At 42.0% G+C, this 57,671-nt stretch carries 42 protein-coding genes (2 of these 42 running past the window's edge); 6 read left to right on the top strand and 36 right to left on the bottom strand.

Annotation, left to right across the window (positions count from 1 at the left end; genetic code table 11):
• From AC1D69_RS08260 to AC1D69_RS08240, 5 genes are all read right to left on the bottom strand, one after another.
• Positions 1 to 778 carry the 5' end (the start) of a response regulator transcription factor gene (locus AC1D69_RS08260; RefSeq protein ID WP_495455646.1) on the bottom strand. 830 nt of this gene lie to the left of the window's left edge, so 778 of the gene's 1,608 nt are visible here — the first part of the coding sequence; its start codon is at positions 776 to 778; the stop codon falls past the left edge of the window.
• Positions 766 to 2,580, bottom strand: a complete 1,815-nt coding sequence (locus AC1D69_RS08255) for a sensor histidine kinase (protein ID WP_495455645.1) — start codon at positions 2,578 to 2,580, stop codon at positions 766 to 768. The genes AC1D69_RS08260 and AC1D69_RS08255 overlap by 13 nt, the downstream gene beginning before the upstream one ends.
• Positions 2,581 to 2,661: 81 nt before the next feature.
• Entirely contained in the window at positions 2,662 to 4,038 is a 1,377-nt protein-coding gene (locus AC1D69_RS08250; RefSeq protein WP_495455644.1) for an ABC transporter substrate-binding protein, read from the bottom strand.
• A 128-nt stretch (positions 4,039 to 4,166) separates the two neighbouring features.
• A complete protein-coding gene (locus AC1D69_RS08245) occupies positions 4,167 to 5,006 on the bottom strand; it encodes a carbohydrate ABC transporter permease (RefSeq protein ID WP_495455643.1) in 840 nt (279 codons plus the stop codon).
• Positions 5,007 to 5,023: 17 nt separating this feature from the next.
• A complete protein-coding gene (locus AC1D69_RS08240) occupies positions 5,024 to 5,965 on the bottom strand; it encodes a carbohydrate ABC transporter permease (protein ID WP_495455642.1) in 942 nt (313 codons plus the stop codon).
• Positions 5,966 to 6,174: 209 nt separating this feature from the next.
• Between AC1D69_RS08240 and AC1D69_RS08235 the strand changes: the two genes are divergently transcribed.
• Entirely contained in the window at positions 6,175 to 8,070 is a 1,896-nt protein-coding gene (locus tag AC1D69_RS08235) for a hypothetical protein (RefSeq protein WP_495455641.1), read from the top strand.
• Positions 8,071 to 8,114: 44 nt separating this feature from the next.
• Here the strand turns inward: AC1D69_RS08235 and AC1D69_RS08230 are convergent, their stop codons facing one another.
• From AC1D69_RS08230 to yicI, 7 genes are all read right to left on the bottom strand, one after another.
• Positions 8,115 to 8,513, bottom strand: coding sequence for a ribosomal maturation YjgA family protein (locus AC1D69_RS08230; RefSeq protein ID WP_495455640.1), 399 nt, complete (start codon positions 8,511 to 8,513; stop codon positions 8,115 to 8,117).
• A 27-nt stretch (positions 8,514 to 8,540) separates the two neighbouring features.
• A complete protein-coding gene (locus AC1D69_RS08225) occupies positions 8,541 to 9,332 on the bottom strand; it encodes an AAC(3) family N-acetyltransferase (protein ID WP_495455639.1) in 792 nt (263 codons plus the stop codon).
• 233 nt (positions 9,333 to 9,565) lie between these two features.
• Positions 9,566 to 9,967 carry a nitrous oxide-stimulated promoter family protein gene (locus tag AC1D69_RS08220; RefSeq protein ID WP_495455638.1) on the bottom strand — a complete coding sequence of 134 codons (402 nt, stop codon included), beginning with the start codon at positions 9,965 to 9,967 and terminating at the stop codon, positions 9,566 to 9,568.
• A 67-nt stretch (positions 9,968 to 10,034) separates the two neighbouring features.
• Entirely contained in the window at positions 10,035 to 11,258 is a 1,224-nt protein-coding gene (gene bcbE / locus AC1D69_RS08215; RefSeq protein WP_495455637.1) for a bacillibactin exporter BcbE, read from the bottom strand.
• Positions 11,259 to 11,349: 91 nt separating this feature from the next.
• Positions 11,350 to 14,214, bottom strand: coding sequence for a glycoside hydrolase family 3 C-terminal domain-containing protein (locus AC1D69_RS08210; protein ID WP_495455636.1), 2,865 nt, complete (start codon positions 14,212 to 14,214; stop codon positions 11,350 to 11,352).
• 12 nt (positions 14,215 to 14,226) lie between these two features.
• The gene (locus tag AC1D69_RS08205) at positions 14,227 to 15,207 is read right to left on the bottom strand and encodes a phosphotransferase family protein (protein ID WP_495455635.1); all 981 of its coding nucleotides are present in this window, start codon (positions 15,205 to 15,207) and stop codon (positions 14,227 to 14,229) included.
• Between the two features lie 422 nt (positions 15,208 to 15,629).
• Positions 15,630 to 17,951: an alpha-xylosidase gene (gene yicI, locus AC1D69_RS08200; protein WP_495455634.1), complete on the bottom strand. Its 2,322-nt coding sequence runs from the start codon at positions 17,949 to 17,951 to the stop codon at positions 15,630 to 15,632.
• 142 nt (positions 17,952 to 18,093) lie between these two features.
• Between yicI and AC1D69_RS08195 the strand changes: the two genes are divergently transcribed.
• Positions 18,094 to 19,044, top strand: a complete 951-nt coding sequence (locus AC1D69_RS08195; protein WP_495455633.1) for an AraC family transcriptional regulator — start codon at positions 18,094 to 18,096, stop codon at positions 19,042 to 19,044.
• On the opposite strand, the gene helD is transcribed toward AC1D69_RS08195, so the two are convergent.
• From helD to AC1D69_RS08180, 3 genes are all read right to left on the bottom strand, one after another.
• Positions 19,041 to 21,392 (bottom strand): RNA polymerase recycling motor HelD, encoded by a 2,352-nt coding sequence (gene helD / locus AC1D69_RS08190; RefSeq protein ID WP_495455632.1) that lies wholly within the window; start codon positions 21,390 to 21,392, stop codon positions 19,041 to 19,043. The two genes, AC1D69_RS08195 and helD, sit on opposite strands and share 4 nt — an antisense overlap.
• Before the next feature lie 265 nt (positions 21,393 to 21,657).
• Entirely contained in the window at positions 21,658 to 23,496 is a 1,839-nt protein-coding gene (locus tag AC1D69_RS08185) for an adenine deaminase (protein WP_495455631.1), read from the bottom strand.
• 278 nt (positions 23,497 to 23,774) lie between these two features.
• Positions 23,775 to 24,863 (bottom strand): FUSC family protein, encoded by a 1,089-nt coding sequence (locus tag AC1D69_RS08180; RefSeq protein ID WP_495455630.1) that lies wholly within the window; start codon positions 24,861 to 24,863, stop codon positions 23,775 to 23,777.
• 139 nt (positions 24,864 to 25,002) lie between these two features.
• On the opposite strand from AC1D69_RS08180, the gene AC1D69_RS08175 reads away from it, so the two are divergent.
• Positions 25,003 to 25,461, top strand: a complete 459-nt coding sequence (locus tag AC1D69_RS08175; RefSeq protein WP_495455629.1) for a hypothetical protein — start codon at positions 25,003 to 25,005, stop codon at positions 25,459 to 25,461.
• A 98-nt stretch (positions 25,462 to 25,559) separates the two neighbouring features.
• On the opposite strand, the gene AC1D69_RS08170 is transcribed toward AC1D69_RS08175, so the two are convergent.
• Positions 25,560 to 26,597 (bottom strand): AI-2E family transporter, encoded by a 1,038-nt coding sequence (locus tag AC1D69_RS08170; protein ID WP_495455698.1) that lies wholly within the window; start codon positions 26,595 to 26,597, stop codon positions 25,560 to 25,562.
• A 311-nt stretch (positions 26,598 to 26,908) separates the two neighbouring features.
• Here AC1D69_RS08170 and AC1D69_RS08165 point away from each other — a divergent pair, with 311 nt between their 5' ends.
• Positions 26,909 to 28,129, top strand: coding sequence for a foldase protein PrsA (locus tag AC1D69_RS08165; protein WP_495455628.1), 1,221 nt, complete (start codon positions 26,909 to 26,911; stop codon positions 28,127 to 28,129).
• Positions 28,130 to 28,210: 81 nt separating this feature from the next.
• On the opposite strand, the gene AC1D69_RS08160 is transcribed toward AC1D69_RS08165, so the two are convergent.
• From AC1D69_RS08160 to AC1D69_RS08135, 6 genes are read right to left on the bottom strand one after another with little or no spacing between them, the layout of a single operon-like run.
• Positions 28,211 to 29,695: a tagaturonate epimerase family protein gene (locus tag AC1D69_RS08160; RefSeq protein ID WP_495455627.1), complete on the bottom strand. Its 1,485-nt coding sequence runs from the start codon at positions 29,693 to 29,695 to the stop codon at positions 28,211 to 28,213.
• Positions 29,696 to 29,723: 28 nt separating this feature from the next.
• Positions 29,724 to 31,031, bottom strand: coding sequence for a nickel pincer cofactor biosynthesis protein LarC (gene larC, locus AC1D69_RS08155; protein ID WP_495455626.1), 1,308 nt, complete (start codon positions 31,029 to 31,031; stop codon positions 29,724 to 29,726).
• Complete coding sequence (larB, locus tag AC1D69_RS08150; RefSeq protein ID WP_495455625.1) at positions 31,028 to 31,708, bottom strand: nickel pincer cofactor biosynthesis protein LarB; 681 nt, start codon at positions 31,706 to 31,708, stop codon at positions 31,028 to 31,030. The genes larC and larB overlap by 4 nt, the downstream gene beginning before the upstream one ends.
• Positions 31,695 to 32,525 (bottom strand): ATP-dependent sacrificial sulfur transferase LarE, encoded by an 831-nt coding sequence (larE, locus tag AC1D69_RS08145; RefSeq protein ID WP_495455624.1) that lies wholly within the window; start codon positions 32,523 to 32,525, stop codon positions 31,695 to 31,697. The genes larB and larE overlap by 14 nt, the downstream gene beginning before the upstream one ends.
• Positions 32,526 to 32,550: 25 nt before the next feature.
• Positions 32,551 to 33,828, bottom strand: coding sequence for a nickel pincer cofactor-dependent isomerase, group 22 (locus AC1D69_RS08140; protein ID WP_495455623.1), 1,278 nt, complete (start codon positions 33,826 to 33,828; stop codon positions 32,551 to 32,553).
• Complete coding sequence (locus AC1D69_RS08135; RefSeq protein WP_495455697.1) at positions 33,825 to 34,592, bottom strand: SDR family oxidoreductase; 768 nt, start codon at positions 34,590 to 34,592, stop codon at positions 33,825 to 33,827. The genes AC1D69_RS08140 and AC1D69_RS08135 overlap by 4 nt, the downstream gene beginning before the upstream one ends.
• A 167-nt stretch (positions 34,593 to 34,759) precedes the next feature.
• On the opposite strand from AC1D69_RS08135, the gene AC1D69_RS08130 reads away from it, so the two are divergent.
• Entirely contained in the window at positions 34,760 to 35,764 is a 1,005-nt protein-coding gene (locus AC1D69_RS08130) for a LacI family DNA-binding transcriptional regulator (protein ID WP_495455622.1), read from the top strand.
• A 220-nt stretch (positions 35,765 to 35,984) separates the two neighbouring features.
• Here the strand turns inward: AC1D69_RS08130 and rhaD are convergent, their stop codons facing one another.
• Complete coding sequence (gene rhaD, locus AC1D69_RS08125) at positions 35,985 to 36,842, bottom strand: rhamnulose-1-phosphate aldolase (protein WP_495455621.1); 858 nt, start codon at positions 36,840 to 36,842, stop codon at positions 35,985 to 35,987.
• A gap of 237 nt (positions 36,843 to 37,079) precedes the next feature.
• Between rhaD and AC1D69_RS08120 the strand changes: the two genes are divergently transcribed.
• Positions 37,080 to 37,835 (top strand): DeoR/GlpR family DNA-binding transcription regulator, encoded by a 756-nt coding sequence (locus tag AC1D69_RS08120; protein ID WP_495455620.1) that lies wholly within the window; start codon positions 37,080 to 37,082, stop codon positions 37,833 to 37,835.
• A 14-nt stretch (positions 37,836 to 37,849) separates the two neighbouring features.
• Here AC1D69_RS08120 and AC1D69_RS08115 read toward each other — a convergent pair whose 3' ends face one another.
• The 13 genes from AC1D69_RS08115 to AC1D69_RS08055 all read right to left on the bottom strand — a co-directional run.
• On the bottom strand, positions 37,850 to 38,605 hold the full coding sequence (locus AC1D69_RS08115; RefSeq protein ID WP_495455619.1) for a class I SAM-dependent methyltransferase: 756 nt from the start codon (positions 38,603 to 38,605) through the stop codon (positions 37,850 to 37,852).
• A gap of 51 nt (positions 38,606 to 38,656) precedes the next feature.
• Complete coding sequence (locus AC1D69_RS08110; RefSeq protein WP_495455618.1) at positions 38,657 to 39,190, bottom strand: GNAT family N-acetyltransferase; 534 nt, start codon at positions 39,188 to 39,190, stop codon at positions 38,657 to 38,659.
• On the bottom strand, positions 39,162 to 39,377 hold the full coding sequence (locus AC1D69_RS08105) for a hypothetical protein (protein WP_495455617.1): 216 nt from the start codon (positions 39,375 to 39,377) through the stop codon (positions 39,162 to 39,164). Before AC1D69_RS08105 ends, AC1D69_RS08110 begins: the two co-directional genes overlap by 29 nt.
• A 23-nt stretch (positions 39,378 to 39,400) precedes the next feature.
• Positions 39,401 to 41,521 (bottom strand): alpha-L-rhamnosidase-related protein, encoded by a 2,121-nt coding sequence (locus AC1D69_RS08100; protein ID WP_495455616.1) that lies wholly within the window; start codon positions 41,519 to 41,521, stop codon positions 39,401 to 39,403.
• A 14-nt stretch (positions 41,522 to 41,535) separates the two neighbouring features.
• Positions 41,536 to 42,426: a carbohydrate ABC transporter permease gene (locus AC1D69_RS08095; protein ID WP_495455615.1), complete on the bottom strand. Its 891-nt coding sequence runs from the start codon at positions 42,424 to 42,426 to the stop codon at positions 41,536 to 41,538.
• Positions 42,427 to 42,440: 14 nt separating this feature from the next.
• On the bottom strand, positions 42,441 to 44,357 hold the full coding sequence (locus AC1D69_RS08090; RefSeq protein ID WP_495455614.1) for an outer membrane protein assembly factor BamB family protein: 1,917 nt from the start codon (positions 44,355 to 44,357) through the stop codon (positions 42,441 to 42,443).
• Positions 44,358 to 44,463: 106 nt separating this feature from the next.
• Positions 44,464 to 46,131, bottom strand: coding sequence for an ABC transporter substrate-binding protein (locus AC1D69_RS08085; protein ID WP_495455613.1), 1,668 nt, complete (start codon positions 46,129 to 46,131; stop codon positions 44,464 to 44,466).
• A 258-nt stretch (positions 46,132 to 46,389) separates the two neighbouring features.
• Positions 46,390 to 47,505: a GntR family transcriptional regulator gene (locus AC1D69_RS08080; RefSeq protein ID WP_495455612.1), complete on the bottom strand. Its 1,116-nt coding sequence runs from the start codon at positions 47,503 to 47,505 to the stop codon at positions 46,390 to 46,392.
• Positions 47,506 to 47,646: 141 nt separating this feature from the next.
• Positions 47,647 to 50,013 carry an alpha-L-rhamnosidase-related protein gene (locus tag AC1D69_RS08075; RefSeq protein WP_495455611.1) on the bottom strand — a complete coding sequence of 789 codons (2,367 nt, stop codon included), beginning with the start codon at positions 50,011 to 50,013 and terminating at the stop codon, positions 47,647 to 47,649.
• A gap of 44 nt (positions 50,014 to 50,057) precedes the next feature.
• The gene (locus tag AC1D69_RS08070) at positions 50,058 to 51,773 is read right to left on the bottom strand and encodes a hypothetical protein (protein ID WP_495455610.1); all 1,716 of its coding nucleotides are present in this window, start codon (positions 51,771 to 51,773) and stop codon (positions 50,058 to 50,060) included.
• A gap of 425 nt (positions 51,774 to 52,198) precedes the next feature.
• The gene (locus AC1D69_RS08065) at positions 52,199 to 56,155 is read right to left on the bottom strand and encodes a DUF5722 domain-containing protein (protein ID WP_495455609.1); all 3,957 of its coding nucleotides are present in this window, start codon (positions 56,153 to 56,155) and stop codon (positions 52,199 to 52,201) included.
• A gap of 217 nt (positions 56,156 to 56,372) precedes the next feature.
• On the bottom strand, positions 56,373 to 57,095 hold the full coding sequence (locus AC1D69_RS08060; RefSeq protein ID WP_495455608.1) for a LutC/YkgG family protein: 723 nt from the start codon (positions 57,093 to 57,095) through the stop codon (positions 56,373 to 56,375).
• Positions 57,088 to 57,671, bottom strand: the final stretch of a protein-coding gene (locus AC1D69_RS08055; protein ID WP_495455607.1) for a LutB/LldF family L-lactate oxidation iron-sulfur protein. Its footprint extends 934 nt past the window's final position; the window shows 584 of its 1,518 coding nt (coding positions 935–1,518); its start codon lies beyond the right edge, outside the window; it ends in the stop codon at positions 57,088 to 57,090. The genes AC1D69_RS08060 and AC1D69_RS08055 overlap by 8 nt, the downstream gene beginning before the upstream one ends.

Raw genomic sequence — 57,671 nt, 5'->3', positions numbered from 1 at the left:
TGAGCTTCAGATGAGAAATCGTTTCATCGTAAATATTCATTTTGAGGCTAGGTCTATAAGAGAAAAGGAGAACCGAAATCCTTACGTTGTATCCGATATGAATCCCCTCTGGCTTTAACCCATTCATCACTTCGTTCATCACATTACTTATCGCAAAATGCAACGTTTGATCAGATGAGAAACGGTACTTGACTAACCGATAATCTTCTAGGTAACCGAAGACTGGCAAGCAATATTCCCCCTCACTAAACAACCCATACTCTATCGCATCCTGCTTCCATTTGTCTGCCGAGATTAGAGGTTGATGGATGAAGTTCTTAATAATTTGTTCTTTGCGCAACTCCTTCGTTTCGCTGAACAGATGTCTCATGTGTAATTGTATCGAGCCCGCATGCGTCTCCACATCCATAGCATCTTTGAAACGACGGAGTAATTGAACTAGATCTGCTGGTACCAACATATCCTTGATAAGGTAATCCTGTACATTCAGACGCATAGCTTGCTGTGCATATTCGAATTCGTTGTGACATGACAAGATCGCAATTCGCACATCTGGCTTCAATTCCCTAATACGTGCGGATAGCTCCAGACCATTCATTCTTGGCATTCCGATATCGGTAATTAGAATGTCAGGAGTCTCCCGCTGAGCATGCTCCCAGGCATTCCAACCATTTTCATGCGTTCCCATTAAGCGAAGCCCAAGTTCTTCCCATTGAATTGTATCAGACAACAGTTCGATGACAGGGTAATCATCATCCACTAACATCACGTTATACATTCCGTATCCCTTCTCTCTAGCGGTATATGCATCTCAATGATTGTTCCTGCTTCTGGTTCGCTGTGTACTTTAATGGTGAACTCCTCTCCGTAAAGTATTCTCATTCGCTCTACCACATTCTGTAGACCTATTCCAGAGAATACTCCCTTACCCTCTTCCTCGACATTCGTGTGAGGCACATGAATCGCTATCTTTCTTAGAATAGTTTCTTTTTGGATTGGTTCCATACCTTTTCCATTGTCTTGCACAGTCAGGACTAGATGCCCTTGCTCCTGATTAACCTTAATACCAATCGTTCCCGATTTCTGAGCGAATCCGTGGATTAGCGCGTTCTCAACGATCGGCTGAAGAAAGAATCTTGGCACCTTAACTAGAAAGGCCTCCGGAACAATATCAAGTTCAAGATTCACCTCTTCCTTTTGCCTTAGATTCATCAAATTCACATAGTGGGATATGAGATCAATTTCTTCATGAAGGAATATTTCATCTTCCTCTCGACTAATAGTCATTCGAAGTAATATGGATAGTGAACCAATCATTCGAGCACTCTCTGAGTCCCCCCGCTTCATGACTTTCATTCGAATAGAGTTAAGTATATTGAACAGAAAATGGGGGTTGATCTGCGCTTGTAGCATCTTCAGCTCTGCCTTTCTTTTGCGTGCTTGGGTATCCGAGACTTCAGCAATCATCTCTGTAACCCGATCCAACATCTGATCGAACAACCAGCCTAGACGACCAATCTCATCATGACCACGCACACCTGAGCGTACTTTCAGATTACCTCTCTGCACCGCAGTTGTGACTTTGCCCAGCCTTACTAGTGGCTTCGTGAATGCTCTAACCAGGGCAATAAGCAGAACGAGAAAAACAAAAAATGAGATCAACTGATAGATAAACACACGACTGAAAATGGAACGGATATTTACGATTGCATCTTCATAAGGTTGCATTAGGACAAGGTGCCAATCAGCAAGTGCTATCCTCTTTTGTGCTATAAGGAATTCTTCACCATGAATGCGGATAATGGAGGAAGTTTTGGAGCTGTCTATATCTAAATATGATATCGTGGTCCCAATGTCATTCTGATCTCGCTTCGATATAACTACTCCTGAATCATTTACTAACATCGCGTCATCCACTGCGGATGGCCTACTTATAATCTCGTTGATCTGATCTTCCATGACTGTCACAACGACGTAACCGTAAATATCTGAATTAGCCAGTCTTAATGTGCGCGCAACCGAGATTTGATAGAGATGATCGAACTTATCATTTTGAAATGCTGTCGGCTCAGCTTCGGTCCAATAGGATTGTAATCCTTTTAATTCTTTTAACTGATCGAACCATGGTTCATTCAGAATTTCCATTGGGTTGAAATCGTTTACAGAATAATTCATAAAATATGATCCATTTGTAAGTAACACGGTTACATAACTTTTGTCTCCAACTACGGTCAAACTGTCTAACTGCTCCAGAACGCGGTTGGCAGCCATGAACTTATGGTATGGATCACTCTCCTCATTACCCGAAGCGACCATCTTGAAGTATGTATTTAACTCCGAGTTCACCTGAACGTAATTCGCAGTTTTTAGCATACCTTTAAGTAGATTTGTCACCGACCCATTTACTAACTCTAGTGAATCTTCTACATTGGATATCGCCTGCCGCTTTACTGCTTCTTCGGTCAAAAAGTTGAACATGAGCAAGGTGAACACCGCAGGAACCAGAATACAAGCGATTGATGCCAAGATAAGCTTGTGACGAATAGAACGTGGTGCCAGGTCCCTAATGCGGTTTATCATGATTTGATTCCACCATCCACTGATCAAATAAGCAAAAGGGAGACGTTAAAGTACGTCCCCGATTCGGATTCATTATATCCATTATTTTTTATTCGAATCAATTATTTTAGTTACTCGTTCCTGAGCATTCTTAATCGTCGTATCTATATTCTGATTGCCAAGAATCAACTTTTCATACTCCTCATTAACAGCTTTGAATACTTCAGCTTGATAGGAAGCCGGGGGAACAATGGATGAGGCTTTGGACAATATAAGTGTATTAACAAGTGATTTCTTATCGACTTTCTCTGGATTCTTAGTACTGCTTAGAATCGTATCAATAATTTCTTCAACCTTTTCACTCTTTACCTGATTCCACGCAGGAATATTCTTACCTTGAATAATCTGTCCTTCTGTTGTGTACCAGCGTACGAATTTATAGGCTTCTTCCTTATGTTTAGAATTTGCGGCTACGGCAACGTAATCTGTAGTCACTGGAGTTAGCCCTGTTGGGTCTTCTTTATTATTCTTAGGAAATGGGGCCACCGCTATGTTAAAGGTTAGAGGTACTTTATCCGTTCCACCGATCTCCGAATTCATCCAACTTCCGATCGTAATCATACTAGCAGATTGATTAAAGAATTGCGTACGATAGTTCAACTTCTGGGAGATCATATCGCTGTAAGGAACGGAGGATTGATCTTCCTTCTCCATTCTCACTCTCAGTTCAAGCGTCTCTTTAAAGTATGGGCTATCTAGATTAGATGAACCGTCTGCCTTAAGAAAGTCTGCATCCTGTGCTTGATTCTCCATCTTTAACTTAATGAATTCCAGCCAGCCACCACCTTGAGGCCCATGAAAATAAGTACCGTAGCGTTTGCTTGCGCCATCACCTTTTGTCAACTTCTTAGCGTAATCTGCATAGTCATCCCATGTCCAATCGATCGGAACTTCGAGATTAGCTTCATCAAGATGATCTTTGTTCAAAAGCACATACCAAGGATTGAACTTTCCTGGAAGCGCATACACCTTTCCGTTTAAATGAGTATCCACTTTATAGTCACTCTCAACGGTATATCCATCTTTGGCGATGTAACTATCTAGTGGTTCAGCCATTCCAAGTGCTACACGCTGAGCGTACCCCGCAGGATCACTGAACATGAGAATATCCATATCTGCTGAAGATGCTGCTTCGAGATCTAGCTTCTTAGAGGCTTCTTGGGTATCCCCTTTCTCACTAAGTTGTACTAGCTCAACGGTCACTCCTGGTGTAGCCTCTTCATAAGCCTTCAGCGTCTTACTCCAGTTATAGGCTGACTCTGTACCATACGTATACAATCGAAGATTGACCGATTTCCCAGAACTACCTTCTGATGCAATCTTACCTTCCTTAGCATTGTTATTATTTCCGCCACATCCCGATAGTAGACTAATCAATACAACCCCGCTGATGGCTACTGACAACACTTTTCGTTTCATACCCTATCCCCCTCCTTGTATATCGTTACGTTGTAACAATTCACATTATATAGAACAGACACGCCCATCTTATCCAACTATATTTACTATATTTGAATTATTTTTACTATTATTGGGAGCTGAGCTTATTATCCTTTTACTCCACCAAGTGCAATGCCTTCGATCACGCTCTTCTGTCCAATGATGAATACGATCAATAGTGGAAGAATCGATGATACCGCAGCTGCCATAATGAGTGAATAATACTCTCCGCTTAGAGATGTGAATTTCTGCATCGCTAATGGGAGTGTGAATAATCGATCGCTTCGTACGAAAATAAGTGGATTCTGATAGTCATTCCATGTCCATATAAATCTCAAGATGGCATACGTTGCAACAGCTGGCTTTACCAGCGGGAGCGCAATCGACCAGAAGATTCGTGGGTGTCCTGCTCCATCGATTTTGGCGGATTCAATAAACTCTTGATGTAATCCCATGAAAAATTGCCTTAACATAAACGTCCCAAGTACACTGAAGCTTCCTAGAATAATCAGACCGATATGACTATCGAACAATCCGATATTTCGATATAGAATGAACTGCGGAATTAGGATCGCCTGACTTGGGATCATGTATGTAATCAGCACGATAATAAATAGTCCATTACTTGCAGCAAATTGTATTTTGGAGAATCCGTACGCTGCCAAAGCGGAGACGATACAGGAGGTCATTGTTGTTAGAACGCTCACTTTAATCGAATTCCAATAATACACATAGAACGGATACTCACCGAACCAGACTTCTTTATAGTTCTCAATCACATTCCATTGCCTCGGAATCCATTGAATAGGATACACGAATACATCCTTTTCTATCTTGAAAGATGTAACTAACATCCATACGAAAGGGAGTAGGAAGATAATGCTCACTGCAAACATGATAATGGTTATAATCATTTTTTGCCAATTGATACCCGTTTGTGTCTGCATGCGTATCTCTCCTTTCATTAATAATTGACCCATTTTTTCTGAGCAGCCCATTGGCCTAAAGTAATCAATAACACGAATCCAAATAAGACGGTTGCAATAGATGAGGCATATCCTACTTTCAAATTAACAAAGGCAGTGTCGTATAAATACCAGACCATCATCGTAGTCGAACCGATGGGTCCACCCTGCGTCATAACAGCAATGATATCAAACACTTTGAAAGTTGAAATAATGCCGGTCACAAGAAGAAAGAAAGACGTGGGTGAGAGCAAGGGAAAGGTTATACGCGTGAATTTACGCCATCCGTTCGCTCCATCTATTTCAGCGGCTTCATATAAATCCTTCGGAATGGATTGTAATCCCGCGATATAGATAATTAAGTTGAAACCAATGGAGACCCATATCGAAATCATCATGATCGAGATTAGTGCAAAGTTCGGATCTGCAATCCATTTAGGAGGATTTGCGATTCCAACCGCTCGCAGCATTTCATTAATCGGACCGTAGGAAGGTTGGAATAATACTTGCCATACTACAGCAACAGCTACAATCATAGAAATGTAGGGCATGAAATAGGCGACCTTGAAATATCCCTTACCGTAAACATGTCGGTCGATTAGTATAGCCAGAATCATGGAAATCAACATATAGATTGGCACGGTAAGTAGAAAGAGAATGTTATTTCGAACAGACTTAATGAACATCTCGTCTTCTAGTAGGTTCACGAAATTCTGAAGCCCAACCCAACGGATTCCATCCAGCCCCTGTACGAAGTTCCAATCGGCAAACCCTAGAACAATGGTGGCGATAATTGGAATCAGTACTAGAATGGACACTCCGATTAACATGGGGCTAACGAATAACAATCCTGAGAGTGTCTCTCCCCAACGAAGGGAATGACTTTTTGGTTTATTCCCTCTAAGGGTTTTCTTAGTTAGCAGTTCAATTTGTTGAGCCATATGATACACCTCCATTATTGTGATGAGGAACGATGAATATATTTTAATTATAAAAACATAACCCTCTTTTCTTTGACGGTATTTTGATCAATAAGAACCTTATTTTTACCTTTATGTTCAGTGGCTGTTCTTTTAAGATCAGGACTTCAAATTCAGTAATAAATGGTTTACAATGGGTTTCATTAATGAGATCGATTGCAATACGATGTATGAAAGGAACTCCATATATGACGAGCGAACCCGGAATCCGGATCAAGTTAACTGAACTGGCTAATGCCATCGTTGCCCACCGTCCTGAATCCTTCAACCCCTGGGGAACGCAGGATTGGCGTACTCACTTGCAATCAACTCGAGGATCTCATATATACCAGAAGTACTGGGCGGATCTTGACTCCTACGCGGCACGAGCAAGGGAATCTCTCCTTCCTGCCCTTACGTTCTCACTCTTCCGACAATTTAACGATTCAGGAGAACGCAAGGCTTATGAGGATGTATATTTTGAACGGCGTGGACGAATTGCTGCGCTCGCCTTAGTTGCAAGTGCAGATCCTTCTCATGAGAACATACAACTCCTAGAGGATTTGTTGTGGGACGTTTGTGATGAGTATACGTGGTGTCTCCCTGCACATTTACCTGCCACAGATGATAGCTTATCTTCAAGACAAAATGTGGATCTATTCGCCGCGGAAACGGCAGGCATGTTGGCTGAAATAATCACCATGTTGGAGGAGGATTTGGATACACGTATTACAGAGAGGGTTCAAAAAGAGATTGATCAGCGGATATTTGAGCCAGTATTCTGGAGACCTGTTGGCTTCCACTGGGAATCAGCAGATCACAACTGGTCTGCGGTCTGTGCAGGAGGCTGTGGCATTGCAGCTCTATTATTAATGAAAGACTATATGCAGCTTACTTCTGCAATGCAAAGGGTCATATCATCTTTGAATGCTTTTCTTTCCGGTTATGGGTTGGACGGAGGTTGTGCTGAAGGCTTAGGATATTGGGTTTATGGCTTCGGGTATTACACCTACTTTGCTGAAATGTTGAAGGAGTATACATCAGGACACATCAATCTTCTGGATTGCCCAAAAGTCGCGGCGATCTCTTCCTTTCCAGAGAATGTTCATCTATCGGATGGCGTATTCGTCAACTATTCGGACTCCAGTGAATCAGAGCTATTACCGCCCGGGCTCCTTACTCGACTTGCAGAACAATCAGATCGACATACATCTCTTCCATTCGTAATGCCTCTAATCTCAGATGATCCATGCCATCGTTGGGCTCATTTATCGCGTAATGTGCTTTGGAGCAACCCACAAGTCTTTGGATCACAACGTCAGAAAGAGAATGTGTACTTATTAGATCTGAATTGGCTCATCCACCGCGGGGAGATCCATAATCAAGATAGTAAGCCTATTGTCGTGAGTTTCTCGACCAAAGGTGGGCATAATGACGAACCACATAATCATAATGATCTAGGTCACTTTCTTCTACATGGTGGTGGTGAGAACCTGCTGTGTGATTTAGGTCCAGGCATATATACGAAATCTTATTTTTCTGTTGGACGAGAGTCGATTATTAATATTTCCTCGGGTGGACATTCACTTCCTGTCATCAATGGAAGCTTACAGCGTTCTGGGAGAAGTGCTGAAGCTATTATACTTGAAGGACATCTCTCCCAAGATATCGCTAAGCAGACGTTAGATCTGACCTCCGCTTATCCTGAGGCAGGGATAGAACAATTTATACGACATTTCAACTGGTCCATTGATCATGACGCGAATACAGCTAATCTAATTCTAGAGGATCATATCGTATGGAATGACTCCCCTGGCAACATGGAGGAGCGACTGATTAGTAAATTCCCACCACATATAGAAGAAGGACGTATCATCTGGCACGGTCGCCATGCGGAGCTAACACTAGATTATAACGAGGACTATATGAAGGCCACCTCCACTGCCATCGCTCATGAAGATCATGATGGAGTACCTTTTACATTTTATCAGACTTCATTAATGATCCATCCCAGTCCCGACACGGAGACCAACCTGACTGTCTGCAGGCTGTCGTTCTTCATTACTTCATATTATATTAATTACTAAGATCTAAAAATAAAGGGCAGTCGAATACTATCCGATCTGCCCATTTATTTCACATTCACACGACTAATCCAATACCTATCCATAACCCAGGAACACACAATCCCTATCCCATATCGAATTAGATCAATGCTCAAGAATCCTTTTCCTAATATAAGTGCTCCCAACAACGTCGATCGTAAGTCATTAATCCAGTCGGCTTGGTATAACTGACTAAATTCAATGGTATAACTGAAGAGTAAACTCAGAACAACAGATACAAACAGTCTTTTATTTCTGAACAATATCCTACAACCGAAATATACCATACTTGCCCACAGTGCATCTCCGAAATGACTTGATATGAACAAGGGTAGATGGTCTGAGAACACCCTCGAACTGAGCCCTAAGATGATAACCACAACAAATATAACGATATAAATGATTCTGTTCTTCAAATTAATCATTCGCATACCACCCTTTCAAAGATGACATCATCGTTTGTTTGCGAATAACTGCTGCATCTGTTCAGACAAGGGTTCATTATCTGAGAAGAGATCCGGAAATACCCGTAGCATTTCTGTAAGTACTTCGGTTAATTTCACAGTGTCACATACACGAACAACAGCATCTCCGAATTCACCAAAATATAAGGCACCCTTAGCTATCATCACTTCTTCAACCTTCCAGAAGTACTCTGACCAAGACTCTCCACAATGTCTACGCGATGGCACTTCCATAACCGTACCGTCGGCTAGAACGGTTTGTAATTTCTCATGATCATCAGTCATCCTACCCGGAATATTAAGCCATTCCTCTACCCCATGTATAAAGGTATTCCTACGAAAGTCCACTCCAATAAGTAGAATAGTTGCTTGTTCATCCAACAACTTACCCCAAGCTGAACCTCTCGCACATGGTGTATCAAATCGTTCATCACCAGTTGTAAATTCCCTAGCATTGCTACCCATTGCCGCTACGGAATGCGTGGGATGCCATGATCGTACGACTCCTGGTCTCTTACGAAACATTTCAGGTAGAATACCAATACACGATGGTGACTCTTCCACATAAAATGTTGGATTGCTAGCATTTATATTAGCCCATGTATGTGTGGGGAGAACAAGCAATCCATCTTTCATGTAATCTCCCATAACGTTAAGGACCGTGTCCGCTCCTCCTTCTACCTCTCCTATACTTTTCATAGATGAATGAACGAGTAAGACACCCTGTTCGTTAATGCCCATGTGATGCAGTTGCTCCAATAGAGTATCATGTGTGTGCATAAATCAATAATCTCCTTTAAGTTACTTCATGATTGAATGATCGTACAGTAAGTCCCCCTAAAACTATTCAACATGTTCAATACAATACCTTCTGGAGAAGTCTTCTATCATGCCCTATGTCGATTACAACTCCAAATATGCAAAAAAAGTCATGGGGTAGGAATAATCCATACCCATGACTCTTAGATTAACAATTTGTCCACGAAAGCCAAGACAACGTTTGTCCATATTGTTTATCCGCGTTTCCGTTTAGAACCAGAACCATCTATCATATGTCTAATCACTATTAACGGGTGGCTCCATAACATGCGTGGCCCAGCATACTTCATAACTGTCTTAATCTGAGCCCGCCGATCCGGTTTATAACAATGAACTGAGCAATGCTCACAAGTTGTTTTCTCCTCACCGAAGCGACAGCGTTCCAGGCGAAGATGCGCATATTGAAGAATATTCAAGCATTCCGTACATAGTTCTACTGTGCCACTTGATGCACTTTTGTTTCGATCATGTCCTTGTCCCATACAATAATTATGGATCATGATTGAAACTACATTCTTCTCTCTAAGGATCCGTGGACCTTTGTTTTCTTTGGTTTGGGTTGGCGTCCGTTGCTGATTACTTGAAGCATCCGGCATAGTTACGCACCTCACTTTTTATGTAACTATGCTAATTATACTTCTAAATTCAGCGTTCAAATATTAACTAAGTCTCACTCTTGTTATCCACTGCTGTGTCTTCCGATGGCTTAACCGCAAATAGTGTTAGTAGTCCACCAACCGCAGCAACAGCTGCCATGATGCCAAACAGAATCCAGTGATTCGCATTCTCTAATAAGGAAACGACTGGAGGCCCTAGAGATACCCCAATAAATCTCATACTACTATATAACGATGTAATCGTTCCTCGTTGTTCTTTATCAATACCTTCTGTAATCAACGCATCCATACAAGGAAGTGCGATTCCAATGCCTGCACCGCAAAGTGAGAACAAACTAGTCACAAAAACAATCTGACTACTAAACCCAATAATGATAAGGCATACAGTTATAAGGGCCATGCCAGCAAACCCTAACCATTTCATCCGTTTCTTATTCTGCCCAATCACTTTCCCACCGATGTAGGAACTCAAGCAAAGTACCGCAAGTGGAATGGCTAACACCAATCCCTTAAGAATACCATCCAGTTTATATTTCACTTCTAAGGTTTCCGATAAATAGAAGAGAACCCCAAATAATATGAACATGCATATGCAACCTACCGCAAAGATCGCATATAACCAACGCCCCTTTTCCTTCAAAATTTCTTTCGTCCCCGCTAGAAACTTCTTCAGCGAGATGTCAGCCTTATCCTTTTTCGGGGTTTTGACAAGAAATATAACGAGCACTAAAGAGATGATACAAAGGATGGGGATACTAATAAAAGGTAGATACCATAACACTATTCCAAGTGCTGCACCCAGTATCGGACTAATGACTTTTCCGAAAGTATTAGAGGTTTCTATGATGCCCAACCCTTTACTAACCTCTTCCTCTTTGTCAAACATATCTCCTACTAATGGAATAACAATTGGAAATGCGCCTGCAGCACCGATTCCTTGCAAAAGTCTTCCGCCTAGGATGATCCAGTAAGCTACCATACCCTCCGTTAACCAAGCTGCACCCGCAGCGACCGCGCCACCTGCAGCGGCAATGATAAGACTAGGGATGATAATTTTCTTCCTACCGAATCGATCTGACAGATAACCTGCGATAGGAATTAGTAATATAGCCACAATCGCATACACTGTAATTAACATACTTACTTTAAAAGAACTAATATGAAGTTCCCTCGAAATCAAAGGTAAAATGGGTATCAGCATGGAATTTCCAAGTGTCATGATGAGCGGAATGGAAGAAAGTGCTACCAAGTCCCACTTCATATTCTTCATTATTAAACCACCTTTAGGTTTCTTCAATCATACCTATTGTGGTTTAATTGTCCCCAACATATTCATGTTTTCGTTAATACATTTTATACTATTAATCATGTGCGTCAATAAAGGTAAAGTGACTCACACTAACCGTCCCCTGTAACATCAGAAATATAGTGTGAATCCCTGCAACATGATCTAAATGACATGTAACCGTAGACCATACTCCGTGATCTGATGGTAGGACCGAGCACTGGCCTATGCCTATTCCCTCAGGACTATCCAGACGAACCTCAATATATCCACCTTCAATCCCACCCGAGACCCGTAATTCTAAAGAATGAACAATCTCCTTAAACTCGACATCTTGAAAGGAAATCCATCCTTGTTCATTCACTGCCCTCACCCCAGTGCGTCCTTCAAGACACTCATCAAGAAGCACATGGTAATAATCATTGTAATTTTCCGCATAGGTGAGCTTTGTGAGATCACGATGAGGGATGATCTCACCTTGGACTTGAACAGTCCTCTCCAAGCGAATATCTTCTGAAGTACTCCCGATCAACAATTTATATGCACCTGATTCCACACAGAAGCGGTCTCTACTTACATCCCAAATGGCAAGCTCAGATACAGGAACTTGAAAGCTAACCTTCCGTCTTTGTCCCGGTTGAAGGTTAATCCGTCTAAAGCCCTTTAACCGTTTGTTCGGCGTCATCACACGCGATACGTGACCACTTACATACAATTGCACCACTTCATCACATAACCTATCGCCTGTATTCTCAATTTCAACCACGATAGTTATCGTGTCATGAAGCTGATAAGTGTGTTGATCAACGATCATATTTTCATATGAAAATTCACTATAGGTTAATCCATGACCAAACGGATATAATGGTTTTCCATCAAAATACATATACGTCAACTTATTTTTGATAATATCGTAATCTAAGAAATCAGCCAGTTGCTCTTCACCTTGGTACCAGGTCATATTCAAGCGTCCTGCTGGACTATAATCTCCGAATAGAACATCCGCGATCGCATTCCCTAGTTCTTGCCCTCCATGAGAGGAATATAGAATGGCCGGTGCTATTTCTGCTAACTCTCCCAAGGCATAAGGATAACTTCCTATAATTACGACAACCGTGCGTGGATTAGCTTTACACACTTCTTTGACCAACTCCACCTGAGCAGGTGGTAGTTCAATCCCAGGACGATCTACTTCCTCTTTTCCATTAATGAACGGGTTATTCCCAACAAATACAATAGCAACATCATGGTCACGAGCTGCATCGACAGCTTCCTTAAGCCCATCCGATACCACCTCTTTCGTAAAGCCTGTGGTAGCACGCTGGTCTAACCAATCCTTACTTCCACGTAAAATAGTCGAACCATACTCATCTACTGAAAGTTTAATAGGATGTCCATTCCACGTTTTTATGGTCACGAGATCATCCTCCTGTGAGGAAATGTCTAGCACTTCTTTCACGAACCAACCCCATACTCTCTCCGCAGAAGCATGAAGTGTCAATTCATCATTTGCCGTCACATATAGACCATTCGCCTTGGATTGTAATGTATGACTACCATAACCCCAGTTCGTATGTGTAAATAGCGCTCGATCATCGTTCGCACCATCCGGTTGTGGCATAAGAGGGGTTGTGTTATCCTTCCCTGCAACTACGTACCAACCGCTTCCTACCGTTCTCAGCGTGATCACATCATCCCCACTATGGAAGCTAACATGTTGGTCCAATCCTGCTAATTTCTTTGATATCCCCTCGAATGGGGTAACTGCGTAAGGAAGTGTGCCACTGTACCAATCTGTATATACGATATTACCAAGAGGTCCAATAACCGCGACGCTCTCCGTCTTCTCTTTAGATAGGGGTAATAACCTACCTTCATTCTTCAAAAGGACAATAGACTCTTGCGCTGCTTGATGGGACAACTTACTATGCTCTGAACACATCAGTACAGAATCAGGAATTGCTGCGTAAGGGTTATTCTCTGTTGGATCAAATTGCCCAAGCTTAAAGCGCACATGAAAAATATTACGAATGGCTCGATCTAAATCACCTTCATTTATTAAACCACTAGCGAATGCAACCTTCGTCGCATCGACGACCAACTCTTGTTCATCTGTCAGGCAATCCACACCTGCTTTAAGAGCTCCTGCTACTGATTCCGCATGTGTCGCATGGTACTTGTGATACTCTACCGTCTGTGACAAATCACCACCATCACAGACGATAAATCCGGGCATTTGCCATTCACCCTTCACGAACTGATTCACATAAGGACTCTCAATCGCAGGCGTTCCATTAATTGAGTTATAGGCAGTCATCATAGAATAAGCTCCGCCTTCAACAAATGGCATTTCAAACGCTTTCAAATAATACTCATGCATATTCCGCGGATCAATACTCGAAGAGAAAGTGAGACGATCCACTTCATTATTATTGGCAAAAAAATGCTTCAACGTGGCGACCATCTTGAGGTAGAATGGATGATCGCCCTGCATACCTTTTATTAGAGAGGAGGTTAACATTCCAGTCAAATAAGGGTCTTCTCCATATGCTTCTTCCGTCCGCCCCCAACGTGGGTCTCGCTCCATGTCGACCGTAGGCGCCCATAAAGTTAGGCCGTGATGCGTAGGATCTTTATGATGGAACACTCTTGCCTCATCCCCTACTGCAGAACCAATCGACTTCATCAACTCTGGGTTCCAAGTACAAGCCAGTCCGATCGGCTGAGGGAATACCGTTGCCTCCCCAATCCAAGCAATGCCATGGGCGGCTTCACCGCCCACACAGTAGGCAGGGATACCTAGACGATCAACCGCAGCTTGGCGAGTTGGAATCAGCCCTATTTTCTCATCTAATGTGAGGTGTGAAATAAGGTCCTCAATACGTTCTTTCAAAGGCAAAGTATGATTCCAAAAAGAATACCCTTTAAACGTCTGTTCCATTATGAACATCTCCTATAACGATAATTGGGTCAATGCTTGGAACGATTCTAATGCAGCAACTTTCAGTTTATCTGCTTCTTCATGCAGTTCAATTTGCACCTCATGGATATAGAGATTCGTAAAAGTCCACAACATGTCATAGGCTTTTCTCCGAATCATCGCCTGTTTACTTAAATCAAGTTCGATTCCATATCCTTTTATAAACCTAGGGTCATTCTTATATAATACGAAATCAAACTCACGATCCGCGAACATCGCTCGATCCGCATCAATGATTGCTGCAATATGTAGCGTACCCTCTTCGTCTCTTTGGGCAAGTACATTAGGATCCCACAAATCATTATGCACAAGCGAAGGTATCGTCACTTCATCAAATAACACACGATGTGTTAGGAAAAAATTCTGAAATCCATCGATTACCGTTGGTTCAACTAACTCATACTTTCGACAGAGATCTGCCACTTCCGTTGCGAATTGGATCAATACTTCACTCCAAGAGTCCGATCCTACCACCGTTCCATCAGGCTGGGGAAAACCGAATTTGTCTGCTGAGATGTCATGCATCTGGCGTGTACATTGGCCTAGTTCTTCTTGTAAACGATGATACTCTTCCCTTGTGATCGAAGGGTCATTTAATTGAATACTATCTATGAATGTAATTAACATATACGGCCGGTCAATAATAGCGCACGAACCGTCGTAACGCACTACATGTGTACATGGAATACCCTTCTTTGCCATACGCCCATAAGTGACCGGTTCAACAGCCATCATATTCTTCTCAAAAGACAGCAGATGTTCCTTATTTCCGGGGGCAACACGTAGAATAAGCTTCTGCTCGGGAAGAAAACCTTCTACGTAATACGTTGTGTTAAATTGACCCCCTTTCATCATCTTAATCCGCTTCACTTCCGTATTGGGCCCAAATGTATTCACCATAACTTCTCGAATTTGTTCATCTGTCACACTCTGATAGAGCTTAGATACTGCCATGACGTTCACCCAACTCCTTATTCTATGTATTAGAGGTTGTTCAAAAAGCCATCTTTTGATCACGAAGTATGCCAAGAAGCTTATTCGACATCGAATATTGAATTCAGCCGGTCCTTCCGGTGCTCACGTAGGTACTGCCTACGTTCCGCTCCTCACTCCCTTGCTTCATCCAATCTTCTGAAGCGTTTTGAAAAAACGCAGCATCGTAAGCATACTCTTGGTGCTGAAAATTCGACTTTTTGAACACGCACTATTAAAAAAACCGAGTCCACCCGACGCATATAAGTGAAGAGAACTTTGCTGAATAAAAGTCTCATCTCTATATATACATCATCGTGACTCGGTTTTCTATATTGTCAAACACCCAAATTCATGGTTCACATCTCATCTCATACATGAATCAGGCCTTTTCTTTACTTTTATTATACCAAGTTAATCTTCACAGAAGTTGCACCCGCTGCTGGTGTAATTACGACACCATCAACACCGGATTCCGACTTGCCGCCATCTACGGAAGCCACTTCGTTAATACCTCTAAGTACTACGGACCAAGCTTTACCTACGCCATCCGTTGTTACTTCGATAATAGAACCAGAACGTGTTGCTGTAACAGCAAGTTCTTTCTCTGCTTGCAAGTTAACAACTTCAGCTTGTGCTGTTGCACCCTCAGCCAATTGGAACAGGTGAAGGCTAACGCCATCAGCAAAGTCGTAATCTGTCTTGTTATCTTGTTGACCTACAGCAAGGATCGTGTTGGATTTAACCATCATTGGTAATGTCATGAAATCATGGTTCTCACTATACCAACGGCTACCTTCAAGAACTTCACCTGTTAAGTAGTTCGTCCAAGTACCTTCAGGAAGGTAATAGGTTACATCGCCTTCTTTATTGAAGATTGGAGCAACCAAGATGGAATCCCCGAACATATATTGTGTATCCAATGGAGCACAAGTTGGATCTTCAGGATATTCAAGAACCATAGCTCTCATCATTGGTAGACCCTTCACAGTAGATTCTACTGCGGAGTTGAATAGGTACGGCATAAGTCTGCATTTCAGCTTAGTGAACTCGCGAACAACATCCACCGCTTCTTCTCCGAACAACCAAGGCACCCGGTACGAAGTACTTCCGTGTAGACGACTGTGTGAAGATAACAGACCGAATTGTACCCAACGTTTGTATACGTCTGGTGCAGCTGTCATTTCGAAACCACTGATATCATGACTCCAGAAACCAAATCCTGAAAGACCTAGAGACAATCCACCACGTACGGTTTCTGCCATCGATTCGTAACTAGCTGAGCAATCGCCACCCCAATGTACTGGGAATTGTTGGCCGCCGACTGTTGCAGAACGTGCGAATAGAGCAGCTTCACCTTTACCGATGTTTTCTTCCAATACTTCAAATACTGCTTTGTTATATAAGAACGTGTAGTAGTTATGCATTTTGACTGGGTCAGATCCATCATAATAAACGACATCTGTTGGAATTCTTTCGCCAAAGTCAGTTTTAAAGCTATCTACACCTTGACCAATAAGAGTCTTCAACTTATCTTGATACCATTTAACTGCAGCTGGGTTCGTGAAATCGACAAGAGCCATACCTGCTTGCCATTTATCCCATTGCCATACGCTTCCGTCAGCTGTCTTAACCAAATAGCCATGTTCCATACCTTCATCGAACAAATGAGACTTCTCAGCGATGTATGGATTAATCCATGCACAGATTTTAAGACCTTTATCTTTCAAACGTCTAAGCATGCCTTCTGGATCTGGGAACATATCCTTGTCCCACTCGAAATCACACCATTGGTACTCTTTCATCCAGAAACAGTCAAAGTGGAATACGGAAAGTGGAATATCACGTTCTGCCATGCCATCGATGAAGTGATTTACAGTATCTTCATCGTAGTCTGTTGTAAAGGATGTTGTAAGCCATAGACCAAATGTCCATGCTGGTGGAAGTGCTGGTTTACCTGTTAATTTCGTGTAATTATTCAATACTTCTTTTGGAGTGCCTCCACCAATAATGAAGTATTCAAGAGATTCACCTTCAACGCTGAACTGTACCTTCGATACGTTCTCTGATGCAATCTCGTAGGATACTTTCTCAGGATGGTTAACGAACACGCCATACCCTTTATTGGAGAGATAGAAAGGAATGTTCTTATAAGATTGCTCAGAACTTGTACCCCCATCTTCATTCCACATATCTACGACTTGACCATTCTTTACAAATGGTGTGAAACGCTCGCCTAGACCGTATACATACTCACCTACACCGAGGTCAAGTTGCTCACGGAAATAAGCTGTTTTGTCAGGAGATTTAATATAACCTGGTGCTCTCCATCCACTACCTGTCACACGTTTGCCTGCGAAGTTGAAATCGATATTCCAACCTTGTTTTTTATTCACCTTGACACTAAGTTGCCCGCTTGTAAGCTCAGCCACTTCTTCGTCCATTGCGATTTGTACATCTGTTTGCTCTGTGTATAGTTCAAACTCAGGACTTTTCTTCACTTTACCTTTATGATGATTCAATTGAACGCGAATCACATTGGGCATTGGAGAGCTATATGTAGCTTTTAACAATGTACCATTTAGGGTATCACCTTTTGTTTCAATCACTTTAGTTGCTGCATATACGGTCATAGAATCACCAGATTGTGTTATATCACGAATATCTGCTGGATTCTGAACTTCATAGCCTTCGCGGATTTGCCAATATCCATCCGAAAATTTCATATATCTAACCTCCTATGGTTTATACTATAATAATATTGATATAAAACATTCTTTTCTTACGTTATTATGACCAAATGTATCAATATATTGATGTTTTGTTGTAAAAGTACTTACAAATATCCTAAAGGTGGGAACGATTACAATGAATCGAGAACTTTTAAAAGAAAATCGGGTCCACGGAAACCCTATGTACCCCGTTAGTATCTACCCCAATGTCGAGCAAACGGACGAGCAGAATCAAAGTATCATAGACTACCACTGGCATGACGAAATGGAATTTATTGTAGTGAGACAAGGTAGCGCCATATTTCAAATCAATATGAACTATTATGAAGTGCATGCTGGAGAAGGTCTATTCGTCAACAGTGGAGAACTTCATTCAGGTTATGTAGAGAAGGAGCATACGTTTCCTTGTATATTCTCAGCTGTAGTATTTAGCCCGGACCTCCTTCTTAGTCATGCTTTCGATATTGTTCAAGAGAAGTTTATTGATCCATTGCTCAAAAAAAAGATACTCCCACATCCTCATATCAAAAGAGAGGAACCATGGGAGATCGAAATTCTGGATTATTTAGATAGCATTCTTACTGAAAATGAAGAGCAGTCACTCACCTGTGAGCTCACAACCAAAGCACAACTATATCTCATATTTGCCAAAATGGTTGGACATATTCAACAGACTACGAAAGGGGACCATCGTCCTACTGGAAGTCATGAGAAGGTTGAGCGGATTAAGAATGTTCTGAATTATATTCACGAACACTATTCAGAACCCCTTAAACTGAAAGACCTCGCCTCAGAAATCAATATGAGTGAGGGACATTTTTGTCGATTCTTCAAACAAATGGTTCAGAAAACACCTGTAGACTATGTGAACCACTATCGTATACAGAAGGCCTCCAAGTTACTTGAGAATAGTGATAAAAAAATTGTGGATATCGCGATGGACGTTGGCTTCGATAATCTCAGTTACTTCATCACAGTATTCAAGAATCACAAATGCTGCACACCTTCGCAATATCGGAAGCAATTCTATGAAGGATTAAGTATCAATACGGAAAGCGCTGATATCCTAACGATCCATAGAGTTTAATTCATCACAGTGTATTTCTCAGCATCTACGTCGGTAATGAAGTGACTAGGCTCTCCAAGACTATATATATGTAGAAGATGCATTGCACGAGTACAGACGGTGTAGAATAACTTCCGTTCACTTTCACGGGCATAAGCTTCATTAGAGGCGTTATAGATCATGACCGCATCAAACTCAACACCCTTTGCTAAATACGACGGAATCACAAGCGTTCCTTTTACAAAAGAAGGCGTTGTTTTGGTCACTTTTTTCAAAGTTAAATGATCTTTTAACGCCTCATACACCTGCTCGCTCTCCTCAAGCGTCTTACAGATAATCGCTGTATGTTCATAACCTTGAGCATGCAAGGCTGTGACATCTTCAATAATCTTCTGATGCAATTGCTCACGACCTGTTTCGATCACGACCATCGGCTTATCACCTTGTCGATTAAATGGAACAATTTGATCCCCACCAGGCATCATACTACGAGTGAAATCTACAATCTCATACGTTGAACGGTAACTTCTAATCAGAGAGATGACTTCTGTTTCCTGTGGACCATACAATTGCTGAAGCGACTCCATACTATCTAGAACAGAAGCATGTGTATAGATTCCTTGGTTCAAATCTCCAAGCGCTGTCATACGAGCACGTGGAAATAATCTTTTTAAATATTCAAGTTGGAATGGAGAGTAATCCTGTACCTCATCGACAAATACATATCGGATGGCATTGTTTGTCTGGAAGCCTTTGACTAACTCCTGTAAATACAGGTAAGGTGTCGCATCCTCATATGACAACTTGCCTTGTTTCAGATTAGCAATCGTACTCTCACTAATCTCATCCCAATACATAGGTAGTGAATTCGTTCCGCTAATCGATTGAAGAAGTTGATGATTAAGAAATAATTCCCTATACAATCCTTTGGCGTCCACGAAGCGTTTCCGTTTGATCCATTTACGCACAGGTTTCAGCCACTCATTCACGATCATCCGGGCAAGGAGATCTCGTTCCTTATCATAATCATCATAGGTATCCTTCTTCGCATGTTGTTTCCGTCGAACGTGTGTGTACGCCTTCTGGTACTCATCCGCACTCAACAGATCAATCTGATTGTCCACCCATGCTGCCTCGCGCTCCTTCTTAGCGAATACTGACAACTCCTTCAGCATCCATTCCCGCATCAATTCAACACGATTGGCAAGCTTCACACCCGATTCGAAACTATAGAACTTCTCCTTCATCTTCTCTGCAGATATGATTAGTCTTCCTTGAAATTGTATTGGTCTGAACATCATACCTTGCGATTCTAGATACACCTTGTAACTCGTAATAGCCTCCAAATAAGCAGGCGATGATTTATAGTTAATGGAGGCCTTTTTCACCTCAAGGGAATGTCCTTCGTCCATCTTTAACATTGATTCCATTTGGGCAAATATATCTTCAAGTTCGAATTCTTTCGCCAATCTGAAATCTAAATAAGCTTGAAAAGTTGTCTGTTGCATATTCTCTTCCCCTAATTCCGGGAGTACAGAAGATACATAACTATTAAAGAGTGGATTAGGTGAGAACAGTACGACTTGATCAGCCTTCAAGACCGCACGATATTTATATAGTAGATAAGCTACACGTTGCAAAGCAGCAGAAGTTTTGCCACTGCCAGCTGAACCTTGAACCACTAGCATCCGACTCTTGTCATTTCGAATCACTGCATTTTGTTCTTTCTGAATGGTAGCTACAATACTCTTCATCTGATTATCCGCGCTATGGCTAAGCACTTGTTGAAGAAGCTCGTCACCAATCGTTACGCCTGTGTCAAAGAGAACATCAATCTTGGCATTTCGAATGACGAATTGTCGCTTAAGTTTCATCTCTCCATTAATCTCACCCATGGGTGTATCATAACTAGCCGGACCTGGAGCTCCATCATAGTACAGACTAGATACGGGTGCACGCCAGTCATATACAAGGAATGTCTCATCGTCATTATCTAAAAAAGAGGCTATACCAAGGTATATCGTTTCATTCTGATAGGATCCCTCTTCTTCAAAATCTATTCGACCAAAATAGGGTGATCTCACGAGTAATTTCATTTTCTTCAATGACTCTGAAGACTGAAGATGGCTACGCTCACGTTCTGATAATACTTGTGACTGCTGACGTAGACTTGTTGATGTCTCGCCTAAGTCATCAGAACTACTAAAGTTCACTCTTACTTCGTCCCAGAATTCCTTACGTAAATCTACAACGTCTCCTCGAACGCTACCCACTTCACGTTGAAGCTTCTCAATTCTATTCGCTACTTTCGTGGTCACTTCATCGACTCGTTGCTGTTCGTCATACCATTCTTGATCGCTCGTGCCCATGAATCATTCATCCCCTTAACTCGATTTGACAATTTATAAATAGTACATTATACTAAAGTAGTATTATTATGAATTTTTAAGCTTTTATTCCATTTACACAACAGTATCTATTGTAACAATCCGTGGATTAGAAATCAAATTATCTATCTTATGTCTTATGTAGCCTAACCAATTATCATGATATATAACATTCAAAACGGATATCATCTATGAAGATGATATCCGTTTTTGTGTGATTACCCTTGTTCTTCTCTAGGAAGAGCTTCTATTCATTCTCACCAACAGCATCAAACAATGGAACAATATCGATGCCATCTGCCGATATCCGAACGAGTCCTTTATCAGATAGACGGATTTCGGGAATGACTACAAGCGCTAGCAATGACAAAGTCATGAATGCATTATTAAGACTACAACCTGCATGCAATAAGGCATGACTTATGGCTTCCGATTGGTGTGCTACGGTCTCAAAAGGTTCAGGAGACATCAATCCACCAATAGGAAGTGGGAACGATGTAATCTCATCTTCTGTTACCATAACTACACCGCCCTGCATTTCTGCCGCTAAGTTTCCTGCTTTGGCCATGAGTTCGTTGTCATTTCCTATTACAGTCATATTGTGACTGTCGTGTGCCACAGTCATCGCGATCGCTGCTGGTATATTTAATCCAACACCCTTCAGAATACCCAGTGCGTGTCCCCCATTTAACCCATGGCGTTCAAATACGGCCATTGTACACAAGTCATCCGAAGATTGAAGCTGTACATGGTGATCTTCCACTTGCACTTGTACTTTCCGCTCACGTGTATCGACATGATTCTCAACGACTTCAATTGCCTTAGCACCGATTGACCCATTGGCTATTGGAGCCTTAATCTTGAAATCTTCTTGAACTAATTTCCGATCCATATGAACCGTCTCGAATGCTTCTTTAGGAATCTGGTATCCTTCCCACGTCGTTGTCATGCGTCCAGCCTCAGCCACAACCTGACCAGATGCAATAGTTACCACTACGTTAACATCCGCTATATTTCCATCAAGTAATATAATATCAGCACATGAACCAGGCGTAATTGAGCCAATATCTCTTGCAAGTCCGAAACGTTCAGCCGTATTAATGGTTGCCATTTGGAACGCCGTAACAGGCTTAACTCCTTGCACAATGGCATGACGTACTACGAAATTCATATGTCCCTCTCTAAGTAGTGACTCCGAACTTCTATCATCTGTTACAAGCATCATTCGTCTAGTATCTATTCCACCTTCAGTATGAGCTTTAATCGTCTCAGCCACATCATGCCATGCGGAGCCTTGACGCATCTTCGCATACATACCCAATCGGATACGTTCAATCACATCTTCTTTAGTCACACATTCATGATCCCCACTCACGCCACTTGCCGCATATACAGGTAATCGCCAGTCATCCGACTTCCATGTGAAATGGCCATCAGCATACTTACCGGCGCGTAACGTCTCCTGAATTTCACGAATCATTCGATCATCCCCATATACAACACCTGGGAAATTCATGACTTCTCCTAATCCAATCATGTCCGGACCCCAGCTAAGCGCTTCTGCTACTTCTTCTGGTCCAATAAAGGCACCTGTTGTTTCGAGTCCCGGATGTGTTGAAGGAACACAAGAGGCCACCTGCATGTACGCTGCAAGAGGTGTAGTTCTAGCTTCTTCTAACATGAAACGCAGACCTTTAAGTCCCATGACATTGGATATTTCATGTGCATCAAAGAACCCACCGGTAGTTCCAAGTGGAAGTACCGCCTTCGCGAATTCTGTCACGGTAAGTTGGGTACTTTCTATATGACAATGCCCATCCAATAAGCCTGGAGCAGCATATCTACCTTGCCCATCAATGACATGCGTGTTCTCATCTAATAAATGACTGATGTCTTTACCTACGTAAGCTATTCTTGAACCTTGTACCGCGATAGACATCTCGGGTATGATTTCTCCAGATATCACATTCACTAATTTAATATTGATGATAGCTAACGTTGCCTTAAGATCTCCACGCGCTGTGGCTACGAGCTCAGGCATACAGTCCGCTAAAGTCGTTCTGTTTGATTGATATGATTGCGTCATAATAAACCCTCCTAAAGTCTTTATTCGATATTAAAACACTTTAAATTTTTATTAACTTGTTATGTATTATAAATGTATGTCACCCTTACGTAAATTAATATTTCATAAGAATGACAAATCCACTCATTTCAGGGCCATATCAAGGTTGAAACGCACATCTAAGTTAAATAATGTTAGATACTGTAACAATACACGCATATAGAAATGCTTAAGCTTCTATGATCTCCTTCGTTACATGAAAAAAGACTACCTTAAATAAAATTAAGATAGTCTTTTCACTATTTTTTCAACTTTTTATTCACCTTTTCCCACAATTTCACTGCGTTTAAGTTAGATTCTTCTTTATCATCATCGTATTTGTGATTATTATCCACTAAGCGATTAAGTCGGTTTAATTGAAACCCATAGTCATACATTGTCGCAGCCACAATAGCTAATCGAAATGATCCTCTACCTTCATGATCCAGATATCGCTTAAATGTCTCTCTGATAAATTCACCACTACTTTCTTCTATCATCAAGGATTCTGTCGTATTGGGCTTTAACTTACGATCAAATTTAAGAAGGATATGTTCATGAAATTTCGTTAGCATTTCAATTTCTTCAATGAATTCCTGATCTGTATTCGATATCCGTTCCGACTGAAAATAATGATCTTCAATCGCTTCTAAGACTTCACGCCCCTTATCTAACGTATGAAGCATTTGCTTATATACAACTAAGTTCCTACTTTCATTAAAAGGGCTTCTTTTCAACTTCTTATGTTCTTCCTCGAATAATATGTACTTATCAGACAGGGATCTAATATCACCTTCTAATTTGTTCTTCTCATCTCGAAATATATTCTCTTTAATCTCATCTGTAATTGACGTCCGAAGTAATAACGACAAGTGATCAAAGATCCCATGCATCTGTCCATACAGTTGCTGCTTTGGTCTCGGAGGAATCACTAATATATTAATTAAAAAAGCGGATATAATTCCAATTAAACTTAGGGAGAATCGATTCAAAGCGAATTCCCATTGGCCTGATGCCTCCATGACGGAAATGACCGTTACTAGCGTTAAACCAATCGTATCCCCCATTTTTAGCTTCAGACAAACCATAATAACTAGAATACAGACAAGCCCAACGGCAATAGGTTCACTTGAAAAGAAATAACCAGCAAGCATCGCAATGATCGCGCCTAAGGTATTGGTCTGAAGTTGATCCAGAAAGTATCGCCATGAACGATAGATCGAGGGTTGCATGGCGAATATAGCGGCTACAGCTGCGATTACCGATGGGGTTAGATTAAGCCAAGTACTTAAATATAAGGCAAGGGTTACCGCAATCCCTGTTTTTAGCATACGAGCGCCAAAAGTCATAGTCATCTCTCCTCTACAATAGGTTATCAATGTATTACCCCACCCACGGGAGATTGATGCAATCATGCCGTTATGCATGAAATTCTAAATAATGTTCATACTAATTCTGGTAAACAAAAGAAACTGGGGTGAAAAAGACATGAACCATATGAGAACCCTTTCTAAGCTGGCATTCTCGACGGTAATCGCTAGTCTTATCGTGTGTAGTACACCATATGTTTATGCTGATCAGGCGGATCCTATAAAAGAAGCTCCCCACCATCAGAAGCCTCACGGAGACCATCATCATGGTGGCATCACTAGAGATGCAGCAAACCTACTTGGTATGGAACGTCAGGATTTATTAAAAGAATGGAAACAAGGAAAAACATTGATTCAAATTGCTCAATCGCATAAGGGATGGAATGAAGAAACGTTTACCCAGAAATTAAGTGATGTAGAGTTCAGAAAGATTGATGAGGCCATCCAATCGGGTAAGTTAACGAAAGAGCAAGGAACTCTAATCAAGAAAAAGTTGCCTGAAAAAATTAAGAACGTTCTGAACCACAAACCTAGTAATCATCATGAACGGATGCCCGGCACTTTCTCGCACCTATAACATGACAACAAACAATCAAGTCCCCAAGTTGTGTATTCCTCCAACTATAAAATCCTAACTATAAAGTTAGGATTTTTGTTTATTTCATATTAGGATCATTATTTCTTCTTAAGTGGAGCAGACACGGGAACCTCTAATAAATCTAAAACAAACATGAAGATTGGCACTCCAAGAATAAGACCCCATACTCCTAAGAAGTGTTCAAACACAATCAGAACCGTAAATGTATAGAAAATGGGTAGATGCGTCTTTGACGACATGAATTTGGGATTCATAAAGTACGCTTCAAATGCATGTAATCCTGCTACCATTAGAAGTACATATACCACTTTGATGACGCCACCAATTTTAAATGCAATAGCACATAATGGAACTAAGGAAACAAAGACTCCTACTACAGGAACCAAACCTAGAAGGAAAATCATAATACCAAGTGCAAATAAATTTGAAAAGCCCATCATCCAAAGAATCGCAGTTGAAATAAGGCAATTGATGATCGAGATAAGGAATTGTACTTCAATAACTTTACCGAATGAAAAGACAAACTTTTTACCAAAGTAAACTAGTTCATCATAGAAATATGCAAACTTGCTATCCTTAAACTTCTTGCTGAATTGCGTAACATTTTCCTTTTCCAACATGAAAAACAAACTCATGATAAGAGCGATCCCTATGTTAAAGCTCCATGTACCAATGTTAGAGATGGTCAATACGATAATGTCCCATCCCTGATCCACATAGCTTGCTACGTCAATCTTATGTGCTGATTCCATTAAATAATTAATAACTTTATTATCCGTCGGTACAAAAGGTTTACTATAAAAGGCGATCACTTGCTGTACAAGATCATTCAACTGAGATATCAACTTAGGAGCATACTTTATTGTGCCTACTGTCAGAACGGTCAGAACTAGAGCATACAGAACGACAACCACGATTAAACCATTAATCTTAAGCCGATTCGTAATCTTTTGTGTCAAGAAGGAGTGAAGTCGATTGACCAAATAAGTAATAATGAACGTTATTAATAAGAGGTTCATCATACTTCTAAATAAGTAAAGCACTAAAACAAGTGTTACTAAAACAATTAATCTTTTGATTGCTGGGCTTTGAAGTGTTTCTTTAAATGATGTCATCACTTAAGGCTAGGCTCCCCTTGTTCAAGGTATTTTTGTATATATTATAAGCACTTTCAACACACGATTAGCACTAATATCTATTGTATCATTAGAATAACATCATTGAAAAGAGTGATACTCATATATCATCATATTACTGCGTAATAAACATTCATTATTGGTATTCTTTAATCATCAATTCAAACAAAAATTAAAATTTGCTTAAAAAAAATACCACAATTTTATAAACTCTTAAGGATTGATTTCTCAAGTTCTGATACACTAGTATCTAGTAAGCGTGCATATATTTAAAGGAGGATTATAAATTAATGACTGACAAAGAATTAGGGAATCCCGAAAATAACGAAAATAACCCATTGGACGGATCGCCCAAAGAAGAATCAAACCTAGAGAAAAGTACAAGTACGGAGAATGAAGTTGTCGAGAGTGAAGTTATAGAAAGTGAGATTGTAGAACCAGTAGTGGTTACACCTGAACCTGTTAATGATGTAGTCGTAAACGAATCTACTCTTAACACAGAGGAAGCTATAGTTCCACAGCCCTTAGACGATCAATATTTAACAGAGAATTCATCGGCTTCTGTTCCACCATCAAACAACAACACTAGCCGTAATATATGGATGGGTCTTTCTCTTGTGCTCGCTATCGTACTGGTGATCATTCTTGTTAAGCCAAGTGGTGATAGTGCAGCTGTAGCTACAGTGAATGGCGTAGATATTACAAAGGACAAGCTTTACTCCGAGTTAGTTACCCTTGGTGGTACTCAAACATTAGATAACCTCATCACTGAAGAACTTATCGATCAAGAAGTCAAAAAAGCGAATATTACGGTTACTGAAGAAGATTTGACTAAAGAAATCGAATCCGTTAAGAAAAACTTTGCAACAGAAGAAGAATTCAATTCTGCTCTTACGCAATCTGGTATGACTTTAGATGACCTAAAGAACGAAATGAATATTCAAGTGAAAATTCGTAAATTAGTAGAACCACAAGTGAAAGTAACTGATGCTGACATCAAGAAATACTTTGATGAGAACCCAGGTGCTTTCGATACAGCAGAACAAGTCAAAGCTTCACATATTCTAGTGGCTACTAAGGAAGAAGCAGATAGTATCCTTAAAGAAATTAAGGGTGGATCAGATTTCGCTACTGTTGCTGCAGCTAAATCTCTAGATACAGCTTCTAAAGATAACGGTGGAGATTTGGATTTCTTCCCTCAAGGTACTCATGAAGATGCCTTCGATAACGCAGCATTTGCTCTAGAAAAAGATGAAATAAGCGATGTTGTCCAATCAGCTAGCGGTTTCCACATTATAAAGGTTACGGATCGCAAAGATGCACATAAAGCAACTCTTGAAGAAAAATCAGCAGAGATCAAAGAACAGTTAACAACTACACAAGTATCAACCTTATCATCCACTTGGTTGGCTGATTTGAAGACAAAGGCTGATATTAAGAACACATTGGATAAAGAAGATGATGCAACAGATACCACTACTACAGATACTACAACTGATACTGGAAAATAAGTATCAGAACAGCGAAAGACCACGTGAGTTGAACTCACGTGGTCTTTTTTTTAGAAACCTCTATTCTATCTCCCAATCAGATTAAACGTTCAATAAATCCAAGTGTTTTCCAATATGAGACTTAAGAGATTGCTCATATTCCGCCTCTTTCTTCTCCAGTGTATCGAAGAACTCATCACTAAATATAGCCTTTCCTGTTTCGTCCTCTACCTTCAGCAAAATGCCATATGTGATATGAAGCAGTTGACGGGCATCATCCTCTTCCATGTACTCCGGTAATTGTGCGTCAGTTACTTGCTCTAATGGTTTAATTCGCGCTATATTCGTTGTCACATGGTAATATGCTTTGGCTTCTTCAAAATGTTCTAACGCGTACGCATGCATTCGACGATACAGGGATGGATTCTCCTTCGCCACGGTTCTTACGGCTTCTAACCAATTGGTTCCTGCAGTCTTCACGTGGAAGCGTCCCTTCGTATGCTTCGCTATGATCGGAAACACGCTTAATTTGTCACTTCCAGAATGGATACTTAGTTTATATCCGAAATGATCCGCAATTGCTGCATGAATTCGTAACTCTTGTTCGAATTGTTGAATATCTCCGATGTAATCAATTCCTTTTTGGAATTCCCCACAGAATCTTGGCGCCATACTGAAGATATCGACCTGTTGACGGTCTAATTCTGCTGCTACGAAATAGTGAGCTTCCGGTGAAGTTGGCGTCACGGTCTCATCAATTGAGATTTCAAAATCGATAGCACGATCCACGGGTTGAATATATTTTTCGAAGATGTACACCATGAATGGAATGGCTTCACCATAGATTAGGACACATTTCATGAATTCTATACGATCGAAGACAACCTTCTCTTCCCCTACTTGAATAGATTTATCTAGATATCTCTCTTCATAATCTTTACGTTTCTCTTCAGGTACAAGTTCGTAACGCACAAGCAACTCTTGATCATCAAGATCTTGAATATCACTTGGAATCTTCTCCGAAGCATCTAGCGTTAGCATCGTGAATCCCAAGTCTATCGACATCTGAATATCCGACTCTTCCTTCAAGTGATCTCCATCAGCACCATATCCATCTCGATAACCCTCTTGGAACGCTGCATAACTAGCTGCATCTAGCACATCTTGATAGGTTCTACCGGTTAAAGCCAGCTCACGAATACTTTGCTGTGCAAGGATCGGGGATACAGGACGACCACGTAATGTTGCTAAATGTCCGGGACCCGCAAGTCCAAGCCGATCTCCTAATCCAAACGTAGTAGACTTTTTCCCAAAAGCTTTGGGTGATAAATGCGTGAAATACTTGGCAAGCGTTAATCGATTCTTATGAGTTAAAGGGCATAGCTTATAATCATCATGAATTTCGCCTTCTAGTTCATCATAAAGTTCGCCAACTCCGACGGCCATAATGAATTTCTTACTGTCCACCTTAAGCATGAGCAAATGAACTTCACCATGGTTGTGGAGTGAACGATCATAAATTTTCACTCCTTGGGGTGACGCTGATGCTACACGACCTTCTTTTAACACTTGCGAGATTTCATTCATGATTATAATCCTCCCATATCTTAAAATATTATGATTCACCTTGGTTCAAGCGTTTCGCAACCTCGTCATATATAATCTTGATGGGAATTCCGTGTGCTCTCGCTGCTGTGGCAGCCTCTTCGTACTCTGGGGATTGGTGGATAATCGCCTGCCCTTGCAAGGCTTGCTTCACTTGAATACTCCCGTACTTCGTATCGACTTGGATAAATCTTCGATCTAATATTTTGCGAGACCATTCACTTTTACGAACACCAAAGGTCGTCGTTTCTCTTAATAAGGTCTCTTCACATTGTTCAACATGATCGGGCAAAGATAATACGGTTACTAACACACCCGGTCTGTTTTTCTTCATATAGATCGAGGTGAAATAGACGTCTAATGCTCCAGCATCCATTAAACGTTCCATAGCGTACGCCATCATCTCACCTGTACAATCATCTAGTTGCGCCTCTAGTACATGAATCATTTCCCTAGATTGAAGATCAGGTTGTTCAATGAGACATACTCGTAACACATTAGGATGCGCGAAATCTTTCGTACCTGCTCCGTAACCCATTCTTTCGATCGTTGTCGCAGGGAATACGCCGAACCGAGTCGATAACGCTTTTAGAATTCCAGCTCCTGTAGGCGTAGTTAATTCACTCTCTACCGCAAAATCATCCAAAGGAATCCCTCGTAATATCTCTAATGTAGCAGGCGCTGGAATCGGATACAGTCCATGTGCCATGCGCATCCTTCCTCGACCCGTCGGGACAGGTGAAGACTCGATGATATCGATATTAAGATTCTCAAGTGCCAGACACACACCAACAATATCTATGATTGAATCCATAGCTCCCACTTCATGAAAATGAACATCATCCGGGCTCATCCCATGAATCTTCCCTTCCGCGATAGCAATCGCCCGGAAGATTTGAATGCTTCTGCTCTTCACTCGTTCAGGTAACTGAGATTCTTCAATATCCTTAATAATTCCGGAAGCTTTACGATGAACATGATCGTGACTATGATCGTGACTGTGCCCGTGATCATGGCTATGATCGTGGCTGTGATCGTGACTATGTCCGTGATCATGACTATGATCGTGGCTGTGCCCGTGATCATGACTATGTCCAATGTGAATTACATCTGACTCTTTTCCAAATTGGAGTATTAATGTCTTCGCTGACATTCCCTGTTTCACGACGGACTCAACATCCATATCAAAGGGGTCAAAGGGAAGAAGCTTCAGGTAGTCGCGGATATAATCGATATCTGCTCCAAGGTCAATCAGTGCTGCTAAGGCCATATCTCCGGCAATGCCTGCAAAACAATCAAAATAAAGAACTCTAGTCATCTCTTGCTCGCCTCCGCTACCAATTGTTGAATGATGGCCGCATTGTATCCCGCTCCAAATCCGTTATCAATATTTACAACCGAAATGCCCGCTGCACAAGATGTCATCATCGATAACAATGGGGTTAATCCTTGAAAATGGCATCCATACCCAACAGACGTGGGCACAGCAATAACTGGCCTTCTTACAAGCCCACCCACTACGCTCGCCAATGCGCCTTCCATCCCCGCAACGACGATGACAACATTGGCACTTTGAATATGCTCACGATGGGCTAATAAACGATCAATACCCGCTACACCTACATCGTAAATTCTCTCAACAACACATCCCATCCACTCGGCCGTAATAGCTGCTTCTTCGGCCACCGGCATATCTGAGGTGCCTCCACTTAACACGGTAACTTTACCCTCGAACAGACGCTCTGTTATCCCATAGGTAAAAATTTGTGATATCTCGTGATAGACTCCTCCAGGAAATAATTCTATTAAATCTGCAGCTGACTCTTGCGGGAGTCGGGTAACCATAGCACGACCATGATTCTCAATTAACCGAGTAACGATTAACTTGATTTGTTCTGTCGTCTTCCCTGCCCCAAAGACCACTTCGGGAAATCCTGTTCTCTGTTCACGATCTGTGTCTAGCTTACAGAACCCCATATCTTCAAACGAGCTCATGGCTACCTCCTCGTTCCAATACACGATTCATACTGCCGCTCTTATATCCTGAAAGATCCATTGTAACGAACTCATATCCGATCGTACGTAATTGGTTAGTAATTTCACTACCCAATTCGATTAACCGACTCATATCATGTTGTTCAACTTCGATCCTTGCAATGCTGTTATGAGTTCTAACGCGAACCTGCCGAAAACCTAGCGAGAGAAGATAGTCTTCTGCTTGATTCACTTTGCTTAATTTTTGGAGTGTAATCGTCTCCCCATAGGCAATTCTTGACGACAAACACGCGAAGGAAGGTTTATCCCAGTTCGATAATCCGAGCACCTTAGAGAGTTCACGAATCTCTGGTTTGAATAATCCTACTTCCTGAAGAGGACCACGCACCCCATATTCACGCGCGGCTTTGACGCCTGGTCGATGTTCGCTCATGTCATCTGCTATAAGTCCAAATACTAAATAGTTATACCCCTCAACACTATCATTGATATAAGGAAGTAACTCTTCAAATAGATTTCTTTTGCAGAAGTAACAGCGATTCTCTGTATTCTCCACATAACCCGGAATCGATAGTTCTGAAGTATATACCACCTTGTGCGGTGCTCCCAATTCTATAGCAATCGTCTTCGCTTCTTCTAATTCGCGAGATGGATAGGTTTCCGAATCTGTTGTAACGGCCAATACATGCTCAGGTCCAAGCGTATCAAGAGCTACCTTTAGCAGAAGCGTACTATCTACCCCACCTGAGAATGCCACAACAACACGCTTCATTTCGATTAATATTTCTTTTAATTTCTCATGTTTGTACTTAAGCATTAGGCACATCACCGCACCTTTCGTTTCATTTACTTAAATACCCCTCTTGATCAAATGGCCAGTCGTAAGGTTCACTAACAATCTCTATTTGTGGATTATTTATTGCTTCTGCAAGTAGTGTCTCAGAGATTTCGATCTCTCCAAGATGGAGAGTATCCCGTATTCTAGCTAATCTGCATTGATGGAAATCAAGAATATTACATGTTTTGACTGCCGCTTTAATCGCATCTCGATCGTTTCCAAGTGTTGTAGCTTGCTTCGTGGGAGCACACACGGTAGACGTTAGTCCATTGGCATACGTAGCAGGCCAGTCAGCCTTACTTACTAATCTTTGAGTCGTAAAATCTGCTGTACCCACGCCATTAGCGTTCCCTTGAGATTCTGGTGTTAAATCTAGCACGACCATCTTGTTTACCTCAGGTCCACCGTGTGCATACGGTGTTGGATATCGACCCGTCACATTCGGATCCATACCATCCCCGCTAATATTTTTACCGATATAATCAATCACAAGGACGTCTAAATGCGAGAACAACAGTTGAGGCAAGCGCTTCTTCGCTTCAAGTAGGAGTTCTGGTTCACGCTGCTCCATTTCTGCTGCTGGAACGACTTCGATTCTGCATGTCTGATCGTAGGCATTCTCAATCAAGGCAACACCGAATATAATCGGGAGCTTATCTATCATTCTCTTCGCCATAGCAGGAACATTCTCTGCCATGTATTTAAAACCTAATTGGTGCGTGGCTTCAGCACCTTTTTGTTTACCGAGTCCAATGGCGATCATCTTCAACAGACCACTTTCAATAGGTCCACGGAAAGCCGTATGAGGTTTCACACGGTTAATCATGACAATGGCATCGGCTTCCGTTGCAGCTATTTTATCAACATATACAGGTAGCCCATTTGGAAGTTGGTCAATGAGGACAACCTCCATAGACGAACGGACGGGAACTCCCATACGTTGTTCATCTATACCTAAGTGTGCAAGAACGTCACGCTGTCCTTGGTCTGTTGCACCACCATGACTTCCCATGCATGGAACTATAAAAGGTTCTGTACCCGCTTCTTTCAATTCGTCAATGACACACTTTGTCATTTCATCAATCTTGTATATGCCGCGGCTACCAACAGCTACAGCCACCCTGCTTCCCTTAGCAATCTTCGGGACACAACCAGATTGATCTAGTTTTATTTTCAACTCCGCTATGGGATCTTCTAGCTTGGTGTCATCGAATTTCTGACGAATCTTGACCATCCGAGGCATAGGGATATCTTTTAACATTTGACTTAATAAATCACTCATATCGTCATCGCTCCAAACCCACCATCTACACGAATTAGCGCTCCCGTAACAAATGATGACGCTTTCATAGATGCTAAATATATAATCGTTCCTTGCAGTTCTTCAGGGTTCCCGAACCGACTCATGGGGGTGTGCGTCATAATAGAATCGATACGTTCAGGAGATAGAATCTTCCGATTCTGTTCCGCAGGGAAGAACCCTGGAATAATAGCATTTACTCTAATATGATGGGGGGCAAGCTCACGAGCTAGAAACTTCGTTACGCTGTTAACTCCTGCTTTAGATGCAGAATAAGTAAAGACTTTGGATAACGGCGGATCAGATGATACGGAAGAAATATTAATAATCGATCCTCCCTTACCCTGCTCAACCATGTGATGTCCAAAGATTTGACTAGCCATGACAACACTTTTCAAATTTACATCCATAATGTTATCCCATTCATCCATACGAAGTTCAAAAAAAGGTGTTGAACTATTACTACCAGAACAGTTCACTAAGGTATCAATACTTCCCGTCCATGCTACGACTTGGGCCAGCACGTTTTTAAGATCATCTTCCACCGTAACATCGGCTTGGAAAGTCTGTGCCTCACCCCCAGCATCTTCGATCCGTTGCTTAACAGCATTGGCTGTCTCAAGGTTACGCCCAACGATGGCTACTCTTGACCCTTGAGCCGCAAGACCTTCAGACATGGCCCCTCCAAGTACACCATTTCCACCTATAACGACTGAAGTTGTCCCTGTTAGATCAAATAGATTCATCATACAATCCCTCCATGGTAAACTAATACCTGACAATAACAACGTTGTTATTGGTAATCATAACCGACTTTTTTTATACTGTCTACCACTTTAATTGAAGTAAATCACTTATCGTTTTGGTTTCTCTATGCTATAATAACAACGTTGTTAATTGGGAGGGATTTAGAGTGTCTATCACGATTAAAGATATAGCTGAACGTGCAGGTGTAAGTTTTTCTACAGTAAGTAAAGCGCTCCGGGATAGCCCCCTTGTACAAGATGTAACCAAACATAAAATACTAGAGATTGCCAAAGAATTAGGTTATCAACCCAATATAGCAGCCCAAAGACTTGTTTCGAATAAAAGTTGGATTATTGGTGTCGTCTGGCCATCTGTGGAACGAGTCGCACCCTCTGCCTTAATTACAAGAATCAATCATGAACTAGCCAAACACTCTTACACGACATTATTATCCATCAATGATACTCCTATGGCGATCGAGACCTTTATCCGTCTACAATGTGATGCCATTCTTGTATTCCATGACCAAGAGAGACGTGAGAGTGGAGAGGACACGGATTTTCCAAGTTCACATCATATTCCCATCCTTTATTATGGGATTGATGGGCTGACACCCTATACAACGATTGATGCTATTCGTAGCAAAGCCATTGAACTGGCCGTTGATCATCTTGTTGAACTCGGGCACCAACGAATCGCCTACATAGGTCATGTCATGACGAACGATCCTTTGCAATACGAGAAAGTCGTTGCTTTCACTGAACGGATGCATGAGCATCATTTACCCATCACGAGTGAATCAATCCTACCTATTCATAGTCTGGATACACATGAAGGTTATATGACAGCCAAACAATTACTCCGCTCGTCCGAACAGAGACCTACAGCCATCATTAGCGGGAGTTATGATCTTACAAGAGGGGTCGTGCGAGCAGTTAATGAGTTAACATTACAGATTCCAGCAGATTTATCTATTGTTAGTTATGATAATATCCAGCAGATGGAGGACCTTGAGATACCTATGACGGCTGTTGGTGTAGCACTAACTGAAATCGTAAATACAACCGTCCAAACCTTACTTGAGATGATTGATAGCAAAGGTCCTATTCCGTCTAATCATCTTGAACCCGAGTTAGTCATACGTTCCTCTACTTCTTCACCAGCTACATGAGAGATTGCCTTTGAATAACATGAAACAAGGTACGATAGTTCATCATACAAGCATAAACGGCTTCGCCGTCCTTTAGCGACGATGAAACGTTTAGCGTTGAAATATAATCCTATGTATAAGCAGAAATACTTATAAATTCTTATATTTTAAAAAAAGAACGGATATCCTACGTAGTTCTTACGTAAGTATCCGTTCATTAATAGAAACATAGCTAGTCTAGTCAACCCCCCTGGAGAATACCTGGAACCGGCGTCACGCCGAACGCTTTTGCTAGATCAATTAATTGTTGCTCTGTAATCCGTTGTTTAATCTCATGATGTGCAACTAACATATAAATCTGTGCAGCTTTCTCAACGGTCTCTATTAACCCAAATGTCTCATCCATCGTCGAACCCGTACCAAAGATCCCATGCTGTGGCCAAATCACAACTCGATGATCCTTCATCTTCTTCGCCGTTTCTCGCCCAATATCATTACTTCCTGGTAACATCCAAGGAATAACACTTACGCCATCAGGAAAAACAACAATACATTCCGTACACATTTCCCACAAAGTCCGTGTAAATTTTAATTCGTCCAGATCATGAATAAAGGTCATCGCTAATGTGTTTGTAGAGTGCGTATGCATAACAATGCGATGTGTAGGATCCACTTGTAATCTCTCTATATGACTCATGAAATGAGAGGCAAGTTCACTTGTTGGAACCGCACCCTGACTTAATCCCCAGAGAATATCAATAGAATCACCCGTCAAAGACACGCGGATAACACCAAGATTAGACTCAGGGTCAGAGATCACATTCTTGAAATACTTACCTGAACCTGTCACGATAAAATACTTACCTGCTAATGGCACCACTGGAAAGGTCAGATCAAGTGTCCTGATGACTTTTTGTGTATCTATATACTTACTAACTTCGGATTCCTCCAGTATATAACTGATATTTCCTCCGTTACGTTCATCCCAACCCAAATTCCACATATGAAAAGTAATATCAGCCATTTCCCGTATAAAAGGCACTTCCATGGAAGATACATAACTCTGTATTACTCTCTCGCCCTTGAACGCTATAGTCATATTAGCACTCTCCTTCAATATCCTATTTATGGAATATCGTTGCTTATATTTATATCCTATGTCCGAAAATCTTTATTGTCAACTAAATCAAAATAATAAATGTTGTTTTTGTTTGTTTTATGTATTTTCAATGACAACACGTTGCATAGGGTATCGTTCTTCACTCCAAATTGCTACAATATGGGTGTTGTCATTTTTGTATAAAGTATTATTCATCGACGGAAAGGTCTGATCCTATTGTTAGCAGCTGAACGAAGACAAAAAACCATCGATCTCATTCATCAAGATAAGACGGTGTTAGTGGCGGATTTAAGCAAAATGTTTGATGTTACCGAAGAAACGATTCGTCGTGATTTAGAAAAGCTGGAGAAAGAGGGCATTGTCAGTCGTACTTATGGTGGGGCTATGCTCAATCGACATACAAACGAGGACCTGCCTTATTCAACTAGAAATTCTATAAATATGGATATGAAGCGAGATATCGCCTTAAAAGCACTCTCCTTAATTCGCGATGGCGATACCTTAATGGTTGATCCTAGTTCAACTGTATTTGAGTTTGTAAAGACATTAAATAACAAAAGTAATCTCACCATGATCACGAATTCGATTAACATACTTTCTGAGTTTGCTAATTCCAACTTAAATATTATTTCTACCGGAGGGTCTCTTCGATACCGCTCGCTTTCATTAGTAGGTCCGATATCTCTAGAAACCGTACAGAAATATAACGTGGATACAGCTATTATCGGTTGTAAGGGCCTCTCTCTCGACAAGGGCATTATGGATTCCAACGAACCCGAATGTGAGTTAAAAAAGATGATGCTCAAACAAGCTAACAAAGTCATTCTGTTAGCTGATCATACGAAGTTTGATAAAATTGCTTTTGTTAAATTGGCTAATCTCAATGTTATTCACCATGTAGTGACTAATCAGAAACCATCGGATTCATGGTTAGAAAGACTTGTGAAGCTTAATATTGAAGTGATCTATTAAACATGGGAAACAGTTCAAACATTAGTCTTTTTGCTATATTTCGGTTGACCTAACCATACTTCAGTACTGTACTTCACTGTAATTAATCCACTTGTGGCCATATCGTTAAAACGTTGTCTATGGGCTTCTTGAAAAGTGACGAACCACTCTTCGCTTTCATCTGGGGATTCCATCCCTGCCCCAATGGCTCCCCAGTAATCATCCCAAGTCTCACTCTGCTCTTGTGTGAACAAATATCTACTAGGTATAGCATCTCCATAGAAATATTGAACGGGTTCCTCATGCCTTGTTGCAGTTAATCGCTGATTGTAGTGTTCATTGTTACATACCCGCAGTGTATCTCGTACAAAGTTATGCTCATCGTGATATGAGAAAATAGCTAACATTCCGTTTGGTTTCAGAATTCTTCTAAACTCATTAAGGGTACGCTCTGGTTGAAATCTATGATATGAATTGGCAGCTATAATTAAATCTACCGAATGACTTTCAAGTGTTGTATTCTCAGCTACGCCATCTATGTAATCAATATCCTGTCGATCTCCAATGAAGTCATGTGCAAAGTTACGCATTTCCAACTCCGGTTCTATTGCAAATACCTTCTTTACTTTACCAACGAAATGTTGCGTCAAAAGTCCAGTTCCTGCACCCACATCCGCAACAACGCCTTGGCTAACATTCGCTGTCTCTATGATAAATTGGCAGGCGTCTGTCGAATAAGGCCATCGATACTTCGCATATTGCATTACTTTTTCACGGGTCATTTGATTCATGAATTACGCTCCTTATCATGGACTCTAGAAACAGTTAATTCCTATTTATTTTCATTCTTCATTTGGCTTATGTCCAAAAAAGCTAAGATCATTCCACCCTAACGCAACTTCAGTTACGATATTACCTCCTATTTTGATCTCTTTCTTCGTTATATACTGCCCTCCAAGTCTCTTATAAAAATCAATAGATGGATTTCTTTCAAGTACCCAGACCATTAAAGAATTTAGCTTATTGGACTTTAATGTTTCAACCAATCGATTAAAAAGTAATGTACCATAACCCTTCCCCTGCTCTTCCTCAAGTAAATATATAGCGTACACTTCTGCATCATATGCTATATCTGCTTCTCTACACGTTCCACCCTTAATAAAACCACGTATTGTCCCATGCTCTTCCGCAACATATGTAGCATCATTCTCTTGTAAATGATGGAGTGCCGACTCCCAGTTTTCTTTACGTTTTTCCACTGATAATTGATTTAAAAAAGCATCTGATATCATACCCTTATATGTAGTTCTCCAGCTATTCACACTAACTTGAGCTATTCCTTCTGCATCACATAGCGTTGCCAATCTTATCTTCATTTGTTCTACCCCTCTCTTTCAGAAAAAACTTTCGAATAATCGACAGATCTGGTGGATTGATGGTACTGGGTATTTTATCAGATTTGATACTCCCTGCACTGCTATTTTTTTCATATTCATCATTATTTCTGTGCAAAGCGAGCACTGCCTCTCCAGCTCCAGCTAAGTAACTGCTTGTGTGACCCATTTTTAGTCCTCAATCATATTTCCCTATGCTTCTACTGCCAACTTAATTCCTTCCGGAAGCCGTAAAATATGCGGTTCCGAATGCCCCTCTTCCCAGCCTGTTTCTATTGGACCCAAAGGTGTTGGAATGCTGCCCATGCAGGTCCCAATCCCGGTCAATTTCTGTGGACGGAAAGAGATACTCTGATAGCCTGGTTCCAGAGGTGTAATGCCCAGCACCCGCGATAATATCCAATGAACAGGAGTACTAGCCCAGCTATGACAGAGACTCATTCGAAATGAATTGTAGGCGGTATAGGTTGTTAAAGCATCATGAAAGTCTCTCTCATGTTTAAGCGTTACGCTCTCCCAACAGGTGGTCGCACCTTCCTCCAGCATTTTACCCCACACTGTTGATATAGCTTCCCAAGCCTTTTCCTGTAGCCCAAATTCTGAACAGCATTCTGCCAACCAATAAGCGGACAGCGGTGTTATCGGATCCTGTATTTGATAAGAGCGCAGGAATGCCTCACCTTCATCAGTCGAGACATACCCTGCCATGATACCAATTAGCTTCGTAATCAGCTGTTTACCAGAAAGGAAGCTCTCCTCTTCAATCTGCGTATGACTCCAATCGTTTAATTCTGTCAGCTCTGGTACAAAGCTTTTCAACTTGCGAAGATTATCCCCTGTTATACGGAATAAAGCCTGCATACCTAGAACCCCTTCTTCCGGCTCCATCGGCACCCATTCCATCAGCGTGGGTGTAACATTGAGCAATTCATGAGTATTAGGATCAATATTGCTCTCCACTAGCCTGCAGTGTCTTACGATATCATGCTTAATAGACAATACAAACTCCTTATCGCCAGTGTGCAAATAGTACTCCCATACATTATTCAACCACCACAACGTATAGGAAGGAATCGCATTCATCCAATAACCGTCTGGTGTCCCTTGCCCAAGTTCCACAATAGAACGGCGAAGAACAGCAAGATCATCCCATAATACATAATCGGCTTTGGCAGCTAGATAAAAGTCATAGGTCCAGTTCAATCGATCTCGCTTAATCCCATCCCATAATCCAATCTGATGACATACCCGATTCGTATGCAAAGAGATATCGAATATTTGTTTAAGAAGCGCTGAATCTGTCCGAAGCGAACCCTTTTGATTTAGCGCTACTCCCACTTCTTCCCCTTGCCACTCTAATTCAAATGGACATCCTTCATTCGCCAGCACATACATACGGAAATAACGAAAACCCTGCGGAAGGGTAGTATGAACTCCGCCTGCTTCAAGCTCAATGGTTTCTGTAATTAATCCTTCATACCGTTCAAGCTCCTGCAGCGATTCTGCACCATTCCATACAATTGTAAGTGATGTAATAGAACGATTCTTGAGGTGAAAACGCATATTGTATTCTTTGTCCAAATCCAACACACAAAGAGGCATACCCGAAAAGTTCATCTCACGGATAAAAGTGTTTCTATCACGCCATTCCGTTTGCTTCCGAACATGATAGAAAATATGAAATTCATTGCGAATAGGCGCCGGAATAAGAATATTTCCTTTCCCACTTCCACTGAGCAGAACTTGGTTGTTAAGCAACTGTGCCTCTGCCTCATTAACTGACAATAGAGAAACACAGTCTAATGGAGAGGTAACAATATCTCTAAATCCTCCTGCTACGAACCATTCGGGTCCTTCTTCCAAATCACCGTAAGGCTCCTCGCCGAGTAAGCAGATGCTAGCTGAATGTTCACCATTTGCAAGCCATGATTCGTCTGTGCACAGCCAATAATGGTCTGCCTTCAAATAAGCGATACAGCCCACTTGTCGTCCCTGAAGATGAATATTGATCGGCACTACTGGAATGATGTTCTTACATATAATTCGTAGCCGAAGTGTATGCTCACCAGCCTCAAGACTCATCGGGAAGGATACGATCCGATGAAAAGCGCAAATATTAGCTGCACTTTCTTCCATTACACCAACGATGTTGCCATCCAATTCCACCTCAACTGCACCGGTCAGAGCAATTCGAAACTCTATATGGTCTGCAGCGGATTCAAGAACGAAGGTTTTCACTAATTTTACCTTGCTTGTCTTCTCACGATCACCATGCCATATCCATTGAGGGAGCATCTGTAGTTTATCTAGCATTGATTATTCCACCTTTACATTTTCAAAGCGCCCTGTGTCATGCCTTGAATATAATATTTCATCCCGAAGGAGAAGATCAGAATAAGCGGTATCGAAGAGATGCCATAGGCTGCGAATTTAGTGCCCACATCGGTAATGCCGAATTGCTTCGTGAATTGTGTCAATCCTACCGAAATAACTTGAATACCGCTGTCTTGAATCGTGAGTAACGGCCAAATATAGTCGTTGTACACACCTACAGACTGCATAATGAATAAGGTAACCAAGATGGGCAGAGAAAGCGGTATGACGATCTGAAAGAAAACACGTATTTCAGACGCCCCATCAATACGTGCCGCTTCAAACAATTCGCTTGGCAGCCCGGACATATAGCTCCGGCATAGAAACGTACCGAACACTTGGCCTCCGGCAGCAGCAGCAATAATAATAACCCACGGCGTGTTCGTCAGATTCATACTCTCATACAGTACATAAGAAGGAATCAAGGTTAGAATGCCTGGAATCATCATAATGGCCAGCATCATAAGAAACAGCATCTCTTTGCCGGGAAACTCTTTCTTGGCAAAAATATAACCGGATATAGCGGATAGAATCATAACTAGAAAGCTTGCAGCTATCGCATAAACCAATGTATTAATAATATAATGCCAAATGCTGTTGAAAGCTTCACTATAATTTCCCCATTTGGCTGGCGAAGGCAGTCCCCAGAAGTTCCCTAGAATTTGAGCATTGCTCTTCAGCGAGCTGACTACCATGAACAGAATTGGAACTAGCATCAGGACAACCAGCAGCCCCAGCATTATGAAGATGATAATTTGATTGATGATCATGTTCCCTTTGAATAGATTCTTGTTTTTAACTTTGGCTCCGACCTTCAATGACTTCACATCCCGACTGGTGATCATGGTTATGTCCCCCCTTAATCATTCGATGTTTTAATAAATTTCATGTTGATGATAGTAATGACCAGGACAACCATGAACATACTTACACCAAGTGCTGATGCATAGCCAAGGTCATTGAATTTAGTAGCGGCATAGTACATTTGCAAGGCAGGTACATAAGTGGAATCCATAGGACCTCCTCCCGTGACAATCAGAATGCCGTTAAAGTCTTGAATGATGCCAATCAGTGCTAAGATGAGCAAAAACTTGAACTGACCCGCAAGAAGCGGCAAATGAATTGACCGAATAATCCGCGGCAAGCCTGCTCCGTCAATCTTAGCTGCTTCAATTAGCTCCCCTGAGATAGATAGTAGGCCTGCATAGAAAACAAGTAACTGAAGGATACCTATAAACGGAAAGCCCATAAAGATAATGGCCCATAATGCGGTGTTCGGATCTCCGAGCCAACCATGCGCCCATGAGCCTAGTCCAATGACTTCCAGTAGATTGTTGAATAAGCCAACGTTAGGATCATAGAAATTTTGCCAAATCAATAGCATCGCAACACCTGGTATAACCATCGATGCCGTAAATGCGGTACGGAAGCCGTACTGCAGCTTCTTGCTCCGCAAATGATAGACTAACTCCGCAACTATCAGTGGAGGAATTAGCGTTTTAATTAATCCCGTTACGATGAGCAGTAATAGATTTCCCATTCCTTTGGTTACGTACGGATCATGAATCATTCGCACGAAGTTGTCTAAGCCGATGAAGGTTGTCCTTCCGCCCGGTTGCCAGTCATAGAAGGAATGAATCAGTCCTGAGAATGCTGGATAATATTGAAAGACGAATAGGAGAAGAAACGTCGGTGCAAGACCGAGATACACCCATTTGGAGCGCCAGATGGAACGAAAGACACCTAGACGATTTCTTTTCTTCATAGATAAGAATAGAGCGAACAAGCCAGCAAATACGATAAGTGACCCAACAGCCCACAAAATCATGGTCATCCTTGCCTTGCCTTTAGCTGCTTCAACCACGCTTCCTACATCGAACTTGTAAATAGCACCTTTGCCCGCACCTGTATATAAATTCTTGCCTTCATTGTCAAATTCAACTTGACGACCCTCGACACTTACTTTGCTTTCCCATAGCTTCTTGCCATTATGATCAAAGATATAGAAGTAACCAGATAGATCCGAAGCACCGACACTCGCTCCATTTCTAGAAAAGCTTACATCTGTAACGATATCCCTCGTTTGTATGATACCGCTCGCTTTTCCCTCTTGATTAAATAATTCTACCGTACTCGATTTCGTTCCGATGGCCATAACGCCCTCGTCCGACACGGCAATACCTTGAATTTGGTCACTTGCAGCTGCTTTATAAACAATTTCTTTATTCTCATTAATGAGGTAAGCATATTGATCCGTTGCAGCAACGGCAATCCATTTCCCGTTAGGAGATACCTTGACATATTTCATTGTCGTTCCAATTTTAACTGCATCATTCTGTTCACCCGTAGCTGCATCGATGAACAGCAGCTGATCAGAACGCTGGGCAACCATAGCAAAAACAGTACCGTCTTGTGATGCAGAAATGCTCTTGATTTGTTTCTTCATATCGATATCCCACAGTTGAACACCGTCTTGGTCATAGGAGTATAGATGGCGGTCGTCTGAAGATATAAATAAACTTCCGTTAGTAAGCAGTTCAACTCCTGTGACTACATTTCCTGTTTTCACTTCAAATAGTTGGGTTCCATCTGCGTCATACATAAAAGCTTGATTACTATGCGTACCAATTGCCAGACGCTTGCCATCCTCCGCAACAGATATGGAGGTAATATTTCCAGCCCCTTCGATGGACCAATTGTCTTTAGCCAAAGCAGCCTGCGGGAAAACGCCTAGCAGCAGTAGTAACGCTAAAAACATCCATGCACTTTTTCTCATGATGGTCCTCCCTTTCTTTCCGTCCTAGTGACGGAGAATACCATTCTCCTATCATTAATGCTCAATCTGCACAGACTAGTCGCCTGTGCAGATTGAAGCTAGCGCATTAACGTTCTGGAGGTCTGCGTTCTGGATTTTCTATGTCGGACAATTCTCGTTTCATTTCATTCATAGCAGGCTCCAAATACTTATCAATATTAGCTTGGAGCTGCTCCAAGTATTGATCAGTTGTTACTTTGCCAGCAAAGTAACGTTGCACCAATCCTACCCAATCTTGAATGGAAGGTTGATGATCCCACATTCCGCGAGCAAGATTGTTAGCTGCACTGCTATAACCCTCGGTATTACCGATCGGCTCAAAGTCAGCGAACGCAGATTTCATTTCATCAGGAAGCACAATGTCCTTAAGGGCTGGTGCACCAGACAGAGCGGCATCAGTACTATTCTGAGTAGCCTCAGCATATACAAGATAACCTTCAGGACTAGTCATATACATCATAAAGTCCATATTCAACTCATTTTGTTTCGCATCCTTATTCACGATACCGTAGAAGCCAACAGGAATTTGAATGGTACGAGCAGGCGCCATTACCTCTGGGCCTTCCATGGATGGCATATTGAAGAATCCATATTCAAACGGCTTCACGCCGCCTTTCGCACCCGTTTTCGCCTCATCAGCAAAGTCTTTAGGCAATTGCCAGTATGAGCCTGGCGTACCTACCATTGTTGCCGCCTTTCCAGTTAAGAAGAGGTTATAAGCTTGCTCCTCTTTCACACCGAAGAAGCCTTCAGGAACATAGCTAAACAGTGTTTTTAAGTTATCTGCATAAGCTTTCCATTGCGGATTTCCAGCGATTTTGAAAGGACCCTCTTTATCTTTTATCGCTTTCCACAGTCTCATTTCGTTTTTCGTTACATTGCTGTTTGAATCATTAAAAGGATCAGTTAAATCATACTTATATGTGTCATCTATACCAGGCACGAATGAGTAGTCTTGTTCCTGAGAACGAGTTACATTAATATAATCTCGCAAATATTGGTCAGCATAGATACGAACCAACCAGCCTGCTTGACCGCTCCACATCGATTTGGCATCGCCCGCAAGAGCTAGCGGTGTGTATCCCGCTTCTTCTGCTTTTTTGAAGGCATCAATTAACTCATTGAACGTTTTAGGCGGTTCAGTAATGCCTACCTTTTGGAAGATCTCTTTATTGTATATCCATACAATTTGTACAGATTCGAAGTTAAGGTTGAAGAGAGTATCCTCTGTGCTTACTCCTTCCAAGTTAATGCCCATTGCTTTGAGATCAAAACTTTCACTCCAAGGTTTACCTGTGTAATTGTTCGTTTTATCAAAGTATGGATAGTAATTCGCAAATTTACCGTCATTCACCAATCCGCCTACTTCGTTATTATTCACAATGTCCACACTTGGTTCGCCTGCTGCGAATTGTGCCGTTAACCATTCTTTGTAACCTTCAGGTGGTTTATTATCCACATTTACTTTGACACCTGGATTCTTTACCATATAAGCATTAGCAACCGCATTCCAGACTGAGGAAGAAGCATTCATTAAGGAAATGTTAATGTTACCAGTCAGCGCGGAGGCTAGCGCTTCGGTACCTGCCGGTGTTTCTGTGTCGGCTGGCGCTTTGGTCACAGCGGCATTGTTCCCACCGTTTTTCCCTGATGAATCATCTTTGGCGCAAGCCGTCAATATGGACAGCAGCATTACGATGCTCAAGAGAATGGAAAATCCTTTTCTTTTGATCATGTTAGTCTCCCCTTGCCCTCATATTTTTCGAAAGTTAAGCGCTTCCATTATAACTCAAAAAAAATGCGTCTCTCCTTCGCAAAGTATAGATCTATCTAATTCGTATACTTTTTAATACAAAGTATACTATTATAAGAGGGTTTTTGCAACATCTTTTTTAGTAATAAATGTATCCTTTGGGATCATTTAATCCCTCATTATTTTATTCAAAAAAAAAATCTCCCATATATTAGGGAGCTTATTCGCTATTTCACTTACCTATTTGTGATTGGTAAAAATCGGAGGAGCTGTGCTGTCTCTCAACACGAGTGTGGGAACAATCTCATCCTTCACCAATCGATTCTCGCCATCCTTAAGATCGAACAAGAGAATCTCTGTGGCACGTTCACCTAGCTTTCTTGTATTCTGGTTAATAGTCGAAAGTCTTGGGTAAGAATACTCACTCGTCTTCACATCATCAAAGCCTATAATACTAATTTCTTCAGGAATTTTCATACCTAAACTTCTTGCGCCATTCATGGCGCCAATCGCTTTATAATCACTTGTGGCAAATACAGCTGTAGGTGGATCCGGAAGCGCCATTAACGCTCTGAAACCTTCTTCTCCCATCAATACTCGCTCATCATCTCCAGCCATAACAGCGATAAGATCAGAATCGAATGGCAACTGATGCTGTGACAAGGCAAGACGATAACCCTGTAGCCTTAGAGAGAACTCTTGGTTTAAATCCACTATAGAGCTGCCGGTCAATATAACGCCAATTCTCTTGTGTCCAAGCGACAACAAATGCTGAGTAGCCAGGTACCCTCCAGTAAGGTTATCCACGATGACATAAGGTATACCCAAATGCGGATAATAGAAGTGAACTGTTAAAATACGCCTATTCTCTGCCTGCCAGGCTGTAAGTCGTGTCAAATCAAACCCGTTACTCATAGTCAACAAAATAATACCGGCATGGGGATCATCCGGAAGTTCGTAATTTTCACCGATATCCCATATATAGAACTCGATCTCATTCTCATCACATATTTGCTTGATCCCTTCAAACATATCTGTAAAGAACGGATGGTTAAATGTGTTCACTTCATAGTTGCGATGAGCGAAATAAATCGTACGGATCTTCTGCATACCAGCGGAAGTTAGGTTCTCACTGACGAAGCTCCCCTTGCCCCGAACCCGGTAAACATAACCTTCCTGCACAAGGTCGGATAATGCCCTTCGGGAAGTAATTTCACTCGTATTATACTCCTTCGCTAACTCAATTTGAGTCGGAAGGGGATCATTTGGCTTAAACTCTCCTGTACTAATCTTGTGTTTAATGTCATTCATTATATATTGATACATCGGAGTCTTGTCCGTCTTGTCGATACCCATCAAACTATCACTCCTAACTTAATTGAGTTAAGTATACTTTATATATAAGCGTTTTCGCAAGGTAAAAGCAATGCTAGACCTATGCGGTCAGGCACTGCCTTTGTAATTATGGACACATTTTGGCCCCATTCATATGCGTATTTAATTCAAGCAATCCACTCGGTCAATTGTAGCTATCATACCAGTAACCCGAACTCTCTCTTCATTCGTTACAACTGATAATTCCTCTAGTCCAATTGCTGTCCATGAGATTCCCTTCGGCAAGGTTGCCGCGTAATTGATCACGCCGTCCTTATCAAGGTTCCACTCAGCCTGTATATCACCTTTTCGAGTTGGAATATTTCCTTCCACCCATTCAATACCTGTTACGGCTTTCGGATGCAGAACAACAGATCCAATACCAAGCTCAGTTACATCAACACCAAGCAATTGCTCACTTAATAAATACGTAGGTGATGCTCCCCATCCATGACATAGACTAACAGGAATGGAGTCTTGCAAATAGGTAGGTGTATGGCCTAAATAAGTGCTGGGTGTTGTAACGAATGGAAGGAATGGGTCGAATGTTTCCCACCAGGTTGTAGCCCCTCTATCCAACATGGACCCCCAATAGTCACGAATTTGAGTAATGGCCGATTCCACGAATCCGTAACGGAATAACGTCTCCAATACGATATGGTAGAAGAATGCTCCGCGAATCTGAGGCAATCTTCCCGGTAAGTAATAGTCCCTAACAAAGGCCTTCACTTCTATCTCATCCATGATGCCCGACCACGCTGCAGCGAAATTGGTCTGTGCAGTCACACTTGTAGATAAACCTTCGTGAGTAAGACAGTCCGCATAGATTGTTGTATCTGGTACTCGAAGCAGATTGCGAACGGCTTCACGCAGGGCGATCGCTTTTTCCCTGATAGCTGTTCCAGCCTCGCTTTCACCCATCTCTTCAGCCATTAATGCTGATGTAATCAGAAACTTATAATAGAAGCAAGAAATAGCTGTCACACGATCTGCCCGTTCAATATCATCTGACCAGTCAATGAAACACCACCAACCTTCACGATCCGCACTTGCGAACAATCCCGATGCATCCTCCTGATCAGTAAACCAATCAGTAAGCCGATTCACATACGGCCATATCTCATGCAGAAAACTTGTATCTTTCGTATATGTGTAATACTCCCATACTCCAAAGAGCCAATGTGCACAGAAATCAGGCAATAGGAATGAATTATGCTGCGGACCCGTACCCGGTATAGAACCGTCTTCATTTTGAATTCGTGCTGCTTGCAGTAAGGACTTGCGAATGAGCGCTGGATCATCGAAGGTTTGATAGACTACCTTGGCCATGACCACCGAATCCGCTATCCATAACGCTCCCTCACGGTGCGGGCAATCTTCAAAATGGTTCTGGCTGTTGACGATTGTCGTATAACGACCCGTCTCCCAAATTTGATTCAGTCGTTCATCACTGCAACGGAATTTCCCTCCATCAACGAACGGATAATGAACGAATCGAACCTGCAGGCTTCTTACTTCAATCGGGACAGGTGTAGCCATAACCGACACTTTCATATAACGGAATGCCCGCCTCCCGAATGGAGACAGCCGATTAGTCCCCTTCCGAAGAAGGTAAGTGTCCATTAGCGCAACTTCCAGCGATTCCCCATAAAATAATTGTAAAACACCGCCTTCTTCTGCGAACACTTCCAGTTCCGGATAACCTACAACCTCAGTTCCAAAGTCATAAGTAATTTGCGGGAAAGAACCCGGTACAGACGCATCGATCATGACTGCCCCAGCTAATGACAGCGGCGCCTCCGGTGAGCTTATCGCCCCCGTAAAAGGCTCAGAGGACACAACGGAAACAGGTGAAACAAGCGTCTCCTTAAGGAAAGGAATTTCTCGCGGCAACAGCCTCGGCCATGGAGAATCGGCTTGCTCAGCTTCTGCAATTACAGCAGCCATTGGCCATGAACTATCCTCATAATCCGATTGTTCCCATCCATCCTCTTGGGAGAGATCCATTATTTCGCGATACCCCCCCCAGTAATGGAGACGACTTACTTCCGGTTTCCAGCGTGGTGAACGTCTGCATTTCCAGTCCGAACCACTCGCAATTGTCCGAATGCTGCTGCCAGCCTCCACACCCTCATCATATAAATCCAACTGACAAATCACACCGCCAGGTCCTTGCAATTGCCCCGTTACAATCATATCCTTGCCGAAGTTATATGCGAGAATAGCTATGACATTGCTCCCCTCTCGCAGATAATTGGATACGTCATACATATCGAATGAAATCCAGGAAAGATCCGCCGGAGTCGGCCCCCTTCCAATCTCAACACCATTCACATATAGCTTATAAGACTGATTGGCCGAAACTCTTAGCTTCGCTTGGTCGGCTGCCTTGTCTACAGTAAAGATTTTACGAGCTTCCACATAAACATTGTTATCATGAGCGGTTCCTGCTGCCCATATCCACTCCGCCTGCCAGCTTTCCTGTATCATGACGTTCCTCCCATAAATTAACCATTAAGGTTAGTACTCTTTGTTTATTTCACAAATTTATATATATAGTTCAATCTTCCTTCAGGTGCTGCATCGCCATACTGAAAGAAATCTGTAATTTCACCTTCATTCTGAATATGATCTACCCACTTGAACTCTAACCAAATTCCCTCGGTCGTCTCATCCATTCCCAATAAAATAAGCGGAAGCTCTAGATGCAGCTCATTCCCTTTGAAGGCGTATCGCACTTCTCCTATTGGTTGCCAATTCCAACCGCCTGTACTTCTCTCCAAGCATGTTGTTGATTCACTAATAACGTTCCTATTAATGATATATTGATAGCCTTCCCATCCCTTGTCGCTCTCCGTTCTAACACGAATAAGTAGCATCATCCAGTGGCGGTCTGTATAAGGTGTTATGGTTGCCTTCGTTTGTGCATAAAAGTAAATACTTTCATCGGTATGTGCCACCTTTAGCGTAACAAAATCATTTCTTCCTGTATTATTCGTATAATGAAGATCTCCATAACCAGGATGATCGCGATCATCTGTATCTCCAGCAAAATCTCTGTACTGCTGAATAATTTGCTGCCATTCGCTGAAATCAGGAGCCATCAAGATTGGCTTTTCCAATTGGAAACTGCCGCCGCATTGCTCCGACATCCCCTTAAAACGACGAATATAACTGATTAATTGCATGTAGTAATGATCCCCATACCCGCCCTTCATGGGCTCGATGTCTCTGCTAAAGTTCAACGTCGCCTGATCTACGAACAACACGGGACGCTCCTTAGTTCCCGGTAACCGCATAGCGATCCATTCATTCCACCCTGTAACGAATACAATCTGTGGATCTTCCTTAAGCGCGAATTCCCACTGCTCTGCGATATTCATCCCCTGATTTATTGTATCCAATGATGCGCCAGCTTCCACTGGCTCCATTCCTTCATAATAGTCTCTCCCCCAATTATCACCATACCCGTAAAAGGGCGTATCGCTCATGGCAATGCTCGGATGCTGTGCAACAGAGACATTAATGATTTCCTTCTGACCTTCATCGTTATAAAAAACACGCTGCGGACGTTGAAACTCAATCCAAGGGAACCCATTCGTCTTTCCATCTTCATTAGGCCATTGATTCAGTCGGAATGTGAAGAATTGCTGTTGCTCTTCATTACATTCATCGGGATTACCAATGATTAGAGGCTTTCCTTTCCATCGAAACCATAAGTGCTCATAACGACCAGTCTTATAGATATCCTCATAAATGTCCAAGACGGTCTTGCCCGATTCCGTGTTCGTGTAGAAAACAAATTGAGGCACTTTGAAGCCCTGACCTTGAATTTCGTCCATAATCTGGAACAGAACATCATAAACTTCCTTGTAAATAGATTGGTTTGTCGTATCAAACACAACAAAGTCCACACCGGAGCTTGTCAGCATTTGTACATGCTTGCGAAGTACCCATGCATCATCATTTAAGTAATAGCCATACAAGGGTTCGCCCCAAAAGTGAAATGAGCTCGGAGGACCCCAAGCCGGATGCTCCGGGTCATGTACAGCCTCTGGCCAATTAGTAATAATCTGGGTGTTGTCATAAGGACCCAATGTCCCATGCTGACCCAACCAAAGAAAATAAAACAGACCTACGTATCGATCAGGGCGTATCGGGCCAGCTTCATCCCTGGATGGCAGCTCTCTTCCAAGCCCGTCAACCCCTCCCCATTGATCGACTAAATGGAGATCATCTTTATCATACATCCTAATTGCCTCCCCTCGAATTAGATGCCAACACACTTCATATAACAAGAGCTCCACAATTGATGATCAAAGTTACTATTGTTAAGCTTAAATTTTAAAACAAAGTATTCTTTACTTTTGATAATATACTTAATTCTATTCAATATCAACTAAATATACTGAATTAATTCTGGTGTGATTATCGAGATATTCCTTTCAAAAAAAGGGAACCGATTGCCCTAATATAGGCACAGCGGTCCCTTTCGTTGTCTGTCGCAGTATTCACACTGCCAGAACGATTAATGAATATAAAATTCGGTCGTTATATTCGTTCACAGAATCTTCATTACCGATCAGCGCCTAAAAATATTTCGTCTAAGAACCGAATGCGGTCGTAGGCAGTAAATATATCATTCAGACGAGCAGTTGAATCACTGATACTTATTTTATTGCTCACTGCCAATGTTATCAATTTGGAATTGCGGGGCCCATGCCATCGCATTACCTACTGCGCGGAATGAAATCTCGATATTATCGATCGAACCGTGATGTGCCCACTCTGAGATATCGACTGCAATTTTATTCCACTGGTCTGGTGACATGGCCTCGGTATGTGTAAAAGCCTCTGTCCTGCTTTTGAGCACTACTCTTGTCTCGTAGGTCGCGTTAGGTACTCCACCATAAGAATTAATATGATAATAGAATACAGGCGAAGCAGTTAGATCGATCGGTGTAGCAGCGGTTACCTTCAATGTCTTCCAAGCATCTGCAGCAGCTGGTTGTGATACAGCCGCTAATGCATAACTGCCTTCATTGGGAGTAGTTGGTCCATTAGCAAAGGATTGAACAGCAGTAATGCTTGCCACATTTCCACCTGCTGTCCAACCCTGTACACCATCCTCGAAACTATACAATATACCACTAGGTACAACTACAGGATCTTTGTCTTGCAGCGGAAACTGGAAGCTTCTTTCTTCATACTTCAACATTAACTTAGGCTCTTCCCCCTCTTTCTTTATATATTTCGTAACTGTCAGCGTAACCGTCTTACTTTGTCCTGTTTTAAGACCATCTAATGAAACACTACTTGGAGAAAATTGAAGCACCTTGCTTGTTTCCACTTTGAGCTTCTTATTAAGCTTGTCAGAGCTATTATTCGTTACAATCACAGAAATCTGTGATCCGACTTCTAGGTTCTGGGACAGCTTGTTCGCGGTTACTTCTAGATTGACGTAATCTTTATTCTCCGTTACCTTCTTAGCGAAAGCTGCCTCATCAATGTACAGCTCACCTTTCCAAGGGTCACCGCCTTCTGTTTGTACCCAAATCTTGATCCGGTCGACTGACTTAGCGCCTTTCCATTTATCAAGAGGAAGCGCTAGCTGCTGCCAGCCAGCAGTCGGATCAATCTTAGCCACTCCCTCTACACTTTCAAAGCCGCTATAAACAATAAACTTGGCATAGTAGTCCTTTTCTGGATTCGCATTAGGAAGCTTGAGCGCTGCGGTGAAATACGGTGTTTTCTTCACATCGATTGGCTGCTCATAGGTCCTCTGTATACCCGCCCAATTTATGCCGAAAGAACTGTTTATTGTAGCCTTCAGAAAGCCTGCACCTTTGAATGCCTCGCCTGTAACACGGGCAACTGAGCTGACTTCATCAGACGCCTCATACCCATCTGTACTGGATTCAAAGCTGCCATCATTGCTGTTGTTCTCTGTTTTTCGGATAAAATCCAATCCAGTCAACATAGGCTCAGACCGATCATTTAGCTTGGAAGGGTCAAAATTTGGAATAACTTCTTTCCAATCATTAATGCCAATGATCGCTTTGGCGAATTCCGTCTCCTCAAGTGATCGGCTGGTATCGATATATTTGAATACATCATAACTGGCCTTATGTTGATCAGGAACGATAACTGAATTTGGTGTATGCGTCCATAGACCGAGGTTCAAGCCCCCTTCCTGTCCATGGTCAACGTGACGGTGCAGAATAAAATTATCAATGCCATCCAAGAATTTAACCTTGTAATAGGCATAAGCGTAAGCTGCTGCCTGAATCTCTTGGTCAGCGGCAGAGTTACTCAAGCTGTGGAAGCCTTGCTCGGATAAAATAATACGGCGCATAGCACCATCAAATAAATAATCAGACTGTTTCATGTAATCTACGAGAACTTCTAGATTTTTGAAGGTAATGCGCTTGGTGTCAAATGATTTCGTTGCCGTTGCGTCGTTCCAGAACCGTGGGTTAAACAGATCTTCTGGATAAGGATGGAATGCGAGATTCCAAGCGAAATCCCCTTCCGCACCTGTCAACTGGGTGAGACGATCCACAATGACCTTGTTATCGTACTTCCACATGGAATCACCTTCTAGGTTCTCATTCCAGAAGTGATCCAATGACACATAGGTTCTCGCATTGGCATACTCCGACTTCACGATCGTATCAACGAGACGAAGCGTCTGTGCATACTCACGAACATAGGTATCAACGGTTTGGGGACCCATATTGTTCCATACTTTATTCTGTCCAATCTCATTCCCAACAATGTAATTAACCGCTCGCCCGTATTGCTCATTCGCCATAGAATAACGCTCGGCCATGAATTTGGTAGCTGCCTTTACATACTTAACGCCAGTCTCATTGGCTGTATTCAAGGCATATACAGTACCACCTGGCTCCGAATCTGGGTGGATTAAATATTCATTCGCTGTTTCGGGATCCTTTGAGTTATACATTATCAAGATGAGTGATACGAGTATGCCATTATCGGACATGCTCTTAATCTCGTTGTCCATTCGTTCAATCTTATCCTTGCGGAAATAATAGGTCTCACCCTCGATCTCGTAAGCGATCGTATTGTCAGGATGATTATTAGCTTTATACATAAGCTCGTTATAGGCAACGTTCAGTGCTGCGTGGCTAATTCCAAGCTCCTGAGCATCTCCAGTCATTTGTACCTGTAGTCCTTTAATGCTCTGTGCTTGTGGGAATGGCTCTGTGTTTACAGCAATCGCCTCTGCATTGGTTACATAGTGAGGGGCATCAATGGCTATATATTCACCCTCGACTGTACGAGCCACAACAACAAACTTAGAGTAAAGCCGACTGCGTTTACCATCGGTTAACCCAATTTCAAACCGGAATGATTGTGCAAGATTAGCTTCGGCGATTGGTGTCTCCGCCCCAAGCACCAATTTCGCATCCTCATAAGTAGCTAATTCAAGCAAGTATAGCTGTTCCGAAGGATGGGCCTCTACGAATGCCTGATTCAACGTACCGTCGATCACCAGTCCTCCGCCTTCAATACGTGCTTGTGCCTTTCCATCGTAAGGCTTCTCCAGCTGTGCAAATTGCTTAAAGCGTATTTGATCTACATTTAAGGTTCCTGAAGAAGCATGCGGTATGATTCGAAATGCTGTAATTTGCCCATTCCAGCCTGACTGATCTGAGAAGTTAAAATCCTTGGTAAATGTTCCTTCCGTCGGAATCGTGAAACGTTTCATATTGTCTTCACTCCAAATGCCATCCCCCGTTCTCCACTGTATGAGAACCTCCGAGGCGCCTGAACCATTCGTCATAGTCAACGACATGCCATTGCGTTTAGCTGTATCAAGCATTAATACCGGCGACTCTAGCAGAGCCTCTCCGTCCCATTCATAGACTAGCTCCCCGCCTGTTGCTCCCACCGTTCCAGTCGAAGCTGTAAAGCCTTCCGTTTCTCCCTCAGCATTAAAGCTGAAGTCAATTGCATTCGTAGCGCTAATATAATCGATCTGGAAGTGACCATTCCAGTAGTCATAGCCTGGTTGACCAGGTGCTGTTTCAGCAAGGTCATAGTTTTGCATAAAAGAAATTTCCATCTTCGTCACAGCATTACGTCCAGCCCATTCATCCAGCTTGATGAACACTCGTTTCCAGCTGTCCGGACGAATCATGGCAACGCTTTCAAAAACATCGTCACCGCTATATAAATTGATCTTAAGAACATAGTCAGCAGACTGCCATCCCCAGCTATTAGCCGCAAAGGCTAAATAACGATAAGAGGTAAGATCGAGCGGCTGATCGAAATCCCGATAAATCGTCCGCCATTCATACACCTTCACATTATCCGGAGTCTGCTCTAACGCTCCGGCACCCTCATAAGGCCCATTAGGTCCATTCAGGATGCTCGTAACAAATTTGAGCTCCTTCGTATTCGTGCCTGCTTTCCAGCCTAATGCATCCACCTGCGTGTTGAAATCATTAATGATTAGAGATGGGAATAGATCCTCTCCTGTTGTAACATGTTCCGATTCCTGAAGCCCAGGATCATAGGCCCCAGCCGAGACTACAGCAGCAAGAAATAACTGAAGCAACATGACCAATACAACCATAGTCGATATTCCACGCAAACGTGACATAAACAACCTCCTCGATCAATTTTATTTTAACTTCGCCTATAATATATTTTAAAAGTATTCTTAAATCAATATACTTTAATTAAAAGTATACTTAATTAATACGTTAGACCTATATAAATAACTTCTGTCTCTTTCGCTAGAAAACAAAAAAACAATACCAAGAGAGCTAATCTAGACCGCTCATGGCATTGTTATATAAAGTACCTATTCCGATCCATTATCCCACGATCAATCCGAATACAACACCAGGCCCATGCACACCAATCGTAAGATCATTCTCAATATCTGCAGACCGGCTAGGACCCGAGATGAAATGAATACCTGCGGGTAGATTATCACTTCCTGCATCATCGAAATGAATCAACACTTCACCTAAGCGAGTCTTTAATCGTTCTATCGGAATAAGAGCAATAAGTACGGTAGGCAACAGACTAACGGATCTCCCCTTGTCCTTGGAGGAGAGTATGACGATGGAACCCGTATGTGACACTGCGTAGTCGGCCATAACAATCCCAATGTCCATTTCAGCTGCACGTGATATCCAGTGTTCATCGGGACTGCTATTCCATTGTAATACTTCGACATTCGATAACTCTTCCAACTGAAGATTATGCAGCTCAACCTCATTCTGATGAATGATCGATCGTGCAGATAATTGTTGTACCTTCTCCTTTATAAAGAAACGCACTTCTTCCATATCGATGCACCTTTGAACATGTCCACCAGCCGCTGTGAAATTCTCCGAAAAGTGTTGAATACGTTCATCTGAAGAAGATTCGAAGGAGTTCCAGAAACCTGGAGCTCCTTGGAAGGGGTGTGGAGGAGCAGTCGTGAGTCGAGGTCGCCCTAATCTTCCTGCTATCCCTTGCATGAATTGTTCTTGCTTTAGATGAGACTCTGATTCCAACTGTGCTAGCCATTCTTGATGTGACTCAGCCATGTACATCTCCTCCTCCTTCCTTTTTCCGATTTCTTACGATGTCTTCCATCCGACTAGAGACGGTGGGGTCCATGTCTTGTAGTCCGTGCCGAATTTCTTGCTCCATCGTGCCCCATTGCTCACGGAACGATTGCTTGGACAGACTTGGAGCCACACGATAGTTGTTCCATCCTTTTAGAGGACCTAACTTAGAAGTGATTTCTCCATTTCGAACCACAAGTCTTTGTGCAATCCTCCCCATTTTTAAAGCGTTCTCATATCTCTTTGAGTTAGACATGACCGCAGCGAATCCACGCATACCAATCGATTCCATGGTGTCTCCAAATCCTCGTTCAACTTTCCGCTTCCGCAAGTAGATCAACATGTCATGCAATGGAATTTTAACTGGACATGCTTCATAACAGGCCCCGCATAAGGTCGATGCACTAGCAATGTCATCCCACTGGTCAATATTTTTATTTAAGGCAGGTGTTAACACAGCTCCAATTGGACCACTGTATGTCCCGCCATATGCGTGTCCGCCAATATGACGGTATACAGGACAAGCATTTAAGCACGCCCCACAACGAATACAGT

The organism is Paenibacillus sp. Y301 (assembly GCF_059445505.1).
Note: the sequence above shows the minus strand (reverse complement) of the source record. Positions and strands in the feature narration are given on the sequence as shown.

Excerpts from the sequence above, each read along its gene's own strand:
- AC1D69_RS08090 (WP_495455614.1), bottom strand. The coding sequence starts at position 44,357 with ATGAGAAAAAGTGCATGGATGTTTTTAGCGTTACTACTGCTGCTAGGC.
- AC1D69_RS08175 (WP_495455629.1), top strand. The coding sequence starts at position 25,003 with ATGAACCATATGAGAACCCTTTCTAAGCTGGCATTCTCGACGGTAATC.
- AC1D69_RS08180 (WP_495455630.1), bottom strand. The coding sequence starts at position 24,863 with ATGACTTTTGGCGCTCGTATGCTAAAAACAGGGATTGCGGTAACCCTT.
- AC1D69_RS08095 (WP_495455615.1), bottom strand. The coding sequence starts at position 42,426 with ATGATCACCAGTCGGGATGTGAAGTCATTGAAGGTCGGAGCCAAAGTT.
- AC1D69_RS08070 (WP_495455610.1), bottom strand. The coding sequence starts at position 51,773 with ATGTATGATAAAGATGATCTCCATTTAGTCGATCAATGGGGAGGGGTT.
- AC1D69_RS08110 (WP_495455618.1), bottom strand. The coding sequence starts at position 39,190 with ATGAAGATAAGATTGGCAACGCTATGTGATGCAGAAGGAATAGCTCAA.
- AC1D69_RS08205 (WP_495455635.1), bottom strand. The coding sequence starts at position 15,207 with ATGGCAGTATCTAAGCTCTATCAGAGTGTGACAGATGAACAAATTCGA.
- larB (WP_495455625.1), bottom strand. The coding sequence starts at position 31,708 with ATGAGCTCGTTTGAAGATATGGGGTTCTGTAAGCTAGACACAGATCGT.
- AC1D69_RS08140 (WP_495455623.1), bottom strand. The coding sequence starts at position 33,828 with ATGAGTGATTTATTAAGTCAAATGTTAAAAGATATCCCTATGCCTCGG.
- AC1D69_RS08075 (WP_495455611.1), bottom strand. The coding sequence starts at position 50,013 with ATGATACAGGAAAGCTGGCAGGCGGAGTGGATATGGGCAGCAGGAACC.
- AC1D69_RS08185 (WP_495455631.1), bottom strand. The coding sequence starts at position 23,496 with ATGACGCAATCATATCAATCAAACAGAACGACTTTAGCGGACTGTATG.
- AC1D69_RS08225 (WP_495455639.1), bottom strand. The coding sequence starts at position 9,332 with ATGCACACACATGATACTCTATTGGAGCAACTGCATCACATGGGCATT.
- AC1D69_RS08165 (WP_495455628.1), top strand. The coding sequence starts at position 26,909 with ATGACTGACAAAGAATTAGGGAATCCCGAAAATAACGAAAATAACCCA.
- AC1D69_RS08135 (WP_495455697.1), bottom strand. The coding sequence starts at position 34,592 with ATGAATCTATTTGATCTAACAGGGACAACTTCAGTCGTTATAGGTGGA.
- AC1D69_RS08220 (WP_495455638.1), bottom strand. The coding sequence starts at position 9,967 with ATGCCGGATGCTTCAAGTAATCAGCAACGGACGCCAACCCAAACCAAA.
- AC1D69_RS08115 (WP_495455619.1), bottom strand. The coding sequence starts at position 38,605 with ATGAATCAAATGACCCGTGAAAAAGTAATGCAATATGCGAAGTATCGA.
- yicI (WP_495455634.1), bottom strand. The coding sequence starts at position 17,951 with ATGAAATTTTCGGATGGATATTGGCAAATCCGCGAAGGCTATGAAGTT.
- larE (WP_495455624.1), bottom strand. The coding sequence starts at position 32,525 with ATGCTTAAGTACAAACATGAGAAATTAAAAGAAATATTAATCGAAATG.
- AC1D69_RS08245 (WP_495455643.1), bottom strand. The coding sequence starts at position 5,006 with ATGCAGACACAAACGGGTATCAATTGGCAAAAAATGATTATAACCATT.
- AC1D69_RS08240 (WP_495455642.1), bottom strand. The coding sequence starts at position 5,965 with ATGGCTCAACAAATTGAACTGCTAACTAAGAAAACCCTTAGAGGGAAT.
- AC1D69_RS08105 (WP_495455617.1), bottom strand. The coding sequence starts at position 39,377 with ATGGGTCACACAAGCAGTTACTTAGCTGGAGCTGGAGAGGCAGTGCTC.
- helD (WP_495455632.1), bottom strand. The coding sequence starts at position 21,392 with ATGGGCACGAGCGATCAAGAATGGTATGACGAACAGCAACGAGTCGAT.
- AC1D69_RS08060 (WP_495455608.1), bottom strand. The coding sequence starts at position 57,095 with ATGGCTGAGTCACATCAAGAATGGCTAGCACAGTTGGAATCAGAGTCT.
- larC (WP_495455626.1), bottom strand. The coding sequence starts at position 31,031 with ATGACTAGAGTTCTTTATTTTGATTGTTTTGCAGGCATTGCCGGAGAT.
- AC1D69_RS08100 (WP_495455616.1), bottom strand. The coding sequence starts at position 41,521 with ATGCTAGATAAACTACAGATGCTCCCTCAATGGATATGGCATGGTGAT.
- AC1D69_RS08065 (WP_495455609.1), bottom strand. The coding sequence starts at position 56,155 with ATGTCACGTTTGCGTGGAATATCGACTATGGTTGTATTGGTCATGTTG.
- AC1D69_RS08250 (WP_495455644.1), bottom strand. The coding sequence starts at position 4,038 with ATGAAACGAAAAGTGTTGTCAGTAGCCATCAGCGGGGTTGTATTGATT.
- AC1D69_RS08255 (WP_495455645.1), bottom strand. The coding sequence starts at position 2,580 with ATGATAAACCGCATTAGGGACCTGGCACCACGTTCTATTCGTCACAAG.
- AC1D69_RS08160 (WP_495455627.1), bottom strand. The coding sequence starts at position 29,695 with ATGAATGAAATCTCGCAAGTGTTAAAAGAAGGTCGTGTAGCATCAGCG.
- rhaD (WP_495455621.1), bottom strand. The coding sequence starts at position 36,842 with ATGACTATAGCGTTCAAGGGCGAGAGAGTAATACAGAGTTATGTATCT.
- AC1D69_RS08230 (WP_495455640.1), bottom strand. The coding sequence starts at position 8,513 with ATGATTAATTTGAAGAACAGAATCATTTATATCGTTATATTTGTTGTG.
- AC1D69_RS08210 (WP_495455636.1), bottom strand. The coding sequence starts at position 14,214 with ATGGAACAGACGTTTAAAGGGTATTCTTTTTGGAATCATACTTTGCCT.
- AC1D69_RS08085 (WP_495455613.1), bottom strand. The coding sequence starts at position 46,131 with ATGATCAAAAGAAAAGGATTTTCCATTCTCTTGAGCATCGTAATGCTG.
- AC1D69_RS08170 (WP_495455698.1), bottom strand. The coding sequence starts at position 26,597 with ATGACATCATTTAAAGAAACACTTCAAAGCCCAGCAATCAAAAGATTA.
- AC1D69_RS08195 (WP_495455633.1), top strand. The coding sequence starts at position 18,094 with ATGAATCGAGAACTTTTAAAAGAAAATCGGGTCCACGGAAACCCTATG.
- AC1D69_RS08235 (WP_495455641.1), top strand. The coding sequence starts at position 6,175 with ATGAAAGGAACTCCATATATGACGAGCGAACCCGGAATCCGGATCAAG.
- AC1D69_RS08080 (WP_495455612.1), bottom strand. The coding sequence starts at position 47,505 with ATGGGTATCGACAAGACGGACAAGACTCCGATGTATCAATATATAATG.
- bcbE (WP_495455637.1), bottom strand. The coding sequence starts at position 11,258 with ATGAAGAATATGAAGTGGGACTTGGTAGCACTTTCTTCCATTCCGCTC.